Source organism: Streptomyces sp. NPDC003042 (genome assembly GCF_053591315.1).
This window is the reverse complement of record NZ_JBSFTP010000002.1, coordinates 9068-63360: the sequence shown is the minus strand read 5'-3', so window position 1 is coordinate 63360 and position 54293 is coordinate 9068. Positions and strand designations below refer to the sequence as shown.

Genomic DNA, 54293 nt, shown 5'->3' with positions numbered 1-54293 from the left:
GGTGACGATCAGCACGTCGAAGCCGAGGGCCTCGGCCTGCGTCGCCAGCGTCGCGATCACGTCGTCGGCCTCGAAGCCGTCGATCGCGAACCGCGGCACACGCATCGCGTCCAGCAGCTCGCCGATCAGCTCGACCTGCCCCTTGAACTCGTCGGGGGTCTTGGACCGGTTCGCCTTGTACTCGGGGAACTCCGTCGAGCGCCACGTCTTGCGCGACACGTCGAACGCCACGGCGAAATGCGTGGGCGCCTCGTCGCGCAGCGTGTTCGCCAGCATCGACGCGAAGCCGTAGATGGCATTGGTCGGCTGCCCCGTGGCGGTCGTGAAGTTCTCCGCGGGCAGCGCGAAGAACGCCCGGTACGCCAGGGAGTGCCCGTCCATGAGCATCAGGCGGGGGCGGTCCGCTGCGGTCGTCTGGTCGGTCTTCTTCGATGCTGTCTCTGCCACGCCTCCGATCCTAGGCGCCCGCACTGACAATTCCGGACGGGCCGTTCCTCCGTCGGCGATGCCCGCGGAGCGTGACAGGATCGGAGTCGTACGCGCAGACAGCTCGAAGGGGAGCGACATGGCCACCAAGCCGCCCGCAGGTGATCCCGTACAGGACGCGCCGCAGGTCGCGCCTCCCCAGCACGCGGCCGCCGGACTGCCCGCGATCGCGCACACCCTGAAGATCGCCCAGCAGCAGATGGGCCTGGCGCGCACGGCCCGCACCCTCCTCAAGGTCAACCAGAAGGACGGCTTCGACTGTCCGGGCTGCGCCTGGCCGGAGGGAGACAAGCGGCACACCGCGGAGTTCTGCGAGAACGGCGCCAAGGCCGTCGCCGAGGAGGCCACGCTGCGCCGGGTCACCCCGGCGTTCTTCGCCGAGCACCCCCTCGCCGACCTGGCCGCGCGCTCCGGATACTGGCTGGGCCAGCAGGGCCGGATCACGGAGCCGATGCTGCTGCCGGAGGGCGGCGACCGCTACGAGGCGATCAGCTGGGAGCGGGCGTTCGCGATCATCGCGGAAGAGCTGACCGCCCTGGGCTCCCCCGACGAGGCCCTCTTCTACACCTCGGGCCGCACCAGCAACGAGGCCGCGTTCCTCTTCCAGCTCTTCGCCCGCGAGTTCGGCACCAACAACCTGCCCGACTGCTCCAACATGTGCCACGAGTCCTCGGGCTCCGCGCTGAACGAGACCATCGGCATCGGCAAGGGCAGCGTCTCCCTCGAAGACCTCCACCAGGCCGACCTGATCATCGTCGCCGGGCAGAACCCGGGCACCAACCACCCCCGCATGCTCTCCGCCCTGGAACAGGCCAAGTCCGCCGGCGCGAAGATCATCTCGGTGAATCCGCTGCCCGAGGCCGGCATGGAGCGGTTCAAGAACCCCCAGAGCCCCCTCGGCATGCTCAAGGGCACCGCCCTCAACGACCTCTTCCTGCAGATCCGCATCGGCGGCGACCAGGCCCTCTTCCGCCTCCTCAACAAGCTCGTCATCGAGGCGGAGGCGGACGGCGCCACCGACGAGGCCTTCATCCGCGAACACACCCACGGATACGAGGACTTCGCGGCCGCCGCCAAGGAAACCGACTGGGACGAGACCCTCACCGCCACCGGCCTGACCCGGCCCGAGATCGAGCGCGCCCTGGCCATGATCCTGGCCTCGAAGCGCACCATCGTCTGCTGGGCGATGGGCCTCACCCAGCACAAGCACGCCGTCGCCACCATCCGCGAGGTCGTCAACCTCCTGCTGCTGCGCGGCAACATCGGCCGCCCCGGCGCCGGCGTCTGCCCCGTCCGCGGCCACTCCAACGTCCAGGGCGACCGCACCATGGGGATCTTCGAGCGGCCGGCGCCCGCCTTCCTCGACGCCCTCGACAAGGAATTCGGGATCACCGCGCCCCGCCACCACGGCCTCGACGTGGTCCGCTCCATCCAGGCCCTGCGCGACGGCAAGGCCAAGGTGCTCTTCGCCATGGGCGGCAACTTCGTCGGCGCCACCCCCGACACCGAGGTCACCGAGGCCGCGATCCGCCGCGCCTCCCTGACCGTGCACGTCTCCACCAAGCTCAACCGCTCCCACGCGGTCACCGGCCGGCGCGCCCTGATCCTGCCCACCCTCGGCCGCACCGACAAGGACGTCCAGGGCAGCGGCAAGCAGTTCGTGACCGTCGAGGACTCCATGGGCATGGTCCACGCCTCCCGCGGCAACCTCGCCCCCGCGAGCCCCCACCTGCTGTCCGAGCCGGCCATCGTGGCCCGGATGGCGCGCGCCGTCCTCGGGGAGGCCTCCGCCACCCCGTGGGAGGAGTTCGAGCAGGACTACGGGACGATCCGCGACCGGATCTCCCGCGTCGTCCCCGGCTTCGAGGACTTCAACGCCCGCGTGTCCCGCCCGGGCGGCTTCCAGCTCCCGCACGCCCCGCGCGACGAGCGCCGCTTCCCCACGAAGACCGGCAAGGCCAATTTCACCGCCGCGCCCGTGGAGTACCCCAGGGTCCCGGCGGGGCGGCTGCTCCTGCAGACCCTGCGCAGCCACGACCAGTACAACACCACGATCTACGGCCTCGACGACCGCTACCGCGGCATCACCGGCGGCCGCCGGATCGTCATGGTCAACCCCGTGGACGCGGCCGAGCTCGGGCTGGCCGACGGCTCGTACACGGACATCGTCGGCGAGTGGAAGGACGGCGTCGAACGGCGCGCCCCCGGCTTCCGCGTCGTGCACTACCCGACCGCGCGCGGCTGCGCGGCCGCCTACTACCCGGAGACCAATGTGCTGGTCCCGCTGGACGCCACCGCCGACACCAGCAACACCCCGGCGAGCAAGTCCGTCGTCGTGCGCTTCGAACCGGCCTGATAGAACGACCTCAGGACAAGCAGGTTAACGAACGTTGACGAACGGAGCCGGCCCATGGGCGAGCGCCACCCAGTGAAGTTCCCGCAGGAAGTCCTCGACGAGTACGCGGCCCTGGGCATAGACCTGCCCGCGCTGTTCTCGGCGGGCCACCTCGGCGAGCGCATGGACGTCCGCATCCTGGAGGCCTCGGCCGACCGGGTCGTGGGCACCATGCCCGTCGAGGGCAACACCCAGCCCTACGGACTGCTGCACGGCGGGGCCTCCGCCGTACTGGCCGAAACCCTCGGCTCGATCGGCGCGATGCTGCACGGCGGAATCAGCAAGATCGCCGTCGGCGTCGACCTGAACTGCACCCACCACAGGGGCGCCCGCTCCGGCCTGGTCACGGGCGTCGCCACCCCCGTCCACCGGGGCCGCTCCACCGCCACGTACGAGATCGTGATCACGGACGAGCAGGACCGCCGCGTCTGCACCGCCCGCCTGACCTGCCTGCTGCGCGACACCGACTCGTAACAACGGGGCCAGTACGGGCAGTTGTGCGCCCACCGGCGCCGGTCTAGCGTTCCCCCATGGGATCCGGACCGGCGCCGCGTCGCGCCACGGCCGCACACGCGATGACGGCGCTCCTGGCCACCACGCTCCTCGGCTGCGCCACGGGCCACCCCACCCCGGCCGACGCGACCGCCACCGCCCCCACCGCACGGCCCACCACCGACCGGGACCTGTGCGCCGCCCTGATCACCCACTGGGCCGGGGTCGTCCTCGACGCCGGCGAGGACCGCGACGCCGTCCGGCTCGACTACCAGGCCATGGGCCTGTCCGGCGGCCAGAACGACATCCTCCGCGCCGTCCTCGACGCGGCCCGGGCCGAACAGCGCGCCAGGGGCCGCGAGGCCGCGCGTGAGCTCGCCACCCGCCAGGCCGACCTGCGCTGCGCCGAGCGCTACCGCTCGGGCGCCCCGACCGGCGGTCCCTGGCAGTGAGCCGCCCCCGTTCTCGTTCACCGTGCGTGTGCGGACCCGGTCCGGCCCCGCCCGGCCGCCGCGGGCGTCGGCGGAGGTGATCCGGCCACCGCTTCGGGTCGCGGCGTCGGCGGGGGGAGTGCGGAACCTCGCGGTGCTGATTCAGGCGAAGGAATGCGTGCGCCTAACACGGAATTCTGGGTCCATTTTGGGGGTGACCCTCAGTAATGAAATCAAGAACGGAGAGCACGGTTACCTCCCTGCTGACCGATATGCCAGGGATCTTTCCGTCGCTTTGACCAGCGCTCATCCCGAAGATCGAGACACCGGCTCCACGGAGCCGTCATGACCAACAAGCCCCAGAGTCCTGGCCATGACAGTACTCAAACCGCTCTACGGTCCTCACGGATCTCAGCATGCGGACAAGACGAATCGGCCTGAATTCCCCCGTTCCACCCCCAGAGATCCGCTATGCAGTACGCCGTGGCATAACAAGAGAGTCACGCATTGGCCTGAGCCCTCCATATCCCCCGATGTCCCGCCTAGAGTCACCGCCAGTTACCGCGACCGCCGGATTCCACTCAGTTCGGTTCCCCGCGTTCGACTCGACGCGTCCCAGGGGGGACGCGGCGCCTGGAAAGGACTGATCGTGCGTCATCGTTCGCTCATCGCCGTGACGGCCGCCCTCGCCGCGGGCGCTCTCACTCTCACCGCCTGTGGCTCGCGCGACGACAAGGGCGGCGCCGCCTCCGACGGTGGCAACACCACGGTCGTCATCGGCGTCGACTCCCCGACCACCGGTGACCTGTCGGCCCTCGGCCTCGGCATCCGCAACTCCGTCGACCTCGCCGTGCGCCAGGCCAACGAGAAGAAGTACGTCAAGGGCGTCACCTTCAAGATCGAGGCCCTCGACGACCAGGCACAGGCCGCCTCCGGCCAGCAGAACGCCACCAAGCTCGTCGCGAACAAGGACGTCCTCGGCGTCGTCGGCCCGCTGAACTCCTCGGTCTCCGAGTCGATGCAGAAGGTCTTCGACGACGCCAAGCTCGTCCAGATCTCCCCCGCCAACACCAGCCCCTCCCTCTCGCAGGGTGCCAAGTGGGCGACCGGCGAGAAGGTCCGCACCTTCAAGAGCTACTTCCGCACCGCCACCACGGACGCCATCCAGGGCCCGTTCGCGGCGCAGTACCTCTTCAACAAGGCGGGCAAGAAGAAGGTCTTCATCATTGATGACAAGAAGACCTACGGCTCCGGCCTCGCCGGTACCTTCAAGGGCGAGTTCACCAAGCTCGGCGGCAGCGTCGTCGGCGAGGGCCACATCGACCCGGAGAGCAAGGACTTCTCCGCCGTCGTGACCCAGGTCAAGAGCTCCGGCGCCGAAGTCGTCTACTACGGCGGCGAATACCCGGCAGCCGGCCCGCTCAGCAAGCAGATCAAGGCCTCCGGCACCAACATCCCGCTCATCGGCGGCGACGGCATCTACGACAAGAAGTACGTCGAGCTCGCCGGTGAAGGCGCCGTCGGCGACTTCGCCACCTCGGTCGGCGCGCCCGTCGAGAGCCTGCCCTCCGCCAAGGAGTTCATCGCCAACTACGAGAAGGCCGGCTTCAAGGAGCCGTTCGCTGCCTACGGCGGCTACTCGTACGACTCCGCCTGGGCCGTCATCGAGGCCGTCAAGGCCGTCGTCGACGCCAACAACGGCAAGCTCCCCACCGACGCCCGCGCCAAGGTCCTCGACGCCGTCCAGAAGGTCTCCTTCGACGGCGTGACCGGCAAGGTCTCCTTCGACGAGTTCGGTGACGCCACCAACAAGCAGCTCACCGTCTACAAGGTCGAGGGTGGCGAGTGGAAGTCCGTCGAGTCCGGCACCCTCGTCGGCTGACCTTCACCAGCTAGCTCACAAGCAGCACCCCCACTTGCCGCGCGGGGCGCACACACAGCGCCCCGCGCGGTGTCACATCCGTCGAAAGACTCGGAGGACCTGCGGTGCACGAACTGCCGCAACAGCTGGTCAACGGCCTGCTACTGGGATCCATGTACGGGCTCGTCGCCATCGGCTACACGATGGTTTATGGCATTGTCCAGCTCATCAACTTCGCCCACGGCGAGATCTTCATGACCGGCGGCTTCGGAGCCCTCACGGTCTGGCTGATGCTCCCCACGGGCACGACCATGTGGGTCGCGCTGCCCCTGATGCTCATAGGCGCGGTCTTTGTGGCCACCACCATCGCAGTCGCCGCGGAACGCTTCGCCTACCGCCCACTGCGCAGCGCGCCGCGCCTCGCCCCCCTCATCACCGCCATCGGGCTCTCCATCGCCCTCCAGCAGGCGGTATGGGCCTGGTACCCGGACGCCAATAGCTCCCTCATCTTCCCCGAGATCGCCGGCGGACCCTTCCACCTCGGCAGCATCACCATCCAGACCGGTGACATCTTCCTGATGATCGCCGCCCCCGTCTCCATGGCCTTCCTCGGCTTCTTCGTCAAGAAGACGCGCACCGGCCGCGGCATGCAGGCCACCGCGCAGGACCCCGACACCGCCAAGCTCATGGGCATCAACACCGACCGCATCATCACCACCGCGTTCGCCCTCGGTGCCGTGTTCGCCGCCGTCGGAGCCGTCGCCTACGGCCTCAAGTACGGCGAAGTCAAGTTCCAGATGGGCTTCCTGCTCGGCCTCAAGGCCTTCACCGCAGCCGTGCTCGGCGGAATCGGCAACATCTACGGCGCCATGGTCGGCGGTCTCGTCCTCGGCCTCGCCGAGACCCTGACCACCGTCTACGTCGCCGAAATCCCGGGCTTCGAGCAGCTCGGCGGACAGTCCTGGGGCAACACCTGGGCGTTCGTACTTCTCATCCTCGTGCTCCTCTTCCGGCCACAGGGCCTGTTGGGCCAGCGCGTGGCGGACAGGGTGTGAGATCCATGACGACCAACACCGCGGACACCGCGAAGACCCCCGCACCGGGCAAGGGATTCATCCCCCTCCCCGAGAAGACGGCCCGCGCCCTCGCCACTGCCGGCGGCGCCCTCACCGTCCTCTCCGCCTTCCTCGCCTGGACCTGGACCCCTGCCTTCCCCGGCAACCTCACCGTCTACGGCTACCCCGGCGGCCTCCAGTGGCTCGCCCTCATCGGCGGCGCCCTCACCGCCGTCTTCGGCCTCGCCTCCTACGGCGTCAAGGGCCTGCGCTGGCTCACCCCCGCCGGAGCCGACGCCGCGATCAAGCTCTCCGCCCTCGCCGCGTTCGCCGTCACCTGGTACACCGTCATCGCCATCGTGGTGAAGCTCGGCGCACTCGTCGACCTCGAACCCGGCGCCGGTGTCGCCGCCCTGGTCAGCCTCCTCGCAGTCGTCGGCGCCCTGGCACTCCCCTTCGAACGCCCCGTACTCGAAGGGCCCGACCCCGACGACTCCGGGTGGGAGAAGTTCAAGCACGAAGCCGGCAACAAGTGGACGACCGTCAAGGCCGCCCTCGCCTCCGGCCCCGTCGCCCCGACCCGCGTCCTCCCCGCCTGGGCCGAGATCCTGCTGATCGCCGCCGTCCTCGGCCTCGCGCTCACCGTCTTCACCTACGGCATCACCACCCCGTACCAGGAACTGTTCGTCGGCTTCCTGATCATCACCAGCTTCGGTGCCGCGGCACTCAACAAGGCCGGTCTCATGGCCCGCCTCACCACGCTCACCGCCCGGCACCGCAACGTCGCCCTCGTTGGCGCCTTCGCCGCCGCGGCTCTCTTCCCGCTCACCCAGACCGACGACCAGTACGCGAACCTCGGGGTCAACATCCTGATCTTCGCCACCGTCGCCCTCGGCCTGAACATCGTGGTCGGCCTCACCGGCCTCCTCGACCTCGGCTACGTCGCCTTCCTCGGCGTCGGTGCCTACACCGCGGCCCTGGTCTCCGGCTCCCCGAGCTCACCGTTCGGCATGCACCTGCCCTTCTGGGCGGCGCTCCTCGTCGGCGCGGCGGCCTCCATGGTCTTCGGCGTCCTCATCGGCGCCCCGACCCTGCGCCTGCGCGGCGACTACCTCGCCATCGTGACGCTCGGCTTCGGAGAGATCTTCCGCATCTCGATGAACAACCTCGACGGCGTCTCCGGGCCCGACATCACCAACGGCCCCAACGGCATCGCCAACATCCCGAACATCAACCTGTTCGGATTCGACTTCGGCGCCTCACACACCATCGCCGGATTCACCATCGGCCGGTTCTCGAACTACTTCCTGCTGATGCTGCTGATCACCCTCATCGTGGTCCTCGTGTTCCGCCGCAGCGCGGAATCCCGCATCGGCCGCGCCTGGGTCGCCATCCGCGAGGACGAGACCGCCGCCGAAGCCATGGGCATCAACGGCTTCCGCGTCAAGCTCATCGCCTTCGCCCTCGGCGCCACCCTCGCCGGCCTCGCCGGCGCGGTCCAGGCACACGTCCAGTACACGGTCACCCCCGACCAGTACAAGTTCGCCGAGTCCGTACCGCCGAACTCCGCCTTCCTGCTCGCCGCAGTCGTCCTCGGCGGCATGGGCACCATCGCGGGACCCCTGATCGGCGGCTCGCTGCTCTTCCTGATCCCCAACAAGCTCCAGTTCCTGGGCGAGTACCAGCTCCTCGTCTTCGGCCTCGCCCTCATCATCCTCATGCGACTGCGCCCCGAAGGCCTCATCCCCAACCGGCGCAACCAGCTCGAACTCCACGAGCCGGTCCCAGCTCCCACAGTCCTCGGTAAGGCAGGGGTCTGACCCATGACGACCACCACCACCGACACCCCGGCCGCCACCACCGCCGAGACCGTCCTCGACGCACGCGGCGTCACGATGCGCTTCGGCGGCCTCACCGCCGTCAAGAACGTCGACCTCACCGTGCGCAGCGGCGAAATCGTCGGACTCATCGGCCCCAACGGCGCCGGCAAGACCACGTTCTTCAACTGCCTCACCGGCCTCTACATCCCCACCGAGGGCGAAGTCCGGTACAAGGGCACGGTCCTGCCGCCCAAGTCCTACAAGGTGACCGCAGCCGGCGTCGCCCGTACCTTCCAGAACATCCGTCTCTTCAACAACATGACGGTCCTGGAAAACGTCCTCGTCGGCCGCCACACCCGCACCAAGGAAGGCCTCTGGTCCGCCCTCCTGCGCCACCCCGGCTTCCACCGGGAAGAGAAGGCCAGCCGCGAGAGAGCCATGGAACTCCTGGAGTTCATCGGCCTCGACAACAAGGCCGAACACCTCGCCCGCAACCTCCCCTACGGCGAACAGCGCAAGCTCGAAATCGCCCGCGCACTCGCCAGCGACCCCGGCCTCATCCTCCTGGACGAGCCCACCGCCGGCATGAACCCCCAGGAAACCCGGACCACCGAAGAACTCATCTTCGCCATCCGGGACCAGGGCATCGCCGTCCTCGTCATCGAGCACGACATGCGCTTCATCTTCAACCTCTGCGACCGGGTCGCCTGCCTCGTCCAGGGCGAGAAGCTCATCGAAGGCACCGCCAGCGAGGTCCAGGGCGACGAACGCGTCATCGCCGCCTACCTCGGCGAACCCTTCGAAGGCGCCCCCGGCGCCGAAGAAGTCGCGGAGGTCGAGGCCGCCGAGGCGCACAGCACCACCAGCACGGACGGAGAAGCCAAGTGACCGCACTCCTCGAGGTCGAGGACCTCCGCGTCGCCTACGGCAAGATCGAAGCCGTCAAGGGCATCTCCTTCAGCGTCGACGCAGGCCAGATCGTCACCCTCATCGGAACGAACGGCGCCGGCAAGACCACGACGCTGCGCACCCTCTCCGGCCTGATCAAACCGCGCGGCGGCCAGATCAAGTTCGAGGGCAAGTCGCTGAAGAAGGTCCCCGCGCACGACATCGTCTCGCTCGGACTCGCCCACTCCCCCGAGGGGCGGCACATCTTCCCGCGCATGACGATCGAGGACAACCTCCTCCTCGGCGCCTTCCTCCGCAAGGACAAGGAAGGCATCCAGAAGGACGTCCAGCGCGCCTACGACCTCTTCCCGATCCTGGGAGAGCGCCGAAAGCAGGCGGCCGGCACCCTCTCTGGCGGCGAGCAGCAGATGCTCGCCATGGGCCGCGCGCTCATGTCGCAGCCCAAGCTGCTCATGCTGGACGAGCCGTCGATGGGCCTCTCGCCGATCATGATGCAGAAGATCATGGCGACGATCTCGGAGCTCAAGGCGGCCGGCACCACCATCCTGCTGGTCGAGCAGAACGCCCAGGCCGCGCTGTCCCTGGCCGACCAGGGTCACGTCATGGAGATCGGCAAGATCGTCCTGTCGGGCCCCGGCCGCGAACTCCTCGTCAACGAGGACGTCCGCAAGGCCTACCTCGGCGAGGACTGACCGTCCTTTCCACCACGTACGCGTGAGGCCCGTCTCCCCTCGGGGGGAGACGGGCCTCACGCGTTCTCTTCGGGGCTACGCCTGCGCGGCGTTCTTCTTCTCCTCGGCGTCCTCGATGACCGCCTCGGCGACCTGCTGCATGGACATGCGGCGGTCCATGGAGGTCTTCTGGATCCAGCGGAAGGCGGCCGGCTCGGTCAGCCCGTACTGGGTCTGCAGGATGCTCTTGGCCCGGTCGACGAGCTTACGGGTCTCCAGCCGGAGCGAGAGGTCCGCGACCTCCTTCTCCAGCGCCTTCAGCTCGGCGAAGCGGGAGACGGCCATCTCGATCGCCGGCACGACGTCGCTCTTGCTGAACGGCTTGACGAGGTACGCCATGGCCCCGGCGTCCCGCGCCCGCTCGACCAGGTCGCGCTGCGAGAACGCGGTGAGCATCAGGACCGGGGCGATGGACTCCTCCGCGATCTTCTCGGCGGCGGAGATCCCGTCCAGGACGGGCATCTTCACGTCGAGGATCACCAGGTCGGGACGGTGCTCGCGCGCCAGCTCGACGGCCGTCTGCCCGTCCCCGGCCTCGCCGACGACGGCGTACCCCTCTTCTTCGAGCATCTCTTTCAGGTCCAGGCGGATGAGCGCCTCGTCCTCGGCGATGACGACGCGGGTCGTCAGCGGCGGAACGTGCGACTGGTCGGCGTCGGGCGTGGGCGTCGACTCGTGCTCGGCGGTCACGGGGGCTCCTTGTTGCAAGGCGATTCAGCTCCCCCGAGCCTACCTAGCTCCTGTATGTTTGTGACACGGAGGGTCTTCGGTATCCTTCGTTTCGAAGGGGCCCCGGTAGCCCAGCGGTAGAGGCGATGGATTCAAAACCCATTCAGCGTCGGTTCGAATCCGACTCGGGGCACTTCTCCTTCAGTTCCAAGGTCGCCAAGCAAATTTTGCGATCTTCACTCGTCGCAGTGAACGAAACTTCGAATTGCGGCCAACTGGACGAATGACGACGAAGCTCCCGTGCATGGAGCACAATCCTTCGATACGCGAAGAAGCAGTCCTACTGCTACGCCGAGGCGTGACCAACCGGGTGGTGGCCGAGCACCTCGGCGTACCCCGTGGCACCGTCGGCTGGTGGCGGCACGAGGACCGAAAGCACCGCGGCGAGACTTACACGCAGCCGACCGACTGCCCGAAGTGCACGAGTAGGGAGTTCGATCAGCGTGCGTACGCCTACCTCCTGGGGCTTTACCTCGGCGACGGCCACATCATCTCGAAGTACAAGCAGCACCACCTGTCCATCTTCTGCGACGCGTCATGGCCTGGGCTCATCGACGCCGCCGAGGAAGCGATGCACCTCGTCATGCCCCAGCCCAAGGTGGGCCGCCGGCACAGGCAGGGGTGCGTGGAGGTCAAGTCGTACACACTCCACTGGCCGTGCCTGTTCCCGCAGCATGGCCCCGGCAAGAAGCACGACCGGCGCATCGTCCTCGAGGGCTGGCAACAGGAGATCGTCGACGCCCACCCCTGGGAGTTCATCCGGGGCCTCATCCACTCCGACGGGTGCCGGACCATCAACTGGACCACCCGGATCATCGGCGGCGAGCGGAAGCGCTACGAGTACCCCCGGTACTTCTTCACCAACAAGTCCGACGACATCCGCAAGCTCTGCACCGACACGCTCGCCAAGGTCGGGGTCCAGTGGACGATCCTGGCCCGGGGCAGCGATCCGTTCAACGTGTCCATCGCCCGCAAGGATTCCGTGGCCCTCATGGACGCCCACATCGGGCCGAAGTACTAGGGGAGGTCGCCGTCGCCGCCCAGGTTGGCGACCATGCGGCGCAGGACGTCGATGGTCGCCGCGTATGCGGCGGTGTCGATGCCCTGCCGCATCCGTTCGTGGACCTTCGCGTTGCGGTCGCGGGCGCGGAGGCGGCCCGCTTCGCCGTCCTCGGTCAGGGTCAGGGTGGCGTCGGTCTCGGTGAGCCAGCCGCGTGCCGCGAGGTCCTCGTAGACCGCCTCGAAGTCGGTGTCCTGATCGTCGAAGGGGGTCAGCTTCGTGGTCAGGGCGGCCCGCTTCCACTGGCCCGGCGCGCCGGCGACGTGGTTGAGGGTCCACCAGTGGGGTTGGGTGAGGCTTTCCTCGGCAAGTGCTGCGCGAAGGCCGCCGATGACGAGGTTCGCGGTCTCGCGGCTCCAGTAGCCGATGGGTTGGGCGGCGAGCTGGTCCTGGGGGTATTCCTTGATCGTCATGTCTGGAGCGTATGACCTCGAAGGTTGAGGTCAAGGTTTCGAATGAAGGGGACGCTGTGATGAGTGAGAAGGCCCGGAAGCTGTTCGATGCGCTGGATCTCAACGTGGATGGTGAGTTGACCCGCGCGGAGGTGATCAGTGCTCTCCGGTCGAAGGGTCCGGTGCTGGCGGCGCGGGGTGATCTGCCGTTCTGGGGGGTGGGTGACGTGAACGCCTCGTCGGCGCTCTTTGATGCCGCCGATCAGAACGGGGACTCGGTGCTGACCTTCGAGGAGTTCGCCGCCGTGGTCGACCGGCGTTTCGGCTGGTAGCGGGACCTTGCTCTCACCCTCGGTGCACGAGGCCGCGCAGGACGGTTTCGACGTGGGCGGGGGCGTCCGCCGGGTCGAGGGGGGCGTGGGTGATGAGGAGGCGGTACCAGAAGGGGCCGAAGATCAGGTCGGTGGCGTGGGTGAGGTCGGTGTCGGCGGGGATTTCTTCGCGGGTGATGGCGTGGGTGAGGAGGGTGGCGACGAGTTCGCGGCGGGTTCGGGCCCAGGCGCGGAAGGCTTCGGCGAAGGCGGGGTCGAGTTGGGCTTCGGCCATGAGGCCGGTGAGGGCTTTGGTGCGGGCGGGGTCGTTGCCGATGCGGTAGAGGTCGGTGACGAAGGCGGTGAGGTCGCCTTGGAGGGTGCCGGTGTCGGGTGTGGGGACGCGGGTGGCGGTTTCGTGGGTGTAGGCGTCCATGACGAGGGCGGGTTTTGATTTCCACCAGCGGTAGACGGTGCTTTTGGCGACGTGGGCTCGTTTGGCGACGCCTTCGATGGTGAGGGCGCCGTAGCCGTTTTCGATGAGGAGTGCGGTGGTGGCTTCGAGGACGGAGTGGTGGGCGTCTTCGTTGCGGAGGCGTCCGCCGGTGCGGGGTGCTGGGTTCTGGGGAGTGGTTGACACACCATCACGATAGCCCTACCGTTAATCGAAACGCTGCGTAGCGTTTCGATTAACGAGTGAAGTCTCAGGGGGAGAGTCATGAGCAGGATCGTGATCGCGCACGGGTACGGAATGAGCGGTGGGGAGCACTGGTACCCCTCGGTGGCGCGGGAGCTCGCGCAGGAGGGGCACGAGGTGCGGGTGCCGGACTTCCCGGAGCCGTTCGTGCCGGAGGCCGGGGCGTGGCTGAAGGAGCTGACGGCGCAGACGGAGGGCGCGCCTGCGGGTGGGACGGTTCTGGTGGGCCACAGTCTGGGCGGGGTGAATGTGCTGCGTCTGTTGCAGCAGCACGACACGGAGGCCGAGGGGGCGTTCGCCGGGGTGGTGTTCGTGGCGTCGATGGCGGGCGAGGTGGGGTATGACGCGTTGGCGTCGTTCTTCTCTCCGGAGTTCGACTGGGCGCGTATCCGGGCGGCGGCGCGGGGGTTTCGGGTGCTGCACGCGGCTGATGATCCGGTGACCGGGGAGCGGACGTCGGAGCATGTCATGCGGTTGGTGACGAGGCTTGGGGCGACGGCGACGGTGACCGCGTCGGGCGGGCATTTCCCCAGTACGGGTGAGAGCCGGTTGGAGTTGCCCGACGCGGTGCGGTTGATACGTGAGGTGCTGCTGCAGGCCCGGGGTTAGCGGACGGCGTCGCCGATGTGGTGGATGCGGACGAGGTTGGTCGATCCGCTGACGCCGGGGGGTGAGCCGGCGGTGATGACGACGACGTCGCCGGGGAAGCAGCGTCCGATCCGCAGGAGTTCTTCTTCGACCTGGGCGACCATCGCGTCGGTGGAGTCGACGTGGGGGCCGAGGAAGGTTTCGACGCCCCAGGTGAGGTTGAGTTGGGAGCGGGTGGCGGGGTCGGGGGTGAAGGCGAGGAGGGGGATGGGTGAGCGGTAGCGGGAGAGCCGGCGGACAGTGTCTCCGCTCTGGGTGAAGGCGACGAGGAATTTGGCGCCGAGGAAGTCGCCCATTTCGGCGGCGGCGCGGGCGACGGCGCCTCCTTGGGTGCGGGGCTTGTTCCGGTCCGTGAGGGGTGGGAGGCCCTTGGCGAGGATGTCTTCTTCGGCGGCTTCGACGATGCGGGCCATGGTGCGGACGGTTTCGACGGGGTATTTGCCGACGCTGGTTTCGCCGGAGAGCATGACGGCGTCGGTTCCGTCGATGACGGCGTTGGCGACGTCGGAGGCTTCGGCGCGGGTGGGCCGGGAGTTTTCGATCATCGAGTCGAGCATCTGCGTGGCGACGATGACGGGCTTGGCGTTGCGCTTGGCGAGTTTGACGGCGCGCTTTTGGACGATCGGGACGTGTTCCAGGGGCATTTCGACGCCGAGGTCGCCGCGGGCGACCATGATGCCGTCGAAGGCGGCGACGATGTCGTCGATGTTCTCGACTGCCTGGGGCTTTTCGATCTTCGCGATGACGGGGAGGCGGCGGCCTTCCTCGTTCATGATGCGGTGGACGTCTTGGATGTCGCGGCCGCTGCGTACGAAGGAGAGGGCGATGACGTCGGCGCCGGTGCGCAGGGCCCAGCGGAGGTCTTCGATGTCCTTGTCGGAGAGGGCGGGGACGGAGACGGCGACGCCGGGGAGGTTGAGTCCCTTGTGGTCGGAGACCATGCCGCCTTCGACGACGAGGGTGTGGACGCGGGGGCCGTCGATGCCGATGACTTGGAGGGTGACGCGGCCGTCGTCGACGAGGATGCGTTCGCCGGTGGTGACGTCGGCGGCGAGGCCCTTGTAGGTCGTGCCGCAGGTGTGGCGGTCGCCTTCGTGGTCTTCGACGGTGATGGTGAATTCGTCACCGCGTTCAAGGAGTACGGGTCCTTCGCGGAAGCGGCCGAGGCGGATCTTCGGGCCTTGAAGGTCGGCGAGGACTCCGACGCTGTGGCCGGTCTCGTCGGAGGCCTTGCGTACGCGCTGGTAGCGCTCCTCGTGTTCGGCGTAGGTGCCGTGGCTGAGGTTGAAGCGGGCGATGTCCATTCCGGCTTCGACCAGGGCTTTGATCTGGTCGTATGAGTCGGTTGCGGGGCCCAGGGTACATACGATTTTCGCTCGGCGCATGAGACGAGCGTATGCCCCTACCAGGCAGTAGGAAATTGGTTCCGGGTGTCCACTCAACAACCTTTGAGTAAAAGCTTGTTGACAAATGTTGAATGTGCGTGGGGGTGCTCTGATGAGCACCCCCGGGGCACCGTTCGTGCGGTTTCGGGGTGGGGTTTGGGGTGAGGGTTCAGAGCTGGGGAGGGGTCATGGTGAAGCGGGCGTTGACCTGGGCGAAGACGGTCTGGCGCTGGGGTTCCAGATCGAGGGGCGGGGCGCCGGCGTCTTCGGCGGCGCCGTAGGCCATGGAGCGCATCGCGCCGGCGGGGGCGGCCATGGAGAGGGGGGCGGCGTTCTCGGCGCCGAGGTCGGCGAGTTCGACGAGGGCGGCGAGGTTGGCGCCGAGGGCCTGGGCGTATTCGCGGGCGCGCTGGACGGCTTCGAGTACGGCTTGGCGGCGGGCTTCGCCGTGGGCGGGTGAGGTGGGGCGCAGGGCCCACCAAGGGCCGTCGAGTTGGGTGAGTTCGAGGTCGGCGAGGCGGGTGGTGAGTTCGCCGAGGGCGGTGAAGTCGTTGAGTTCGGCGGTGATGTAGACGCGGCCGTGGTAGGCGCGGACGCGTTCGCCGCGGCCGTGGCGGGTGAGTTCGGGGGTGATGGAGAAGGCGCCGGTTTCGAGTTTTTCGACGGGTTCGCCGTAGCTCTTGATCAGGTCGAGGACGGCGCTGTTGCGGCGGGTGAGGTCTTCGAGTGCGGTGCGCCGGTCGGTACCGCGGGCGCTGACGGTGATGCCGATGCGGGCGATTTCGGGGTCGACTTCGAGCCGGGCTTCGCCGCGGACCGCGACGCGGGGTACTTCGGGGGTTCCGTAGGGCTGGTGCGAGGCGTCCTGAGTCATGGTTTCACTCTCGCACTGTCGCCCGTACGGGTGTGGTCATCGGATCGAAACCTGGTGGGGGTGTTGCGGCTTGTGGGTGGTGGGCCAGAATCTACGCGCGTTGTTCACGCCTCAAAAGGGAGATGGCATGGCGTTTGACCGCAGGACGTTTCTGGGGACCTCGGCTGCGACGGGTGCGGCTGTGGCTTTGGCGGGTGCCACGAGCACTCCGGCTGCCGCGGCCCCGAGGCCGCGGACGTACTCGTTCACGGTGATGGGCACGACCGATCTGCACGGGAATGTCTTCAACTGGGACTATTTCACTGACAAGGAGTTCGACGACAAGGCGCACAACGACGTCGGTCTGGCGAAGATCTCGACGCTGGTGGATCAGGTGCGGGCGCAGAAGGGGCGGCGCAACACGCTGCTGATCGACGCCGGTGACACGATCCAGGGCACGCAGCTTTCGTACTACTACGCGAAGGTGGATCCGATCACCGCGCGCCGGGGTCCGGTGCATCCGATGGCGCAGGCGATGAACGCGATCGGGTACGACGCGGCGGCGCTCGGGAACCACGAGTTCAATTACGGGATACCGGTCCTGCGCAAGTTCGAGGAGCAGTGTGATTTCCCGCTGCTGGGGGCGAATGCCCTGGATGCGAAGACGCTGCGGCCGGCGTTCGCGCCGTACAGCATGCACCGGCTGCGGACGCCGCACGGGCGGGATGTGAGGGTGGCGGTGCTGGGGCTGACGAATCCGGGGATCGCGATCTGGGACAAGGCGAATGTCCAGGGGCAGATGACGTTCCCGGGGCTGGAGGAGCAGGCGGCGAAGTACGTGCCGCGGCTGCGTTCGATGGGCGCGGATGTGGTGATCGTGTCGGCGCATTCCGGGTCGAGCGGTACGTCGAGTTACGGCGATCAGCTGCCGTACATCGAGAACGCGGCCGCTCTGGTGGCGGAGCAGGTGGAGGGGATCGACGCGATCCTGGTGGGGCACGCGCACACGGAGATCCCGGAGTACCGGGTGAAGAACAAGGCGAGCGGCAAGGACGTGGTGCTGTCGGAGCCGCTCAAGTGGGGGCAGCGGCTGACGTTGTTCGACTTCGATCTGACGTGGGAGCGGGGTCGCTGGTCGGTGTCGAAGGTCGCCGCGCGGGTGTTGAACTCCAACACCGTGGAGGAGGACCCGAAGATCGCCGGCCTGCTGTCGGACGAGCACCGCAAGGTCGTGGCGTACGTCAATCAGGTGATCGGGACCTCGACGCAGGCGATGTCCTCGGCCGAAGGGCCGCTGAAGGACGTGCCGATCATCGACCTGATCAACCATGTGCAGGCGGAGACGGTGCGGGGCGCGCTGGCGGGCTCCGAGTGGGCCGCGCTGCCGGTGCTGTCGCAGGCGTCCTGCTTCTCCCGGACGGCGGCGATACCGGCCGGGCAGGTGACCATCAGGGACGCGGCGGGGCTGTACCCCTTCGAGAACACTCTGGAGGCGCGGCTGTTGACCGGTGGGCAGCTGAAGGACTACCTGGAGTACTCGGCGAGGTATTTCGTCCGGACGGATTCGGGTGCTGTGGTGGATCCGGCGAAGCTGACGAACTCGGAGGGCATACCGGACTACAACTATGACGCGGTGTACGGGCTGACGTACGACATCGACATCGCGCAGCCGGTGGGGTCGAGGATCACGGGGCTGTCCTTCCAGGGGAAGGCGGTGGATCCGGCGGCGCGGTTCGTGTTGGCGGTGAACAACTACCGGGCCTCGGGTGGCGGGAACTTCCCGCATGTTCCGCAGGCCAGGCAGTTGTGGGCGAACTCGGATGAAATACGTAACACGATCGTCCAGTGGGTGAAGGCGAAGGGGACGGTGGATCCGGCCCAGTTCGCGTCGGTGGACTGGCGGCTGACCCGGGGTGGCGTGCCGGTCTTCTAGGTCCGGTCTTCCGGGGTCCGGGGGTCCGTGGCGTGCCTCAGGGGTGTTCGACCAGCGGGAGCAGTTCGCCTGCCGGGTGGGGGCGGGCGTGTTCCCGCTGTTCGAGGCCGAAGGTGGTGAAGGCGGTGCGCTGCGGCTGGGGGTAGGGCTCTTTGTCCGTGAGGGTGTTCAGGATGGCGGCGCTGCGCCAGGCGGCGAGGCCGAGGTCGGGGGCTCCGACGCCGTGGGTGTGGCGTTCGCCGTTCTGGACGAAGACGCTGCCGGTGACGTTGGGGTCGAGGATCATGCGGTAGCGGTCGTCGATGCGGGGGCGGCCGGAGGAGTCTTTTCGCATGTAGGGGTCGAGGCCTGCGAGGAGGCTGGTGAGGGGGCGTTCGCGGTAGCCGGTGGCGAGGATGACGGCGTCGGTGGTGAGCCGGGAGCGGGTGCCTTGTTGTGTGTGTTCGAGGTGGAGCTCGACCTTGGTGGTGGCGACGCGGCCTGCGGTGCGGACGGTGACTCCGGGGGTGAGGACGGCGTCGGGCCAGCCGCCGTGGAGGGTGCGCCGGTAGAGCTCGTCGTGGATGGCGGCGATGGTGGCGGCGTCGATGCCCTTGTGGAGTTGCCACTGGCTGGGGAGGAGCCGGTCGCGGACCGGTTCGGGGAGGGAGTGGAAGTAGCGGGTGTAGTCGGGGGTGAAGTGTTCGAGGCCGAGCTTCGAGTACTCCATGGGGGCGAAGGAGGGGGTGCGGGCGAGCCAGGTGAGGCGTTCGCGGCCGGCGGGGCGGGCGCGGAGCAGGTCGAGGAAGACTTCGGCTCCTGACTGGCCTGAGCCGATGACGGTGACGTGTTCGGCGCCGAGGACGCGTCGGCGGTTGTCGAGGTATTCGGCGGAGTGGATGACGGGGACGGTGGGGGCTTCGGCGAGGGGGCGCAGGGGTTCGGGGATGTAGGGGGCGGTGCCGAGGCCGAGGGCGAGGTTGCGGGTGTAGGTGCGGCCGAGGGCTTCGGCTTCTCCGTCGCGGTCGAGCTGGGTGTAGTCGACTTCGAAGAGGTCGCGTTCGGGGTTCCAGCGGACGGCGTCGACCTGGTGGCCGAAGTGGAGGCCGGGGAGGCGGTCGGCGACCCAGCGGCAGTAGGCGTCGTATTCGGCGCGTTGGATGTGGAACTGCTCGGCGAAGTAGAAGGGGAAGAGCCGTTCCTTGTGCTTGAGGTAGTTGAGGAAGCTCCAGGGGCTGGTGGGGTCGGCGAGGGTGACGAGGTCGGCGAGGAAGGGGACTTGGAGGGTGGCTCCGTCGATGAGGAGTCCGGGGTGCCAGCGGAAGTCTCTGCGTTGGTCGTAGAAGGCGGTGGCGAGTGGGCCTGTGCCTTGTCGTGGGAGGCCTTCGGCTAGGGCGGCGAGGGAGAGGTTGAAGGGGCCGATCCCGATTCCGACGAGATCGTGGGGTGCGTCGAGCTGGGCGGTCATCGGTGGGTTCTGCCTTCCAGGAGGGTGACGAGGGTGTCCAGGTCCCCCGCCGTGGTGTGGGGGTTGAGCAGGGTGGCTTTGAGCCAGAGCCGGCCGTCGGCGGTGGCGCGGCCGAGTACGGCGGTGCCGTCGAGGAGGAGGGTGCGGCGCAGGGCGGCGAGGTGGTCGTCGTCGGCGTGGGTGGGCCGGAAGAGGACCGTGGTGATGGTGGGGTGTGCGTGGAGTTCGAAGCGGGGGTGTGCGTCGAGGAGTTCGGCGAGCCGGTGGGCTGCGGCGCAGGTGTGGTCGATGAGCTGGGCGAGGCCGTCGCGGCCGAGTGAGCGCAGGGTGGCGGCGATCTTGAAGGCGTCGGCGCGGCGGGTGGTGCGCAGGGAGCGGCCGAGGAGGTCGGGCAGGCCGGCTTCGGTGTCGTCGGTGGCGTTGAGGTAGTCGGCCTGGTGGGCGAGGGGGGTCAGGAGGGCGGTGTCGGGGACGGCGAGGAGTCCGGCGGCGACGGGCTGCCAGCCGAGTTTGTGCAGGTCGAGGGTGAGGGAGCGGGCGCGGGACAGACCGGTGACCTGGGGGCCGTGGCGGGGGCTGAGGGCGAGGAGGCCGCCGTACGCGGCGTCGATGTGGAGTTCGGCGCCGTGGCGGTCGCAGAGGTCGGCGATCGGGCCGAGGGGGTCGATGAGTCCGGCGTCGGTGGTGCCCGCGGTGGCGGTGACGAGTACGGGTCCTGTCGTGCGGGTGAGGGCGGCTTCGAGGACGGCGGGGTCGAGGGTGCCGGAGGGGGTGGGGAGGGCGAGGGCGGGGGGCAGGCCGAGGAGCCAGGCGGCGCGGGGGATGGAGTGGTGGGCGTTGGTTCCGTGCAGGACGGTCAGGTGGGGGCCGTGGCGTTCGCGGGCGAGGAGGAGGGCCAGTTGGTTGGCTTCGGTGCCGCCGGTGGTGAGGACGGCGTCGGCGTGCGGGGTGGCGTAGAACTCGGCGGCGAGGGTGCGGGTGATCAGGGCCTCGATGGCGGAGGCGGCGGGTGCCTGGTCCCAGGAGTCGAGGGAGGGGTTGAGGGCGCTGGCGGCGAGGTCGGCGGCGGTCGCGACGGCGAGCGGGGGGCAGTGCAGGTGGGCGGCGCACAGGGGGTGGGCGGGGTCGGCCGCGCCGGCGGCCAGGGTGTGCACGAGGGTCCGCAGGGCTTCGTGGTCGCCGGTTCCGTGGGCGGGCAGTACGTCGCCCAGTGCGGCTTGGACGCGGGCCGTGACGGTGTCGGGGCCGCCGGCCGGGAGGGGTCCGCCGCGTGCGTCGGCGCCGGTGCGCAGTGCGGTGAGGACGGTGTCGAGGAGGGGCCGCAGCGCGTCGGCGCCGCCGCGTCCGCCGGCGAGCGGGGGAAGCGGGGGCGGGGTGCGGGGCGGGGCGGTCATCCGGAGTCCTTCGCGAGGCCTGGGCGGGGACGGCCTGGTCCCCGCCCAGCACAACGATCAGACCCGAATGGGGTAACCGCCGGGGTTTGTCCGGTGTCCCGGCCTCGGCGGGGCGTTCGGCCGGGGTGGGCGGGCCCGGCGGCCCGGCGGGGAGGTCAGCGGGTGGTGCGGATGCGCAGGGCGCGGGCGAGGTCGTCGAGCTGGTCGACGAGCTTGCGGCGCAGCAGGGGGATGAGTGCGGGGTCTTCGAGGCAGGCGCGGCCGGCTCGGAGGTTGACCTCGTCGACGGCGTGGGCGGGGAACGCCCAGCGGCCGGCGGCTTCGCCGATGGCGGGTCCGCGGCGGGCTCCGAGGGCGGTGGCGTCGGGGTAGTAGCGGGGTACGTAGTCCTGTACGAGTTCGCTCTGTTCGGGCTGCCAGAAGCCTTGGGCGGTGGCGGTGAACAGGTAGTTGGACAGGGTGTCGTCGTGGAAGAGCCGGTCCCAGGCGGCGGCTTTGGCCGCGGCGGTGGGCAGGGCGGCGCGGCAGCGGGCGGCGCCTTCGCGGCCGGTGGCGCTGGGGTCGGCGGCGAGGGCCTTGTCGATGTCGGCTTCGCCGATGGCGCCGAGGACGGCGAGCCTGGCGAGGATGCGCCAGCGCAGTTCGGGGTCGAGTTCGGGGCCGCCGGTGACGGTGCCGTCGGCGAGCCAGCCGGCGATGGTGTCGGGCTGGGTGGCGCTGTCGATGAGGACGCGTACGGCGGCCAGCCGCAGGCCGGGTTCGGAGCCGTCCTCGGTGCGCCGCATGAGGGTGCGGGTGAGGGAGGTGAGGAGGGTGAGGGCGGCGCCGCGCTCGTGGGGGGCGACGTAGCGGTCGGCGATGTGGGTGCGGGCGAAGGCGAGGACGCCTTGCACGATGGCGAGGTCGGTTTCGTCGGGCAGGTGGGTGTCGGCGGTGGCCAGGTAGGCGCCGGGTTCGAGTTCTCCGTCGCGGACCATGTCCCGCAGGGTGTTCCAGACGACGGCGCGGGTGAGCGGGTCGGGGAGGCCGGAGAGGCCGCGCAGGGCGTTTTCGAGGGAGAGTTCGTCGAGGCGGATCTTGGCGTAGCCGAAGTCGCCGTCGTTGAGGACGAGCAGGGCGGGGCGTGGGCCGCTGACGGAGACGATTTCGTCGCTGGGGACGTCGAGGGCGAAGCGTTCGCCGGGTTCGAGGCGGCCGTCGGGGGCGAGGTCGTAGGTGCCGGCTTCGATGCGGTGGGGGCGGCTGCCCTGGCGGTCGACGGTGAGGGTCCAGCCGGGGGTGGCGCCGTCAGCGCCGTCGGTGGCCCCCTCGATCCGCGGGGTGAGGGTGTCGATGCCGGTTGTGCGCAGCCAGACGGCGGCCCAGGCGTGGACGTCGCGGTCGGTGTGGGCGGCGAGGGAGTCCACGAAGTCGGCGAGAGTGGCGTTGGCGAACTTGTGGCGGGCGAAGTGGGTGTTGATGCCGGCGAGGAAGTCCTTTTCGCCGAGCCAGGTGACGAGCTGGCGCAGGGCGGAGGCGCCCTTGGCGTAGGAGATGCCGTCGAAGTTGAGGAGGGCGGAGGCGGTGTCGGGGACGTCGGCGGGGTCGGGGGCGACGGGGTGGGTGGAGGGGCGCTGGTCGGCGTCGTAGCCCCAGGCTTTGCGGGTGACGCCGAATTCGGTCCAGGTGCCGGTGAAGCGGGTGGCTTCGGTGAGGGTCTGGTAGCCCATGTATTCGGCGAAGGATTCGTTGAGCCAGATGTCGTCGAACCAGGCGAGGGTGACGAGGTCGCCGAACCACATGTGGGCCATCTCGTGGGCGATGACCATGGCGCGGGTCTGGCGTTCGGTGTCGGTGACGGCGGAGCGGTAGACGAACTCGTCGCGGAAGGTGACCAGGCCGGGGTTTTCCATGGCGCCGGCGTTGAACTCGGGTACGAAGGCCTGGTCGTAGGAGTCGAAGGGGTAGGGCTCGGTGAATTTCTGCTGGTAGCGGTCGAAGCAGTCCTTGGTGATGGACAGGATCTCGTCGGCGTCGGTGTCGAGGTGGGGGGCCAGGGAGCGGCGGCAGTGGATGCCGAAGGGCAGTCCGGCGTGTTCGGTGGTGACGCTGTGCCAGGGGCCGGCGGCGACGGCGGCGAGGTAGGTGGAGATGACGGGCGTCGGGGCGGAGTTCCAGATGCCGGCCGCGTCGCCGTCGCGGTCGCCGGTGCGGGTGGTGATGCCGTTGGCGAGGACGGTCCAGTGGGCGGGGGCGGTGACGGTGAACTCGAAGACGGCCTTCAGGTCGGGCTGGTCGAAGGCCGCGAAGACGCGTTGGACGTCGTCCATGAACATCTGGGAGTAGACGTACGTCTCTCCGTCGGCGGGGTCGGTGAAGCGGTGCAGGCCCTCACCGGTGCGGGAGTAGCGCATGCGGGCGGCGACGCGCAGCTCGTGGGGGCCTTCGGTGAGGCCGGTGAGCGGGAGGCGGTTGTCGGTGAGGATGGCCGGATCGAGGGGGGCGCCGTCGAGCGTGGCGGAGCGCAGTTCGTCCGGCTTGAGTTCCACGAAGGTGTCTGCGGCGGTGCGGGCGCTGAACCGGATGACGGTGGTGGAGTCGAAGGTCTCGTCGCCGACGGTGAGGTCGAGGGTGACGGCGTAGTGGTGGACGTCGAGGAGCTGAGCTCGGAGCTGCGCTTCGTTGCGCGTCAGTGCGGGCATGGGCCCATGCTGCCTGACGCCGGCGCCGGGCCCGGGTGTCGCGGGGAGTGGTGCGGGTCACCGGCCTGGTGGGCCCGGCGGGGAGGCCGGTTGCGGGCCCGTGGGCGGCGTCGGCACGGCCGCGCCCGCCGGCACCGCCGTGCCGGCAGGGCCGCGGGCACGGAAAGGGGGCCCGGACGGGATCTCTACTCCGTGCGCGCGGCGATCGTCTCGTGGTGGCGGATGACCTCGGCGACGATGAAGTTCAGGAGCTTCTCGGCGAAGGCCGGGTCGAGCTTGGCGCTCTCGGCGAGCTGGCGCAGGCGGGCGATCTGGTTGGCCTCGCGGCCGGGGTCGGCCGGAGGCAGGTGGTGCTTGGCCTTGAGGACGCCGACCTGCTGGGTGCATTTGAAGCGCTCGGCGAGCATGTGGACCACGGCCGCGTCGATGTTGTCGATGCTGTCGCGCAGGCGGGACAGTTCGGCGGTGACGTTCTCGTCGATCTCATCGGTGTCGTCGATGTCGCTGTTGTTCATGGTCACCGAGAATACGGGGCGCGCCGGTGTGTTTCCTCAGTCGGCCGGTCTGTGAGACGGGCGCCGGGCCCCTGACCGGCGTGGTACGGGGGCCGGGCCCCTGACCGGGGTGGTACGGGGGCCGGGCTCGGCGCAGCCGGATTCGGCCCAGCCAGTGGTCCTGGGGCCCCGCTCCGGAGGCCGCGCCTCGATCCGGCGGGCGGACGGGCGGCAGGGTGATGCCGGGGTGGTGGCCAGGCCGCTCTCCCAGGCCCGGGTGGCGATCTCGACCCGGTTGCGGGCGTCGAGCTCGGCCCGGACGTTGGCCGGGTGCGTCTTTACCGTGGACAGCGGGACGAACAGCGCGCCCGCGTTCTCGGGCGTTGGTGAGCCCGCGCGCGGGGCGGCGTACGACGTCCCGTTCGCGTCGGGTGAGGGGCTCGGCCGGGCGTCGGGCGGCCTGGGCGGCCGTTGCGCGGGGCCGTTTCACGGAGCAGCCGCACGGTGACGGCGAGTGGGACGAGCGAGCCGCCGACGGCCGCCGCCCGGACCGCTTCAACCGGCATGGCCGCTCTCGCGTCTTTCAGGAGGAAGCCGGACGCGCCGCCGTGGAGTGCCGCGTGGACGTACTCGTCGAGGTCGAAGGTGGTGACGATGACGATGCGCGGCTTGTCCTGGCCGGAGTGCCGGCGGGTGACGGGGAGGATCTCGGGCTGGTGCTCGGCGACGTCGGCGAGTGCTGTCTCGCCCTCGGCGACGGCGGCGAGGACTTCGATGTCCGGCCGGCTTTCGAGGATCGTCCGGAACCCGGTGCTGACCGTCTGCCGGTCGTCCGCGATGACCACTGTGGTCGCCATGCGCTGCCTGACCCGTTCTCGCCCGCTGCCGCCGATGGACCGATCCCGTCGGACCTGCGCGCGCGTCGGCCCGCACCCGCACGGGGCGTCGGCCGTTCGGGGCGTGTCGCCCCGTTCTTCCGGCCGGTTCGGGCCCGGCCGGAAGCACGAGTACGACGAGAACGACGAGTACGACGAGACCGACTACGGGCTCACGTACGCGCTACATGCCGGCGGCCGCGCTCTTGATCGCTGCCGCGAAGGTGGAGACCTCGGTGTAGACGCCCGGGTAGTCGGGCCGGGCACAGCCCTGGCCCCAGCTGGTGATGCCGACCTGGATCCAGGCGTTGGTGTCGTCCCGGCGGAACATGGGGCCGCCGGAGTCGCCCTGGCAGGTGTCGACTCCGCCCTGGTCGAAGCCGGCGCAGATCTCCTCGCTCGGGACGAGGGAGCTGCCGTACGAGGCCTGGCAGCTGGCGTCGGAGACGAAGGGGACGGTGGCCTTCATCAGGTAGCGCTGCTGGCTGCCGCCTTCGCGGGTGGCGCCCCAGCCGGCGACGGTGAAGGTGCCGTTGTCGTAGGCCTTGGTCTCGGCGATCTTGAGGGTGGGCAGGTTGATGGGCTGGGCGAGCTTGATGAGGGCCCAGTCCTTGCCGGTGCCGTTGTAGCCGGGGGCCTGGAGGACCTTGGTGGACTTGACCTTGATGGCGCTGGAGCTCCTGAGGTCGACGACCCCGGCGGTGGCGGTGATGGTGGTGTTGTTGCCGGAGCCGCTGACGCAGTGGGCGGCGGTGAGGACGATCTGCTGGGTGTAGAGGGCTCCGCCGCAGCCCATGGAGAGGCGGACCATGAAGGGGAACTCGCCCTGCGCGGCGCGGGTTCCGCCGACGACGGGGGCCGGGGACGCGCCCGCGTTGGCGGGCTGGAGGCTGACGGCGGCGAGGGCGACCGCGCCGACGGCGAGGGTGCGCTTGAGGAAGCGGGCAAGGTTGGCCACTGTCGACACACTGCCTTTCGTGGGGGGTTGGGCCGTGCGCGTCATCGGGAAATGACGGGTCCATGACACATCGAACGTAAGGCGGACATCAAGAACGCGTTTTCGGACAACTTCCGGCCCTGGGGGCGGCATGACGCAGAACAGCAGGCACAGCAGCCCGGTCGAGCACGGATTTCCGCACCTGGAGACCGTCCGCACCTCGATCGCCGCGCTGTACCGACGCCTCTCCCCCGACGGGATCCGCGCCTACGACACGGCCTTCGCCCCTGCCGACGCGGCCTTCGACGCCGATGAGGACCTGCACCTTGGCGCCCACCGGGTGGCCTCCGCGATGGTGCGCGCGCTGCGGCTGCCCGACGCCCGCGTACTGGTCGCCTTCCGGCCGATGCGCGACGCGGCCTCCGTCGAACTGGCCGCCGGCCCCGAGTACTTCGTGGAGGTCAGCGACCGGTTTCGGGCACACCGCCGCGATCTGGCCGCCGCCCTGGCACACGAGGTCACCCACGTCCTGCTGCACCGCCTGGATCTGAGCCTGCCCACCACCGCCGAGAACGAGATCCTCACCGACACCGCCGCCGCCTACCTCGGGGCCGGCTGGCTGCTCCTCGACGCCTTCCGCGAGGACGAGCTGACGCACCAGAAGCTCGGCTACCTCACCCCGGAGGAGTTCGGCTACGTCCTCGCCAAGCGCGGCCGCCTCTTCGGGGAGGACCTCAGCCCCTGGTTCACCAGCCCCCAGGCTTACGAGGCCTACGTGCGCGGCCGCGCGCTGGCGGACCGGGACTGGCGCCGGGCCCCCCTGGCGGCCGCGGGCCGGCCGGAGCGGCTGCGCTACGCCCGGACACGGGCCCGGGCCCGGCGCGAGCGGACCGCTCCGGCGCGCGGGGCGGCGTACCGCTTCGAGCCCCACGACGACGGGCTGCGCGTGAGCTTCCCGTGCCCCGTCTGTGAGCAGCGGCTGCGGGTGCCGGTGCGGGGGCGGCTGCGCGCGCGGTGCGGGGTGTGCCGCACGGTGCTGGAGTGCGACACGTAGCAGCACCGAGCGGCAGTGGCGATTCACCGGACGGCCATGAAAAGTTTCTTACCGGCCAGTAGACATGGGGTCGGAGCTCCTCGACTCTAGGCGTGTACACGCCAATCAATGACCGAGGGAGCGCCCCCCCATGCGCAGCACCCGCCGCACCCGTACGACCCGAACCGCCGCCGCCGGCCTGGCCGTCGCCGCCGCCGCCATGACCCTGCTGCCGGCGACCGCCACCGCCGCCCAGGCGGCACCGGCCGCCACCGCGCCGGCCACCGTCACCGCCACCGCCTCCGCGCCCGGCGGCAACGCGGCGATCCTCGGCATCGACTACGCCACCTGGCAGCGCGACGTCGCCGCCGTCATCGACGCGGCCCGCCCCGCCATCGAGCAGCGGATCGCGGCCTCCCCGGCCGGCGAGAAGCCGGCGCTCGTCCTCGACATCGACAACTCGTCGCTGGAGACGGACTTCCACTGGTTCTGGACCTTCCCGACCCCCGCGATCGCCAAGGTCCGCGAGCTGACCCGGTACGCGAACGACCGCGGGGTCGCGATCTTCTTCGTCACCGCCCGGCCCGGGATCATCCACTCCCTCACCGAGCACAACCTCAAGGCGGTCGGCTACCCCGTCTCGGGCCTCTACGTCCGGGACCTGCCCGACCTGTTCCACGAGGTCAGCACCTACAAGACCGCCAAGCGCGCCGAGATCGAGGCACGCGGCTACACGATCATCGCGAACATCGGCAACAAGCAGAGCGACCTCGTCGGCGGTCACGCCGAGCGCACCGTGAAGCTCCCGGACTACGACGGCAAGCTGTCCTGACCGCCCACCGGAGCGCGGTCGGCGGTCAACGCGGACAACATGGTGGGCCGGCCGCGGTTCAGCCGGTGGACGGAGCGGGTACAGATACCCCATCGCACGCGTGCCGGGCCCGACCCCTCGCCAGGGGGCCGGGCCCGTCGCCGTCGGGGCGGTCAGCGGTCAGCGGTCAGCGGTCAGCGGTCAGCGCGAGCCGTACACCGGGTGGGGGGTCTGCGCCGCGGCCAGCAGCTTGAGGGCGGCCTCCCCCGCCTCCGACGGGGTCCAGCGTGCGCCGCGGTCCGCCGTGGGGCCGGGGCGCCAGCCCTCCATCACCGTGATGCGGCCGCCCTCCGTCTCGAAGACCCGGCCCGTGACTCCGGCCGACGCGTCGGAGCCGAGCCACACCACCAGCGGGGACACGTTCTCCGGAGCCATGGCGTCGAACGCCCCGTCGGCCGGGGCCGCCATCGTCCGCGCGAAGGTCCGTTCCGTCATACGGGTCCGGGCGGCCGGGGCGATCGCGTTGACCTGGACCCCGTACCGGCCCATCTCGGCCGCCGCCACCAGGGTCATGCCGAGGATGCCCGCCTTGGCCGCGCTGTAGTTGCCCTGGCCGACCGAGCCCAGCAGCCCCGCTCCCGAAGAGGTGTTGACCACCCGGGCCGCCACCGGCCGGCCGGCCTTGGCCTCGGCCCGCCACCACCCGGCCGCCGACCGCAGCGGCAGGAAGTGGCCCTTGAGGTGGACCCGCACGACGGCGTCCCAGTCGTCCTCGTCGAGGTTCACGAGCATCCGGTCGCGCAGGAAGCCGGCGTTGTTGACGAGGGTGTCCAGCCGGCCGAAGGCGGAGAGCGCGCACTCCACCAGGGAGGCCGCGCCCTCGCCCGTCGCGATGTCCCCGCCGTGCGCCACCGCCTCGCCGCCCCGTTCCCGGATCTCCGCGACCACCCGGGCGGCCGGGCTGTCCGGCCCCGGCAGCCCTTCGGGACCCACTCCCAGGTCGTTGACGACGACCCGCGCCCCCTCCGCCGCGAAGGCCAGCGCGTGCGCCCGGCCCAGCCCGCGCCCGGCGCCGGTCACGACCACCACACGTCCGTCGCTCATGCCCATCTCAGTTCTCCTTGTTCGCAGTCGCCACGTCCAGGAACGCCGGGCGCTCCCCGCCCCCGTGCACCAGCAGGCTCGCCCCGCTCACGTAGGCCGCCCGGTCCGAGGCGAGGAACACCGCCGCCTCCCCCACGTCCGAGGGCTCGGCGAGCCGGCCCAGGGGGACGGTCGCCGAGACCGCCGCGACGCCCGCCTCGTCCCCGTAGTGCAGGTGCGACAGCTCGGTCCGCACCATGCCGAGGACCAGCGAGTTGACCCGTACCTCGGGCGCCCATTCGACGGCCATCGACCGGGCCAGGTTCTCCAGTCCCGCCTTCGCCGCCCCGTAGGCCGCCGTGCCGGGCGAGGGCCGGGTGCCGCTGACGCTGCCGATCATCACGACCGAGCCGCGCGTGCGGCGCAGCCACGGGTACGCGGCCAGCGAGGCCGTCATCGGGGCGAGCAGGTTCAGTTCCAGGACGCGGGCGTGGCGCTCGGCCTCGCCTTCGCCCAGCAGCCGGTACGGGGTTCCGCCCGCGTTGTTGACCAGGCAGTCGAGGCGCCCGTACCGCTGCGCGAGCGCCTCGAAAAAGTCCTGGACGGCGGCGGGTTCGCGCAGGTCGACGGCGGTGAAGGCCGCGCTGCGTCCGCCCGCCGCCACCGGTTGCGCGGGCGGACGGCGGGCGCAGACGACGACCCGCGCGCCTGCCGCGAGGAACGCGCGCGCGATTCCGGCGCCGACGCCACGGGTTCCGCCGGTGACGACGACAAGCCTCCCCTTGTGTTCCATCGGCTGCTACCTTCCTCGCCTAACAAATGTTTGGTGGAAAGGTAGCTGATCCGCTCATGGGTGTCTCCACCTCCCGCCCCGCCAAGGGCGTCGCGCTGCTCACCGTCGACTTCCCGCCCGTCAACGCGCTCCCGGTGCGGGGCTGGTACGACCTCGCCGACGCCCTGCGCGCGGCCGGCCGCGATCCCGGGGTCCGGTGCGTCGTACTGGCCGCCGAGGGCCGCGGGTTCAACGCCGGGGTCGACATCAAGGAGATGCAGCGCGACACGGGGCACGCCTCCCTCATCGGCGCCAACCGCGGCTGCTACGAGGCCTTCGCCGCCGTGTACGAGTGCGAGGTCCCGGTGGTCGCGGCGGTGCAAGGGTTCTGCCTGGGCGGCGGCATCGGCCTGGTCGGCAACGCCGACGCGATCGTCGCCTCCGACGACGCCACCTTCGGCCTGCCCGAGCTGGACCGCGGCGCCCTCGGCGCCGCCACCCACCTGGCCCGCCTCGTCCCGCAGCACCTGATGCGCACCCTCTACTACACCTCGCGCACCGCGACCGCCGCCGAACTGCACGCGCACGGCTCGGTCTGGAAGGTGGTTCCCCGCGAGGAACTGCGGGCCGCCGCCCTGGAGCTGGCGGCCGAGATCGCGGAGAAGGACGGCCACCTGCTCCGGCTGGCCAAGGCCGCCATCAACGGCATCGACCCGGTCGACGTGCGCCGCAGCTACCGCTTCGAGCAGGGCTTCACCTTCGAGGCGAACCTCAGCGGGGTCGCCGACCGGGTGCGCGACACCTTCGGGAAGGAGGACGGCGCATGAGCGACAAGACCATGACCCCGGAAGAGGTGGTCGGTCGGCTGCGCAGCGGGATGACGCTGGGCATCGGCGGCTGGGGTTCGCGGCGCAAGCCGATGGCGCTGGTGAGAGCACTGCTCCGATCCGAGATCACCGATCTGACCGTGGTCTCCTACGGCGGCCCCGATGTCGGCCTGCTGGCCGCCGCGGGCCGCGTCCGCACGCTCGTGGCCCCCTTCGCCACCCTCGACTCCATCCCCCTCGAACCGCATTTCCGGGCCGCCCGCGAGCGTGGCGCCTTCACCCTCACCGAGCTCGACGAGGCCATGTTCATGTGGGGCCTGCACGCCGCCGCCAACCGCCTGCCCTTCCTCCCCGTCCGGGCCGGCCTCGGCTCCGACGTCATGCGCGTCAACCCGCAACTGCGCACCGTCACCTCCCCCTACGCCGACGGCGAGGAGTTCGTCGCCGTCCCCGCCCTGCGCATGGACGCCGCCCTGGTCCACCTCAACCGCGCCGACCGCCTCGGCAACGCCCAGTACCTCGGCCCCGACCCGTACTTCGACGACCTCTTCTGCGAGGCCGCCGACACCGCGTACGTCTCCTGCGAGCAGCTCGTCGAGACCGCCGAACTCTCCAAGGCGGGCCCCCCGCAGTCCCTCCTGGTCAGCCGCCACTCGGTCACCGGGGTCGTGGAGACCCCCAACGGCGCGCACTTCACCTCCTGCGTGCCCGACTACGACCGGGACGAGGCCTTCCAGAAGCTCTACGCGTCCACCCCCTGGCCCGAGTTCGCCGAGCGCTTCCTCTCCGGGGCGAACGAGCACGACTACCAGTCCGCCGTCCGGACCTGGCACGAGGAGCAGAGTTGAGCACGACAGCCCCGAACACGACAGCCCCGAGCACCGCGACCATCACCCGTTCGGAATACTGCGTCGTCGCCTGCGCCGAGGCGTGGCGCGACAACGGCGAGATCCTCGCCAGCCCCATGGGCCTGATCCCCTCCTTCGGCGCCCGGCTCGCGAAGCGGACCTTCTCCCCCGACCTGCTGCTCACCGACGGCGAGGCGATGCTCGTCGGCCTCGACGGCACGCCCGAGGGCTGGCTCCCGTACCGCAGGCACCTCACGATGGTCACCGGCGGCAGGCGGCACGTGATGATGGGCGCCAGTCAGATCGACCGGTACGGCAACCAGAACATCTCCTGCGTCGGCGACTGGGAGCGGCCGGCCCGCCAGCTCCTCGGGGTGCGCGGCGCGCCCGTCAACACCCTCAACAATCCAGTGAGTTACTGGATCCCGAAGCACTCCACCCGGGTGTTCGTCGAGCGCGTCGACATGGTCAGTGGGGTCGGCTACGACCGGGCCGAGGCGGCCGGGGTGACCCGCTTCCACCACCTGCCCCGCGTCGTCAGCGACCTGGGCGTCTTCGACTTCACCGGCCCCGGCCACAGCATGCGCCTGGCCTCCCTCCACCCGGGCGTCACCGTCGAGCGGGTCCTGGCGGCCACGGGCTTCGAGCCGGCCGTCGCCGACGAGGTCCCGTACACGCGCGAGCCGACCCCCGAGGAGCTGCGGCTGATCCGCGAGGTGATCGACCCCGAGGGGCTGCGCGACCGGGAAGTGCGGGGCTGACGCGATGGAGTCCGACGCGATGGAGACGGCGTTCACGAAGCTGGTCGGCGTCCGGTACCCGATCGTGCAGACGGGCATGGGCTGGGTGGCCGGCCCGCGCCTGGTGTCGGCCACGGCCGATGCCGGGGCACTGGGCATCCTGGCCTCGGCGACGATGACCGTGGACGAGCTGCGCGTGGCGGTCCGGGAGGTGAAGTCCCGTACGGACGCGCCGTTCGGGGTCAATCTGCGGGCGGACGCCGGGGACGCTGCCGAGCGCGTACGGCTGATCATCGACGAGGGCGTACGGGTGGCCTCCTTCGCCCTGGCTCCGTCCAGGGAGCTGATCGCCCGGCTGCGGGACGCGGGGGTCGTCGTGATCCCCTCGGTCGGGGCGCGGCGGCATGCCGAGAAGGTCGCCGCCTGGGGTGCGGACGCGGTGATCGTGCAGGGAGGCGAGGGCGGCGGGCACACCGGGGAGGTGGCCACGACCGTGCTGCTGCCGCAGGTGGTCGACGCGGTGGACATCCCGGTCGTCGCGGCGGGCGGCTTCAGCGACGGCCGCGGTCTGGTCGCGGCGCTGGCCTACGGGGCGGCGGGCATCGCCATGGGCACCCGGTTCCTGCTGACCTGCGACTCCACCGTCCCGGATACCGTCAAGGCCGAGTACCTCAAGGCCACGGTCAAGGACGTCACCGTCACCACGGCCGTCGACGGGCTGCCGCACCGGATGCTGCGCACCGAGCTGGTCGACGCCCTGGAGCGGGCGGGCCGCGCCCGCGCGCTGGCCCGCGCGGTGCGCCACGCGGCGGGTTTCCGGAAACTGTCGGGCCTGTCCTGGCCGCGGATGGTGCGCGACGGCCTGGCGATGAAGCACGGCAAGGACCTGTCCTGGAGCCAGGTCCTGCTCGCCGCGAACACCCCCATGCTCCTCAAGGCGTCCATGGTCGAGGGCCGTACGGACCTCGGAGTCATGGCATCAGGCCAGGTCGCGGGGGTGATCGACGATCTGCCGTCCTGTGCGGAGCTCGTCGGCCGCGTCATGGCCGAGGCACACACCGTGCTGGACCGGCTGCGCGAGACACACGGTCCGCACGCGCTCGGCACCCTGCCACCACCAGGGTGATCCCCCTTCTCCGTCACAGGAGTTGCCCCTATGAGCCGTAGCCGTGCCCGAATCCGCCTGGTGACCGCGGCGGCCGCCGCCGCACTCGCCATCGCAACCCTGCCCGCCTCCGCGTACGCGCAGGCGGCTCCCGGCGCCGGGGTCAGTGCCCGGCACCACCACCATCAACAGCAGCAGCAGGCCGACCAGATTCGTCAGATCCCCCTCCAGGGCGCCGTCAACGTCCGTGACATCGGCGGCTACCGCACGTACACCGGCGGCCAGGTCCGCCACGGGCTGGTCTACCGCTCCGACGCACTGAGCAAGCTGACCGCGGCGGACATCGGTACCGTCTCCGGTCTGGGCCTCACGAAGGTCGTCGACTTCCGCATCCCGATGGAGCTCCAGTACGACGGCCCCGACAAGCTCCCGGCGGGCCTCACCCCCACCTCCCGCCCGATCAGCGACCTCGGCCTCTACGGAACCCTCGTCGCCGCGATCTCCAGCGGCGACCCCGTCAAACAGGAGCAGATGCTCGGCGGCGGCCGCGCGGAGGCGTACATGCGCGACATCTACCGCACCTTCGTGACCAGCCCCGAGAACCGGGCGCAGATCGCGGCGACCCTGCGGGAGATCGCGGACGGCCGGCAGGGCCCGCTCCTGTACCACTGCACGTCCGGCAAGGACCGCACGGGCTGGACGACGTACGTCCTGCTGCGCGCCCTGGCTGTTCCCGAGGACGCCGCCGAGGGCGACTACCTGGCCTCGAACACCTTCCGGGGTGCCTACGACGCCAAGCTGCGCGCGGCCCTCAAGGCCTCGGGCCGGATGCAGAACCCCGACCTGCTGATCCCGCTCCAGGAGGTCCGCCAGGACTACCTGGACGCCTCGACCGCACAGATGGAGGCCGACTACGGCAGCTTCTACGGCTACCTCACCAAGGGCCTCGGCCTGGACGTGTGGACCCTGTCGAGGCTCCAGGACAAGATGGTCCGGTGACAGCACGACGCCGGGCAGCGCGTGATGCGCTGCCCGGCGTCGTGGTCCGTCGTCCTACGTGCTGCGTGCTACGTGCTACGTCCTGCGTACTACGGGTCAGACCGCCCGGCGGCGGCCCTGGCCGGCGGAGCCGACCCGGCTGCGCGCGGAAGCGGCGGCCGCGCCACCGGAGGCTCCGGTGCTGCCACCGCGACGGCCGCGCTCGGCGGAGCCGGTGGCTCCGCCGCCGCCCTGGCCGCCACCCTGGCCGCGACGGGCCTGGCCGCTGCCGGACGGGGAAGCCTGCCCGGACGCGGCACCGCCGGAGCGGCGGCCACGTCCGCCGGCCGCCGGAGCGGCGCCGCCCGTGGGTGCACCCGTACGCGGACCGCCGCCCGACCGGCGGCGCGCGCCGGAGGCCGAGCCGTTGCCCGAGGCACCGCGCGGGCGCGGCGGGGTCGCCTGCGGCACCTCCATGACCACGGGGATGCCCGAGGGCTCCTTGGCGCCGGTCAGCCGGGCCAGCTCCTCGTCGGAGGACTTGATCTGCGCGGTGCGCGGGGAGATCCCGGCGTCCGACATCAGCCGGATCATCTCCCGCTTCTGGTCGGGCAGCACCAGGGTGACCACGCTGCCGGACTCACCCGCGCGGGCGGTACGGCCGCCGCGGTGCAGGTAGTCCTTGTGGTCGCTGGGCGGGTCCACGTTGACGACCAGGTCGAGGTCGTCGATGTGGATGCCGCGCGCGGCCACGTTGGTGGCGACCAGTGCGGTGACCTCGCCCGTCTTGAACCAGTCGAGGGTCCGGTTGCGCTGGGGCTGGGAGCGCCCGCCGTGCAGGCCGGAGGCGCGTACACCGTCCGCCAGGAGCTTCTTGACCATGCGGTCGACGCCTCGCTTGGTGTCCACGAACATGATCACCCGGCCGTCGCGAGCGGCTATACGCGTCGCCACGGCCTTCTTGTCGGTCTCGTCCATGACGTACAGGACGTGGTGCTCCATCGTGGTGACCGCACCGGCCGACGGGTCGACCGAGTGGCCGACCGGGTCGGTGAGGAACATCTTGACGAGCTTGTCGATGTTCTTGTCCAGCGTCGCGGAGAACAGCATCCGCTGGCCGCCGGGCTCGACCTGCTTGAGCAGCGCCGTGACCTGCGGCATGAAGCCCATGTCGGTCATCTGGTCGGCCTCGTCGAGCACCGTGATCGAGACCTGCGAGAGGTCCGCGTCACCGCGGTCGATGAGGTCCTTCAGACGGCCGGGGGTGGCGACGAGGACCTCGGAGCCGCGGCGCAGGGCGCCGGACTGCCGGTTGATCGACATGCCGCCGACGACGGTGGCGATGCGCAGGTTGACGGCCGTGGCGTACGGGGCCAGGGCGTCGGTCACCTGCTGCGCGAGTTCGCGGGTCGGTACGAGGACCAGCGCGAGCGGCGCCTTCGGCTGCGCGCGGCGGCCGGCGGTGCGGGCGAGCAGCGCCAGGCCGAAGGCCAGCGTCTTGCCGGAACCGGTACGGCCGCGGCCGAGCAGGTCACGGCCGACGAGGGAGTTCGGCAGCGTGGCGGCCTGGATCGGGAAAGGCTGGGTCACACCCTGGGCGGCGAGGGTCTTCAGCAGCGCCTCGGGCATGTCCATGTCCTCGAACGCCTCCACCGGCGGCAGTGCCGGGGCGATCGGTTCGGGCATGGTGAACTCTTGGGGCCGGGCAACGGGGGCGGACTTCTGCCGTCCCGCGCCAGCCTTCGGACGTCCCTGAGCCGCACCTCGACCCCGGGTGGGGCGGCGGCTGGGTCGTGCGGAGCTGGAGCTGGTCATGCGGAAATGCCCTCCTGAAACCGGCAGGTACAACAAGGTCGAAACAGCAGACAAGCCGGGGTCCGCACCTCACGGTGCGGACCCCGGCGAGCTGAAATAATTAGTTGGCGGGGAGGATGTTCTCCGCCTGGGGGCCCTTCTGGCCCTGGGTCACGTCGAAGGACACGCGCTGGCCCTCCTGGAGCTCACGGAAGCCCTGGGTGGCGATGTTCGAGTAGTGGGCGAAGACGTCCGGGCCGCCACCGTCCTGCTCGATGAAGCCGAAGCCCTTTTCGGAGTTGAACCACTTCACGGTGCCAAGCGCCATTTTAAATCTCCTAGATAGGCGGCAAAGGGCCCCATCCGGAGATTCCGGCAAAACAATAAAAGCGCCTGTCGGAGCATTCCCGTCAGGCGCACATAAAGTTCATGGGTACCACAACTGCAACGGCTCCAAAGCTAGCACACGTCCGCCGGGTAGCGCTGCTGTCTGCGGATCTACTTCGTCTGGCGTACACCCGGCGCCCGTTCGATCACGAAGCGTGGCTGTGCCGCCGGGGGACAGGTGGCCCGGCGCGGGCCCTACAGCCGCTCGATGATCGTCACGTTCGCCTGGCCGCCGCCCTCGCACATCGCCCCCTCCTTCACGGCCCCCTCGCACCGCTCGGCCCCCGAGGGGCCTCGCGGGCTTCGGCGGCCTGCGCCGTCCTCCGGCCGACGGGGCGGTGCCTACAGCCGCTCGATGATCGTCACGTTCGCCTGGCCGCCGCCCTCGCACATCGTCTGGAGGCCGTAGCGGCCGCCCGTGCGTTCCAGCTCGTGGAGCAGGGTCGTCATCAGCTTGACGCCGGTGGCCCCCAGCGGGTGCCCCAGGGCGATGGCCCCGCCGTTGACGTTGACCCGGGACGGATCCGCGCCCGTCTCCTTGAGCCAGGCCAGGACCACCGGGGCGAAGGCCTCGTTGATCTCGACGAGGTCGATGGCGTCGAGGGTCAGGCCCGTCTTCTTCAGGGCGTACGCCGTCGCCGGGATCGGCGCCGACAGCATCCGGATGGGGTCCTCGCCCCGGACCGACAGGTGGTGGACGCGGGCCCTCGGCGTCAGGCCGTGTTCCGCCACCGCCCGCTCGGAGGCGATGAGCATCGCGGCCGCGCCGTCCGAGACCTGGGAGGAGACGGCCGCCGTGATGGTGCCGCCTTCGACCACCGGCTTCAGGCCGGCCATCTTCTCCAGCGTCGTGTCCCGCCGCGGGCCCTCGTCGACCGTCACGTCCCCGTACGCCACCGTCTCGCGCGCGAAACGGCCCTCGTCGATCGCGCGGATCGCCCTCTGGTGGCTGGACAGGGCGAACCGCTCCATGTCCTGCCGCGAGATGCCCCACTTCTCCGCGATCAGCTGCGCGCCGTGGAACTGGTTGACCGGCGCGTCGCCGTACCGCGCCCGCCAGCCCGCCGAGCCCGCGTACGGGCCCTCCGTGAGGCCCAGCGGCTCCGCGGCCTGCCGTGAGGCGAAGGCGATCGGGATCATCGACATGTTCTGGGTCCCGCCCGCGACCACCAGGTCCTGGGTGCCGGACATGACGCCCTGCGCCGCGAAGTGGACCGCCTGCTGGGAGGAGCCGCACTGGCGGTCGATGGTGACCCCCGGCACCTCCTCCGGGAGACCCGCCGCCAGCCACGCCGTCCGCGCGATGTCGCCCGCCTGCGGCCCGACCGTGTCGAGGCAGCCGAACACCACGTCCTCCACGGCGGCCGGGTCCACCCCGGACCGCTCGACCAGCGCCTTCAGGACGTGTGCGCCGAGATCGGCCGGGTGGACGGCCGACAGGCCGCCTCCCCGCCGCCCCACGGGCGTGCGTACCGCGTCGACGATGTAGGCCTCGGGCATCGGGACTCCTCCGCGCTGCTGGGTTACGTACGTACGGCGATCCCGTCCAGCACCATCGACAGGTACTGGCGGGCGATCTCCTCGGGGCTGTGCTGTCCGCCCGGCCGGTACCAGGACGCGGCGACCCACACCGTGTCGCGCACGAAGCGGTAGGTGAGGCGGATGTCGAGGTCGGGCCGGAAGACGCGCGCGGCGACGCCCCGCTCCAGCGTTCCCAGCCAGGCCTTCTCGAATTTCTGCTGCGAGTCCGAGAGGTAGTGGAAGCGGGGCTGCGCGGAGAGCGTGCGCGATTCCTTCTGGTAGATGGCGACGGCGGCGCGGTGCCGGTCGATCTCGCGGAACGATTCGGTGACGAGTGCCTCGATGGTCTCCCGGGGGCCGAGACCGGCGGCGAGGACGGCGTCGTACCCCTCCCACAGCTCGTTCAGGAAGGCGCTGAGGATCTCGTCGAGCATCGATTCCTTGGAATCGAAGTGGTAGTAGAGGCTACCGGCGAGCATCCCGGCGGCGTCGGCGATCTTGCGGACGGTGGTGGCGTTGTAGCCCTGCGCGGCGAAGACCTCGGCGGCGGTGTCGAGGAGTTCACGGCGGCGCTCAGGCGACGCGGTCACCTGCGGCTTCTTCTGGTTCGTTGGCTTGTTCGTCGGCACACGCCCATTCTCGGCCTACGCGTGCTGGCTGCTGACCGACACCGTCTCGCCGGTCATGTACGACGAGTAGCCGCTGGCCAGGAAGACGATGACGTTGGCGATCTCCCACGGTTCGGCGTACCGGCCGAAGGCCTCGCGGGCGGTGAGTTCGGTGAGCAGTTCCTCGCTGGTGACCTTCACCAGGTGCGGGTGCATGGCCAGGCTGGGGGCGACCGCGTTGATCCGTACGCCGAACTCGGCGGCCTCCAGCGCCGCGCAGCGGGTCAGCGCCATCACGCCGGCTTTGGCGGCGGCGTAGTGGGCCTGGCCGCTCTGGGCGCGCCAGCCGATGACGGAGGCGTTGTTGACGATCACCCCGCCCCGGCCGGACGTCTTCAGGGAGCGCATCGCGGCGCGGGTGCAGCGGAAGGTGCCGTTCAGGGTGACGTCCAGGACGCGGGACCACGCCTCGTCGCTCATGTCGACGAGGGCGGCGGTGCCGCCGAGGCCGGCGTTGTTGACGACGACGTCGAGGCCGCCGTGGGTCTGTTCGGCGCGCGCGAAGAGGGCCTGGACCTGGTCCTCGTCGGTGACGTCGCAGGGCTGGGCGGTGACGCGGTCGGCTCCGAACTCGGTGGCGAGCGCGTCCTCGGTCTCCTTCAGGCGGCGGGCGTGTGCGTCGCTGATGAGGATGCGGGCGCCCTCCTCCAGGAAGCGGCGGGCGGTCGCGCCGCCGATCCCGGCCCCGGCCGCGGCGGTGATGACGGCGGTGCGGTCCTTCAGCAGGGCGTGAGCGGGGATGTACCGGGGCGCGTTCACGGGGCGGACTCCTCGACGCTGCTCATGGCCGTACGGTAACCTACCAAACACTTGTTAGGGAAGCCGTACGGATGGAGGCACACCCCTGATGGATCTCGCCCACGCGGCAGACGTGGAGACCTTCCGGGCCGAGGCCCGCTCCTGGCTCCGCGCGCACGTCCCGGCCACTCCCCTGCCCTCCCTGGAGACGCGGGAGGGCTTCGCCGCCCACCGGGAGTGGGAAGCGCTGCTGCACGCGGGCCGCTGGTCGGTGGTGTCCTGGCCCGAGCGGTACGGGGGCCGGGCAGCCGACATCGAGCGGTGGCTCGTCTTCGAGGAGGAGTACTGGGCGGCGGGCGCGCCCGGCCGGGTCTCGCAGAACGGCATCAGCCTGCTGGCCCCCACCCTCTTCGACCACGCGACGCACGAGCAGCGGGCGCGGGTGCTGCCCTCGATGGCGAGCGGTGAGGTGATCTGGGCGCAGGCCTGGTCGGAGCCGGAGGCCGGATCCGACCTGGCCTCCCTGACCTCACGGGCGGAGCGGACCGACGGCGGCTGGCTGCTGTCCGGCCAGAAGACCTGGTCCTCGCGGGCCGCCTTCGCGGACCGGGCGTTCGGCGTCTTCCGTACGGACCCGTCGGCCGCGAAGCCGCACCAGGGGCTGACGTATCTGATGTTCGGCCTGCGCGAGCCGGGGGTGACGGTGCGGCCCATCGGCCGCCTGGACGGCAAGCCGGCCTTCGCGGAGATCTTCCTGGACCGGGTCTTCGTCCCGGACGAGGACGTGATCGGGGAGCCGGGGCAGGGCTGGCGGATCGCGATGTCGACCACCGGCAACGAGCGGGGGCTGACACTGCGCTCCCCCGGACGGTTCCTGGCGGCGGCGGACCGGCTGGTCGCGCTGTGGCGGGCGGCGGGCGATCCGGCGGACACCGCGCTGCGCGACCGGGTGGCGGACGCTGTGGTCGGGGCGCGCGCGTACGAGCTCTTCACCTGGGCCAACGCCTCCCGCTTCGCGGCGGGCGGGACCATCGGCGCCGAGTCCAGTCTGAACAAGGTGTTCTGGTCGGAGTACGACATCGCCCTGCACGAAACGGCGCTGGACCTGCTCGGGCCGGACGCCGAGCTGGCCGACGGCGAGTGGGCCGAGCCCTGGGTCTTCTCCCTCGCGGGCCCGATCTACGCGGGAACCAACGAGATCCAGCGCGACATCATCGCCGAGCGGCTGCTCGGCCTCCCGAAGGGCCGCCGCTGATGCGCTTCCTGCCGACCGACGAGCAGTCGGACTTCGCCCGTACGGTGCGCTCCCTGCTGGGCTCGGCGGACGTCGCGGCGGCGGTACGGGCGTGGGCGGACGGCGCGCACGAGCCCGGCCGGGCGCTCTGGTCGAGGCTGGCGGGCACGGGCCTGTTCGCACTGGCCGCGCCGGAGGCGTACGACGGCGTGGGGCTCCTGCCGCTGGAGCTGTCCCTCGGCTTCGTGGAGCTGGGCCGGGCCGGGGTGCCGGGGCCGGTGGTGGAGACGGCGGCCGCGTCGGTGCTCTTCTCCGAACTGGGGGACGAGGGGCTGGCGAAACGCTTCCTCCCGGGCCTGGTCGCGGGTGAGGCCTCGGCCACGCTGACCCTGCCGGGCGGGAGTCCGTACGCCCTGGACGCGGACGCGGCGACGTACTGCTTCACGGTGTCGGCGGCGGGCGAACTCCGCCTGGCCGGGGGCGCGGGCGGACTCCTGGCCTCGACGGACCCCGCACGGCGCCTGTCCCGGCCCCCGGCCGGGGGCGAGGTGCTGGCGGCGGGTCCCCCGGTGGTGGCGGCCGCGGAGGTCGCCGCGCGGTGGGCGCGACTGCTGACGGCGGCGCAGTGCCTGGGGCTCGGCGATGCCCTGCTGGCGCGGACGGTGGAGTACGCGAAGCGGCGCACCCAGTTCGGGACGCCGATCGGCGGCTTCCAGGCGGTCAAGCACCGGCTGGCGGACACCCTTCTGGGGCTGGAGTTCGCCCGGCCGCTGGTGTGGGCGGCGGCGCTGTCGTCGGCCCCGGGTGACGTGGCGGCGGCGAAGCTCACCGCGGGGGAGGCGGCGTACGCGGCGGCGATGACCGCCCTCCAGCTGCACGGCGCGGTCGGCTACACGGAGGAACTGGACCTGTCCCTGTGGCTGCGCAAGGCCCGGCCGCTGCGCGACGCGTGGGGTACGCCCTCGGCCTGCCGGGCGGCGGTCCTTCAGGCGCGAGAGCGGTAGTACGTGACGAGAGCGGTGTTCAAGAACACGATCCCGGCGAACCAGGCGGCGGCCGACCCGTGGCCCAGCCCGGCCAGGGCCAGGGCGGCCGCCCCGAACACGACGGCCTTGACGGCGAGTACGGCGGGCAGCGGGACGTCGTAGCGGGACTTGGGCGCGGCGAACGCGCCCCAGAGCAGGGCGGCGGCGGCCGCCACCACCGTCCCGAGCAGCACTCCCCCGACCAGTCCGCCGCCCTGCCGGTAGCCCCACACCGCCAGGGCGAACAGGGCGGCGACCTCCAGGAGGAAGGCGAGGGCGTCGTTGAGGAGGGCGAAGGCCCGGTGCGGTGCTGTCACGCGCTCAACATCACGCAGTCGGGGCGGGGTGTCCAGAGCCCGGTCACATGCGGGCGACGCTGAGGCTCACGACGTAGTGCTCCTCCACCACGCCGTCCGGGAAGAGCGGGGTCAGCCGTTCCCGCTCGGCGTCCATGAACTCCCGGGTGCCGCCCTCTCCGAGGAGGAGGAAGGCGGAGTGGCTGGCGTGGTTGGCGAGGTGCGCCTCCAGCGGGATCCGCCAGGACCAGCGGACCCGCCGGCCGGTGACGTCGAGCCCTTCCAGGGATTCCCGCGCGGGGAGCCCGATCGCCCCCAGGGAGTTCCGGATCCGGGCGTCCTGCTCGGCGATCCAGGGAACGGCGGTGTCCGGGTCGTTCCACCACAGCGCGAGCGCGCCCCCGGGGCGCAGCACCCGGCGAGCCTCGGGGACGGCGCGGGCGGGGTCGGTCCAGTGCCAGGCCTGGGCGTAGGTGAGGAGGTCGAACGCGCCGCTCGCCAGCGGCAGCCGGTCCCCGTCCCCGCGCACGAGCGGGATCCCGGGGTGCGCCCGCCGGAACTCGGCGGCCATCCCGTCCCCGGGCTCCACGGCCAGGACCTCGGCCCCGCGGGCGTGCAGCAGCGCGGTGGCGATCCCGGTCCCCGCCCCTACGTCGGCCACCCGCGCCCCGCCGAGCGCCCGCCCGGCGAGTGCCTCGACGGCGTCGAACAACGCCGGCGGGTACCCGGGCCGGTGGGCCCCGTACAGCGCGGCGGCGGCATCGAAGGACCGGGCACGTGTCGTCATGCGGTCATCCTCTTCGATCGCTCCCCCTGCGGCAGGGCTCAGCGGAACTCGCGCACGACCTCGATGCGGCCGACGATGTGCGCGTTGAACTCGTCCAGTTCCTCCGCCGGCACCCACAGCTCCAGGATCGTCTCGCCACCCGCCTGCTGGACCGGGTAGCGGGCCAGGAAGGCCGAGTCGACCTCGAAGCGGGTCACGAAGCCGACGCCGGAGTGCTTGACGTTCCAGTCGCGGGCGATGCGGATCGCGTAGTCCTCGTTCAGGACCGGGTAGAAGATCGGCTGCTCCGGCAGCCGGGGCGGCCAGGCGCGCCAGTCGAGGGCGCGGACCAGGTCGAGCTCGACGGGGCCCGTCGGGCGCCAGAGCGTGGTGGTGGACATACGGGCGACCCTAAGGGCTGTCCCGTAATCCCCGGCGGGCGCACGACGACAGCTACGGCACCTCGCCGCGTTGTCGGAACGCCCGAATACGCCCAGTATGAGGACGTCCCTCCGCCTTGCGATGCACCGCATCTGACGCCGTGCGCTGATCCACCGGGGATTACGGGACAGCCCTTAGGCGGGCGGCCAAGCCGTTGGCCAGCGGTTTCAGTTCCGGGGGCGGCGCAGCGAGAGCCACCCCAGGGTGGCGGTCTGGAGCAGGAGCAGTGCGCCCGTACCGGCCGCCTGCCAGACGGGTTCGGCCGGGCGCCCGCCCAACGACCACGCCGGGCCGTCCGGGTCCAACGTCACCTTCAGCCGCGCGCCGACCGCGAGGTCCATCGCCACCGGACCGGACAGATCGCGGCCCGCCACCGTGCGCAGCCGCAGCGACGGGGAGTGGCTCGAGCCGTCCTCCACCATCGTCCGCTCCACGACCATCGCCGGTTCCTCCCGGCCACGGTCGTGGAGGGTGTGCCGGTCCCAGGTGATACCGCCGGCCACCGCGATCCCCACCGCGACGAGCGCGACGGCGGTACGGGCCACGAACTCCGCGCCGGTTCCGTGCGGTACGGCCGCGCCGACGACGAAGACGGCCAACAGGACCGGGATCCAGGCTCCCTCAGGGCCTCGGAGCAAAAGGATCGCGCCGAACTCTACTGCCAGGAGAAGGCAGTTGCGCAGGATCGCCCCCGGCAGCCTCCGGACCACTTCAGACATGGACACATCATGCCCGGAAAGCCGGTCGCGCGGCAGCCGAGGCTGCGCCTCTAGATCCGGCCCGTGGCCGCCAGCCAGGCCCCCGCGCCCGCTCGGGCCGCCGCCCCGGCCGGCAGCGGCAGGCCCAGGAAGCCGTGGAAGACCCCCGGGTAGAGCCGGATCTCACAGTCCACGCCCGCCTCCCCCAGCCGGCGTCCGTACGCCAGCCCCTCGTCCCGCAGCACGTCGCAGTCCGCGAGGACGATCAGCGTGCGCGGGAGGCCGGAGAGGTCGGGCGCACGCAGCGGCGAGACGTGCGGGTGGTCGGGGTCGCCGCCGTACTGGTCCCAGTACCAGGCCATGTGCGCCGCGGTGTGGAAGTAGCCGCGGCCGTAGGCGGCGACCGACGCGGAGGCCATCGAGGCGTCCAGCGGCGGGTAGCAGAGCAGTTGTCCCGCGACCAGCTCCGGGGCCCGCAGTGCGGTCACGGCCGCCAGGTTGGCCCCGCTGGAGTCGCCGGCCACCACGACCCGCCCCGTATCGCAGCCCAGGGCGCGCGCCTCGGCCCGGGCCCACAGCAGGACGCTCAGCGCGTCGTCGGACGCCGCCGGCCAGGGGTGTTCGGGCGCCTGCCGGTAGTCGGCCGAGACCACGACCGCGCCCGAGGAGGCGGCCAGCGCACGGCACAGCGCGTCGTGCGTGTCCAGCCCGCACATCACCCAGCCGCCCCCGTGGAAGTACACGGCGAGCGGGCGGTCCACGGCTCCCGGCGCGGGGTCGTAGATCCGGACCGGGACGCCCGAGGCGACGGCGTCGCGCACGGAGGCCACCTCCGGCCCCGGCGGACCCGGCACGGCCGCCGCCCGCAGGGCCGCCACGTCCCCGGGGCCGGGGAAACGGGCCGTCATCGCGTCGCACAGCCTCCGCGCCGCCGGGGAGAGGGAGAGGGGATCGCTCATCGGGCCGTCATCCCCCCGTCCACCGTGAACTCCGTTCCCGTCATGTACGAGGACGCGTCCGAGCACAGGAACAGCACCAGCTCCGCGACCTCCTCCGGCCGCCCCATCCGCCCCAGCGGTACGTGCGACCAGTCCCGGCCGGCGACCGCCTCGGCCACCATCGGGGTGTCGACGGCGCCCGGGTGGACCGAGTTGACCCGGATCCGGTCCTCGGCCAGGTCCAGCGCGGCGGAGCGGGTCAGGCCGCGCAGGGCGAACTTGGTGGATCCGTAGGCGGCGTGGCCCGGTATGCCGACCAGCCCGGCCGTCGAGGAGATGTTGACGATCGACCCTCCTCCGCCGGCGCGCAGCACCGGGGCCACCGCCTGGATGCCGAGGAACGGCCCGAGCAGGTTGACCCGTAGCAGCGTCTCGAACTCCTGCGCGCTCTGCCGCTCGACGTGCGCCGTGCGCCACAGGGCCGCGTTGTTGACCAGCGCCGAGACCGTGCCGAAGGCCGTCACCGCCGCCTCGACCACCGCGGCCCAGCTCGCCGCGTCGGCCACGTCGTGCCGTACGTAGAGCCCGCGTGCGCCGAGTTCCGCGGCGACCGCCCGGCCCTCGTCCTCCCGGATGTCGGTGACGACGACCCTCGCTCCCGCCTCCGCGCACAGCCGGGCCTCGGCGGCGCCCTGGCCGCGTGCGGCGCCGGTGACGACGACGACCTTCCCCTCCAGCGAGACCATGGCTCAGGCCTCCGGTTCCAGGGCGCGGAAGTGCGGGATGACCTTCTCGCCCCACTGGCGGACGGTCTCCATGCAGGCCTCCTGCGGCACCGTGCCCATCTGGATCAGGCACATCACCTCGTCCACGCCGATCCGGCGCAGCTGCTCCACGTACGCGATGGCCGTCTCGGCGCTGCCGTACGCGTGATCGGCGTGGTAGGGGCCGGTGTCGACCGGGCGGGCCGGGATGTTCGCCTCGTGCAGTCGGGCGACGAGTTCCTCACGGCGCCGGGCGAGGGCTCCCACGTGGTCCTCGGCGGTCTCCTCCTCGGCGTATCCCGTCGGCGCGGGGGCGTTTGCGTACCAGTGCGCGATGGATTCGGCGAAGAAGCGCTGGCCCCGGGTGCCGAGCCGCAGCGCCCGCTCGGCGTCGTCGAGGACGAGGGTGGGGCAGAGGGCGGAGAAGTGGTCGTTGACCTCGCTGGAGACGAACCGCTGCCCGTCGCGCGCGGCGATGGCCTCGTCGTAGACCTTGCGCATGGCGCGTACGTCATCGGCCCCGGCGAAGCCCATCACCAGGGCTCCGATGCCCAGCTCGGCGGCGAGCTCGACGGTGGCGTGCCGGGAGCAGGCCAGGAAGAGGGGCGGGTGCGGGTCCTGCACCGGGCGGGGCAGGATCGTGCCGGGGCCGATGTCGATGGAGCCGTGCCACTCGAACCGCTCCTCCTTCCAGGCGGAGGCGAAGACCCGCAGCGCTTCCTCCGTCTGCGGGGAGGTGTCCTCGGGCTTCACCCCGTACATGGCCATCTCCTGGCGGGTCGCCCCGCGACCGGCGCCGATGTCGACGCGGCCGCCGGAAAGGACGTCGAGCATGGCGGCGCGCTCGGCGACCCGTACCGGGTGCTGGTAGCCGAAGGGCATGGTGACCACGCCGTGGCCGATGCGGATCCTGCGCGTCCGGGCGGCGACCCAGGTCAGGAAGATCTCGCTGGCGCTCATGTGCGCGTACTGGGTCAGGGAGTGGTGCTCGACGGCCCAGATCCGGTCGAAGCCCATGTCCTCGGCGAGGACGGCCTGTTCGACGCAGTCGTGGATGACCTGCCGTTCGCGTGCGGGGGTGGGGTCGACGAGCTGCGCCTCGAAGATCATCGAGAACTTCACGGTGAGGTCCCTCCGTCCGGCCGTCCACTATTTCGAATAGGCATACTTCTAGCAGTCATACCCAGCAGGCGGAAGGGCGGCGGCGGGACCGGTCGTAGACTGCGCGGCGTGGCAGACGAGACGAACAGGCGCACGCTCCCCGCGACCAGCTGGGCGGTGCTCGGACTGCTCTCCTTCGGCGAGGAGCTCTCCGGCTACGACCTGAAGAAGTGGTCGGACCGGTCCCTGCGCTTCTTCTACTGGAGCCCGTCCTTCAGCCAGATCTACGGCGAACTCAAGCGCCTGGAGAAGGCCGGCTACACCTCCTCACGGCTGGTCGCCCAGGACACCGGCACCCGCGACAAGCGGGTGTACCGGATCACCGACGAGGGCATGGCCGCCGTACGGGAATGGGCGCGCGAGGCCCCGGTCGACCCGCCGGTCCTCAAGCACGGTCCGATGCTGCGGCTGTGGCTGGGGCACCTGCTGGAGCCGGAGCAGATGCGCGAAGTCCTGGTGCGGCACCAGGACTTCGCGGACCAGATGCGCCGCCACGCGGTGGCCGACGCGGCGGCCGCGAAGGACGAGCCGGCATGGGCGTACCCCACGCTCACCCTCAAGTGGGCCGAGCGGTACTACGCCTCGCAGCGCGACCTCGCGGCGGCCATGCTCGACGACATCGAGGCGCTCGCGGCGGAGCGCGGCGAGCGCCCGTAGACGCGCCGCGCGGTCGGTTTCGGCGCAGCGGGCCGACGTACGCTCAGCGGCATGACGGGAAGCGCGATCGACCTCCGCACGATCGAGGAAGCCGCACCGGCGCTCGTGAACCTGTACAAGAGCGCCGGTGTCTCGCTGCGCGAGCACGGCCTGGAGGGCGGGCGGGCCTGCGTCTACCTGGTCCTCGACTACTCCGGCTCGATGCGGCCGTACTACGAGGACGGAAGCGTGCAGGCCCTCGCGGACCGGGTGCTCGGTCTGTCGGCGCACCTGGACGACGACGGCGTCGTACCGGTGGTCTTCTTCTCCACCGAGGTCGACGCGGTGGAGGAGATCACCCTCGCCGGTCACGAGGGGCGGGTCACCGAGATCGCCTCCGGCCTCGGCCACATGGGCAGAACGGCCTACGACGCGGCGATGGAAGCAGTCGTCGACCACTACCTGGACTCGGGGTCGGCGGACCCGGCCCTCGTCGTCTTCCAGACGGACGGCGGGCCGGTCAGCAAGCTCGCGGCGGAGAAGTACCTCTGCAAGGCGGCCCGGCTGCCGCTGTTCTGGCAGTTCGTCGGCTTCGGCAACACGCGCAGCACACAGTTCGACTTCCTGCGACGGCTGGACGAGCTGCCCGTCCCGGCCAAGCGCGTGGTGGACAACGCGGGCTACTTCCACGCCGGGCAGGATCCGCGCACCGTCCCCGACGCGGTGCTGTACGACCGCCTCGTCGGGGAGTTCCCCTCCTGGCTGGCGGCGGCGCGGGAGGCGGGCATCGTGCGCGCCCGAGCGGTTTCATAGACAGATGACGATCACCAACTGGGCAGCGTTCGAGAAGGCCGAACCGGAGTTCGCTGCGGCCGTCCAGGCCCGTTTCGCGCAGTACCCGCACCACGTCCTCGCCACGCTCCGCAAGGACGGCTCCCCCCGGGTGGCCGGGCTCAACGTCGGGATCCGCGGCGGTGAGCTGTGGCTCGGCATGATGCCGGGCTCGATGAAGGCCAAGGACCTCCAGCGCGACCCCCGCTTCGCCCTGCACACCAACCCGGGCGCGGACGAGACGATGCCGGACGGGGACGTACGGATCTCCGGGCGGGCGGTGGAACTCCTCGACCCGCCCGAGCTCCACCGGTACGCGGAGGAGACGGACACCCCGCACCCCTTCCACCTCTTCCACGCCGATCTGACCGAGGTGGTCCGCGTCGGCGTGGAGGGCGACGACCTGGTGATCCGCTCCTGGACCCCGGCCCACGGCCTGCGCACCCTGCGCCGCGGCAACGACGACGAGCCGCCGCGCGAGGAACCGCGCGAGGAACGCGGCAAGGAGCCGGGCAAGGAACCTGGCGAGGAGCCGCCGGCTAGCTGAGCGGGAAGAGCCCGGCGCGCCCCGCCCCGCCGAGGGCGGTCGGGTCGAGGTCCAGCCAGTTGCGGTCGATGTTGACCGTGATGCCGCCGTACGTGGCGTTGTGGTCGCCGCGGAACTGGTGGGCGCGGCGCGGGCCCGCCCATTGGGCCGTGCCCTTGGGCAGGCCCATGTCGGCGTTGGAGACGGTGGCGGAGCCGTTCCAGCGGGCGACCCACAGCACGTCGGGCATCGCTCCGGGGGCCTGGTGGTGGTGGGCGCTCAGCGCCTTGGCCCCGGAACCGGCCGAGACGTAGGCGCCGGAGCGGTAGCCCAGCTCGTGCAGCCGCACCGTCCAGGCGGTGAGGTAGGCGACGACCGGGGCGTCCCAGGTGGCCCGGTCGGTGTAGTGCTCCAGGTCGTTGTAGAGCAGTGTGCCCTTCGCCAGGCCGAGCGAGCGCGCCGCGTCGACGGCGCCCTCGGCGGCGGCCCGGCCCTGCCCGTTCGCCCGGGACGGGTCGGTGGACAGGCCGGTGCCGGCACTGCGCCAGGGCTGCGGGCCCACCCAGAGCGGCATCAGGTGCCAGCCCGCCTCGGCCTGCCGGCGGACCCAGGCGGCGGTGAGCCGCGGCTGGGCGCAGGCGCGGGCACGGCCGCCGATGTAGATGCCGACCGCGCCGAAGGGCGATTCGGCCCGCCAGGCGTCCATGGTGCGCTGGGCCGGGGCGGTACAGGCGTCGAAGCCCTGGCCGGTGAAGGGCTCCTGGGCGCTACGGCCCCCCGTGGGCGCGGCCAGAGCGGGCACGGCGACCGGGGCCGCCACGCCGCCGGGGGGCCGGGCGGCCAGGGTGCGGGCCCGCGCCAGGACCCCTCGTACGCCATCGGGCGCGGCCCCGTAGGAGACGGTCGCCATGATCCCGGAGCGGCGCAGGGCGTAGCGCAGCTCGTTGCTGTCGGACGGGTCCGGGCTCTCGGGCAGCGTGCTCGCGGAGTCCGCCGCGAGGGTGGGGATGTCGGCGCGCGGCGGTGCGCCGTCGAGGGGTTCGAGGTGCAGGGTGTCGGCGCGGCGGGCGACGGCCCGGCCTGTGCACCGGGCCTGGGTGCCGGCGTGGCCGAGGTAGAGGGTGGGCACGTCGAGGCGCAGGCAGGCGCCGGGATCGCGGTCGAGGTCGACGACGCGCCAGTCGGCGGGAAGGGTGAGGCGCAGCCCGCCGTAGTCGACGGTCCGCGCGTCGTCGGCCGCGGGGGAGAGGGGAATCAGCAGGGCGGCGCCGAGGAGTCCGCTCAGCAGCGTTCGAATGGGAGCCATGATCACGATAGGTACCAGACGGCGGGACCCCTCAACTCCGCTGAGAAGTCCCGCAGATGGTCCGTACGGCCTAGGCCGGGTCCGGCTGTTCCCGGAAGGCGGGCAGTGCGAAGATCCGTTCCTTTCCCTCCTCCTCCATGAGTTCGACGAGCGGCAGCACCAGCTCCCACAGGTCCTGCTTGCCGACCTCCCGCGCCAGCGCGTCCAGTTCCACGTCCCCCAGCCCGGCGGCGGCGTCCGCCACCACCTTGCGCGCGTCCTGCGGCAGCACGCCGACCAGCGGCAGGAACTCCCCCCACAGCCCGGTCGCCACGACGGCCCCGACCACCCCGGCCAGGACCCGCGGATCCCGCAGGGACTCCAGCCGGGCCACGGCGAGTCGGTCCTGCGCGCCGAGCAGGGCGACGAGCGGCAGCAGCGCCTCCCACAGCCCCTCGGCGTGCGTCACTCGCACGAGTGAGGCCAGTGCCTGCGCGTCCAAGCGCGCGGTGATCTCGGCGATCCGCGTCCGCTGCTCGCCGCCGACCATCGCGGCGACGGCGAGGGCCTCTTCCCAGAGCCCGTCGTCCGCGGCCGCGCGTACGACGGCCTGGAGGCGGTCGTCGCCCATGAGCTCCAGGATCCGCGGGAGCCGTTCGGGCAGGTCGACGTAGAACCCGGCGCGCAGCACGTCCGTGTCGCCGACCTGCTCCAGGATCCGCCCGAGGACCTGGTCCCGCAGGTGCCCGACGAACCGGCCCATGGTCAGGTGGTCCCGGCGCTCGGCCAGCGCGACGGCGATCCGTACGACCAGCCCTTCGTCGAGCCGGTCCACGATCGCGGCGATCTTGCGCGGGTCGAGATGGGCACACGCCTCGGCGGTGAAGGCCACCGGCAGCTTGGCGATGATGTCGGCGGCCCGTCCGGCCTCCAGCCGCCCGGCGACGGCGGCCGCGAGCCGGGGTCCGAGCGCCTTCTGGGAGATGGCGGCCGCGACCCCGGCGGGCACCAGCTTGGTGGCGGCCGCGATCCGGTCGAGCATCTCGGGCGCCCCGTCGAAGAGTGCGGCGCTCACCTGCTCGCGGAACCTCCGCACGTCCTCGCTCGGCAGCCCGCGCAGGAAGCCCAGGGTCCGCGGCTCCTCCCCCAGCAGCCGGGCGGTCTTCTCGACCTCGGCCCGGCCGCTCGTCACGGCGCTCACCGGAACAGCACCTTGCGTACGGCTCCGCGCGCGAGGGCGGGCACCAGCGTGAGGGCCTCCTCGGCGGCCTCGTTCAGCCCGCCGGCCTGCCGCGCCCGCTCCGCCTTCACCGCCTCGACGAGCCCGGCCAGCTCCTCGGGCGCCAGCCCACCGAACGACCCGGGCGGTGCGACGCCGCCCAACTCCCCGCTCAACCGGCCCAGTTCTTCCGCACTCACGGCGAGACCTCCCACAGAGACGACGGCTCGCCCCGAGGGTGCTGCCGAATTGACTAATAGTCAATACTGCTCGGTAGCATCACCTCGGCCAGTACGCCGACGTAGCGGCTCGTGCACCAGCGCCTCGACCGCGCCCGCGCGGTCCTGGAGACCAGCACCCTGCCCTCAGGCGGCCGCCCAGAGCGGCCTCGGCACGGCGGACTCCCTCCGCACCCAGCCCCCAGGGCCTACCGGGCCGCGGCCCGCGCCATGAAGACGTCGACCTCGTCCTGAGCCTCGACCACGAACCCGTACCGCTCGTACAGGCCCTGCGCGGCGCTCCCCCGCAGCACGTTCAGCCGTACGACGACCCCCGCCGCGTCGGCCCGCTCGACCACGCCCCTCAGCACCCAGGACCCGATGCCCCGCCCCTGGTGCTCGGCGGTCAGATAGAAGTGCTCCAGCAGCCACCCGCCCCGGTTGGGCCGCACGGTGAAGCACCCCACCACCTCACCGCCGCGCACCAGGACGGACGAGTGCTCCACGGAGAACGAATCCCGCAGCCGCTGCCGCACCCCGTGCTCGTCGTACCGCCCGAGCCGCTCCAGATCCGCCCGCATGACGGCGGCCCGCAACTCGGCGACCACCTCGACGTCCCCGCCCCGCGGAGCCCTGACCTCGACATCCATGCCTGGCAGTATCCCCAACTCCTCCGCCCGGGGACGTGGCGGGACGGGCGCTGCCGCGCCGCTCACTCAGCCCACCCGTGTGCCAGTTTGAAGCCGGCCCGGGCCGACTTGCCCACACCTTCGTCACGGACCTCGAACTCGTCCGCGATCGCCGTCACCAACCACAGGCCACGACCCGCCGGGGCTTCGGGGTCGGGCTGCTGCAAGACCGGACACCCCGGGCCACTGTCGCGCACCTCGATCCACAGAAGCCCACCCTCCCGCACGAGCCGCACAGAGAACTCGCGCCCCAGCGGGACACCGTGCAGAACGGCATTGGCGGCGAGTTCCGAGACGCACAGCCGCATGTCGTCCCGCCCATCCGACACACCCCACTCGGCGAGCGTGTCACCTACGAACTGACGGGCCGCGCGCACCGAGGCACGAGCCCGAGGAAAACGCTGCTGTCGGGACAGAGACATAGCACCCCACCGCCTTAACGCTGAGCTTCCAAGGCCATACAGAACGTATCGCTATTCGCGAAAAGCAGCAAGGCTGGAGAGGGTAGGCCTGACCGACGTCGTCGCTTAACGTGGGGGACGGCAGGGCGAATCGAATGCACAGGAGGCGTTGTGAGCGGCAACGGGTGGTCGAGTACATCGATGCCGTACCTGACTCCACGCGCCACCGGGGACACGGACGCGTGGACCGAAGAGGCCACGGCGGCGGGCCGACGGGGCGGACAGCGCGTCGTGTGCGCCGGGGAGTGTGCCGCGCCCTCCGAGATCGTCCGAATGCTCGGCCTGACAGGTGAAGAGACCGTCGTGGTCCGTCGCCGAATCATCGAACTGGACGGTGAGCCGACCGAGTTGACCGACACCTACTATCCCGCCGCCATCGCGTCGGGCACCGCGCTCGCCGGAACGGCGAAGATCCGCGGTGGCGCCGTGACGCTGCTGGCTGCCCTCGGGCACGTCGGCGTGCGCGTCACCGAGAACGTGACAGCGCGTATGCCCAGCGCCGAAGAGCTCGACCAACTGCACCTTGGGTCGGGTGAACCAGTCCTCCAGCTCGCCCGCACCATCTACGACTCGGCGGACCGCCCGATCCAGGCGGACGTGATGGTCATGCCCGCCGGACGCCAGCAGCTGCGGTACGAAATCAGGCTGGGATGACCATGCCCAACTTCCCGACCGGAAGAATCGATCCACGGCCGCTCCACGCTCGCATCGCCGCCGACCTGCGCGACGAGATCATGAGCGGCGACCTCGCACCTGGAGCGAAGCTGCTCTCGACGACGCAGCTGAAGGCCCGGTTCGACGCCTCCAACGCCACGATCCAGAAGGCCGTTCAGCTCCTGAAGGACGAGGGCCTGGCGGTCGGCCGGGCGGGCGCGGCCGTGACCGTTCGGGTCAACCGGCAGCGCACGGTCCGCCCGGCCGGCTCCCTCGCACCGGCAGCGGACGGGGCGGCGTACCCCTGGCTCGCCGTGGCCGGGGAACGGAGTTCGACGGCACGCAGCCATCTGCTGGTGGTGGACGAGGTGGCCGTCACCGGAGATGTCGCCGCCGCACTCGGCCGCTCGGAAGGCAGCCCAGCGGTGCGCCGCCGTCAGCTCATCAGCGTCGACGACGAGCCCGCCGAGCTCGTGACCTCGTACTATCCGCCGGAGATCGCACGCGGCACCGCCCTCGCGGAGCCGCACCGCATCCGGGGCGGCACCCCGACCCTGCTGGCTGAACTCGGCTTCCCACCCCGCCGCAGCGTGGACCGGATCTCCGCCCGAGTCGCGACGCAGGGGCAGTACACCGCCCTACGGCTGCCGGGCGACCTGCCGGTGCTGCGGACCCTCCGCACGGTGTACGGCGAGGCCGAGCGCCCCATCGAGGTCACCGTCATGGTGAAGGCCGGGCACCTGTACGAGCTCCAGTACGAGTTCACCGCCGACTGACCCCGGCCCCCGCACGCCACAGCGCCCGCCATCCCTGGTCGGGGACTATGGCGGGCGCTGTGTCGGATTTCCGCACACCGTTGTACGGACCGTATGAGGGGTCCTCCCCGAGGGAGGGGTACCGCGGTGGCCAGGCCACGCACCGACGGTCGGAGGCCGGCGCAGCCGGGTCGAAGCCCGGGAGGCCGCCTGCGGCCGAGCGGTGCGAGCCCGGCGTCAAGAAGGAGCCTTGGCGGGCGCTGTGTCGGAATTCCGTACACCGTTGTACGGACCGTATGAGGGGTCCTCCCCGAGGGAGGGGTACCGCGGTGGCCAGGCCACGCACCGACGGTCGGAGGCCGGCGCAGCCGGGTC

Annotated in this window: 56 protein-coding genes, 1 tRNA gene and 1 pseudogene (1 of these 58 cut by a window edge); 27 read left to right on the top strand and 31 right to left on the bottom strand. The window is 71.1% G+C overall.

Going from position 1 to position 54293, the window contains the following annotated elements; all coding sequences use genetic code 11:
• Positions 1 to 447 carry the beginning of a DNA polymerase I gene (polA, locus tag ACWDYJ_RS01615; protein WP_451563420.1) on the bottom strand. Its footprint begins 2274 nt before the window's first position, so 447 of the gene's 2721 nt are visible here — the first part of the coding sequence; its start codon is at positions 445 to 447; its stop codon lies off the left edge, out of view.
• A 118-nt stretch (positions 448 to 565) separates the two neighbouring features.
• Here polA and ACWDYJ_RS01610 point away from each other — a divergent pair, with 118 nt between their 5' ends.
• The 8 genes from ACWDYJ_RS01610 (at position 566) to ACWDYJ_RS01575 (ending at position 10141) form a co-directional block, all read left to right on the top strand.
• Positions 566 to 2842: an FdhF/YdeP family oxidoreductase gene (locus tag ACWDYJ_RS01610; protein WP_451563419.1), complete on the top strand. Its 2277-nt coding sequence runs from the start codon at positions 566 to 568 to the stop codon at positions 2840 to 2842.
• 54 nt (positions 2843 to 2896) lie between these two features.
• Positions 2897 to 3355 carry a PaaI family thioesterase gene (locus ACWDYJ_RS01605; RefSeq protein ID WP_451563418.1) on the top strand — a complete coding sequence of 153 codons (459 nt, stop codon included), beginning with the start codon at positions 2897 to 2899 and terminating at the stop codon, positions 3353 to 3355.
• Between the two features lie 56 nt (positions 3356 to 3411).
• Positions 3412 to 3825 (top strand): hypothetical protein, encoded by a 414-nt coding sequence (locus ACWDYJ_RS01600; RefSeq protein ID WP_451563417.1) that lies wholly within the window; start codon positions 3412 to 3414, stop codon positions 3823 to 3825.
• A 628-nt stretch (positions 3826 to 4453) separates the two neighbouring features.
• Positions 4454 to 5686 (top strand): branched-chain amino acid ABC transporter substrate-binding protein, encoded by a 1233-nt coding sequence (locus ACWDYJ_RS01595; RefSeq protein WP_451563416.1) that lies wholly within the window; start codon positions 4454 to 4456, stop codon positions 5684 to 5686.
• A gap of 104 nt (positions 5687 to 5790) precedes the next feature.
• A complete protein-coding gene (locus tag ACWDYJ_RS01590; RefSeq protein WP_451563415.1) occupies positions 5791 to 6720 on the top strand; it encodes a branched-chain amino acid ABC transporter permease in 930 nt (309 codons plus the stop codon).
• Positions 6721 to 6725: 5 nt separating this feature from the next.
• The gene (locus ACWDYJ_RS01585) at positions 6726 to 8540 is read left to right on the top strand and encodes a branched-chain amino acid ABC transporter permease (RefSeq protein ID WP_451563414.1); all 1815 of its coding nucleotides are present in this window, start codon (positions 6726 to 6728) and stop codon (positions 8538 to 8540) included.
• A 3-nt stretch (positions 8541 to 8543) separates the two neighbouring features.
• The gene (locus tag ACWDYJ_RS01580; RefSeq protein ID WP_451563413.1) at positions 8544 to 9428 is read left to right on the top strand and encodes an ABC transporter ATP-binding protein; all 885 of its coding nucleotides are present in this window, start codon (positions 8544 to 8546) and stop codon (positions 9426 to 9428) included.
• The gene (locus tag ACWDYJ_RS01575; RefSeq protein ID WP_451563412.1) at positions 9425 to 10141 is read left to right on the top strand and encodes an ABC transporter ATP-binding protein; all 717 of its coding nucleotides are present in this window, start codon (positions 9425 to 9427) and stop codon (positions 10139 to 10141) included. The genes ACWDYJ_RS01580 and ACWDYJ_RS01575 overlap by 4 nt, the downstream gene beginning before the upstream one ends.
• Before the next feature lie 75 nt (positions 10142 to 10216).
• Here the strand turns inward: ACWDYJ_RS01575 and ACWDYJ_RS01570 are convergent, their stop codons facing one another.
• On the bottom strand, positions 10217 to 10870 hold the full coding sequence (locus tag ACWDYJ_RS01570) for an ANTAR domain-containing response regulator (protein WP_451563411.1): 654 nt from the start codon (positions 10868 to 10870) through the stop codon (positions 10217 to 10219).
• A gap of 99 nt (positions 10871 to 10969) precedes the next feature.
• Here ACWDYJ_RS01570 and ACWDYJ_RS01565 point away from each other — a divergent pair.
• Positions 10970 to 11042 (top strand) — tRNA-Leu (locus ACWDYJ_RS01565).
• Positions 11043 to 11153: 111 nt separating this feature from the next.
• Positions 11154 to 11930, top strand: coding sequence for a helix-turn-helix domain-containing protein (locus ACWDYJ_RS01560; RefSeq protein ID WP_451563410.1), 777 nt, complete (start codon positions 11154 to 11156; stop codon positions 11928 to 11930).
• Here ACWDYJ_RS01560 and ACWDYJ_RS01555 read toward each other — a convergent pair.
• Positions 11927 to 12382 (bottom strand): MarR family transcriptional regulator, encoded by a 456-nt coding sequence (locus ACWDYJ_RS01555; RefSeq protein ID WP_451563409.1) that lies wholly within the window; start codon positions 12380 to 12382, stop codon positions 11927 to 11929. The genes ACWDYJ_RS01560 and ACWDYJ_RS01555 overlap by 4 nt on opposite strands.
• Before the next feature lie 59 nt (positions 12383 to 12441).
• Between ACWDYJ_RS01555 and ACWDYJ_RS01550 the strand changes: the two genes are divergently transcribed.
• Positions 12442 to 12693 carry an EF-hand domain-containing protein gene (locus ACWDYJ_RS01550; protein ID WP_451563408.1) on the top strand — a complete coding sequence of 84 codons (252 nt, stop codon included), beginning with the start codon at positions 12442 to 12444 and terminating at the stop codon, positions 12691 to 12693.
• 13 nt (positions 12694 to 12706) lie between these two features.
• Here the strand turns inward: ACWDYJ_RS01550 and ACWDYJ_RS01545 are convergent, their stop codons facing one another.
• Positions 12707 to 13312, bottom strand: coding sequence for a TetR/AcrR family transcriptional regulator (locus ACWDYJ_RS01545; protein ID WP_451563407.1), 606 nt, complete (start codon positions 13310 to 13312; stop codon positions 12707 to 12709).
• A 78-nt stretch (positions 13313 to 13390) separates the two neighbouring features.
• Between ACWDYJ_RS01545 and ACWDYJ_RS01540 the strand changes: the two genes are divergently transcribed.
• Positions 13391 to 13978: an RBBP9/YdeN family alpha/beta hydrolase gene (locus tag ACWDYJ_RS01540; RefSeq protein ID WP_451563406.1), complete on the top strand. Its 588-nt coding sequence runs from the start codon at positions 13391 to 13393 to the stop codon at positions 13976 to 13978.
• Here ACWDYJ_RS01540 and pyk read toward each other — a convergent pair.
• Positions 13975 to 15402, bottom strand: coding sequence for a pyruvate kinase (gene pyk / locus ACWDYJ_RS01535; protein ID WP_451563405.1), 1428 nt, complete (start codon positions 15400 to 15402; stop codon positions 13975 to 13977). The two genes, ACWDYJ_RS01540 and pyk, sit on opposite strands and share 4 nt — an antisense overlap.
• A gap of 169 nt (positions 15403 to 15571) precedes the next feature.
• The gene (locus ACWDYJ_RS01530; RefSeq protein WP_451563404.1) at positions 15572 to 16276 is read right to left on the bottom strand and encodes an SIMPL domain-containing protein; all 705 of its coding nucleotides are present in this window, start codon (positions 16274 to 16276) and stop codon (positions 15572 to 15574) included.
• Positions 16277 to 16403: 127 nt separating this feature from the next.
• Between ACWDYJ_RS01530 and ACWDYJ_RS01525 the strand changes: the two genes are divergently transcribed.
• On the top strand, positions 16404 to 18188 hold the full coding sequence (locus ACWDYJ_RS01525; RefSeq protein ID WP_451563574.1) for a bifunctional metallophosphatase/5'-nucleotidase: 1785 nt from the start codon (positions 16404 to 16406) through the stop codon (positions 18186 to 18188).
• Between the two features lie 37 nt (positions 18189 to 18225).
• Here the strand turns inward: ACWDYJ_RS01525 and ACWDYJ_RS01520 are convergent, their stop codons facing one another.
• The 6 genes and pseudogenes from ACWDYJ_RS01520 to ACWDYJ_RS01495 all read right to left on the bottom strand — a co-directional run bounded on the left by ACWDYJ_RS01520 (position 18226) and on the right by ACWDYJ_RS01495 (position 26082).
• Complete coding sequence (locus ACWDYJ_RS01520; RefSeq protein ID WP_451563403.1) at positions 18226 to 19635, bottom strand: lysine N(6)-hydroxylase/L-ornithine N(5)-oxygenase family protein; 1410 nt, start codon at positions 19633 to 19635, stop codon at positions 18226 to 18228.
• Positions 19632 to 21029 carry a pyridoxal phosphate-dependent decarboxylase family protein gene (locus ACWDYJ_RS01515; protein ID WP_451563402.1) on the bottom strand — a complete coding sequence of 466 codons (1398 nt, stop codon included), beginning with the start codon at positions 21027 to 21029 and terminating at the stop codon, positions 19632 to 19634. The genes ACWDYJ_RS01520 and ACWDYJ_RS01515 overlap by 4 nt, the downstream gene beginning before the upstream one ends.
• Before the next feature lie 155 nt (positions 21030 to 21184).
• Entirely contained in the window at positions 21185 to 23710 is a 2526-nt protein-coding gene (gene pepN, locus ACWDYJ_RS01510) for an aminopeptidase N (protein WP_451563401.1), read from the bottom strand.
• Positions 23711 to 23895: 185 nt separating this feature from the next.
• Positions 23896 to 24225 carry a chorismate mutase gene (locus ACWDYJ_RS01505; protein ID WP_451563400.1) on the bottom strand — a complete coding sequence of 110 codons (330 nt, stop codon included), beginning with the start codon at positions 24223 to 24225 and terminating at the stop codon, positions 23896 to 23898.
• Between the two features lie 228 nt (positions 24226 to 24453).
• Positions 24454 to 25061 (bottom strand): annotated as a pseudogene (locus tag ACWDYJ_RS01500) (response regulator transcription factor); the annotation flags it as partial.
• A gap of 202 nt (positions 25062 to 25263) precedes the next feature.
• Complete coding sequence (locus ACWDYJ_RS01495; RefSeq protein WP_451563399.1) at positions 25264 to 26082, bottom strand: serine protease; 819 nt, start codon at positions 26080 to 26082, stop codon at positions 25264 to 25266.
• Between the two features lie 85 nt (positions 26083 to 26167).
• Here ACWDYJ_RS01495 and ACWDYJ_RS01490 point away from each other — a divergent pair, with 85 nt between their 5' ends.
• Positions 26168 to 27070, top strand: a complete 903-nt coding sequence (locus tag ACWDYJ_RS01490) for a hypothetical protein (protein ID WP_451563398.1) — start codon at positions 26168 to 26170, stop codon at positions 27068 to 27070.
• Between the two features lie 130 nt (positions 27071 to 27200).
• A complete protein-coding gene (locus ACWDYJ_RS01485) occupies positions 27201 to 27881 on the top strand; it encodes an HAD family acid phosphatase (RefSeq protein WP_451563397.1) in 681 nt (226 codons plus the stop codon).
• A gap of 180 nt (positions 27882 to 28061) precedes the next feature.
• Here the strand turns inward: ACWDYJ_RS01485 and ACWDYJ_RS01480 are convergent, their stop codons facing one another.
• Together ACWDYJ_RS01480 and ACWDYJ_RS01475 are read right to left on the bottom strand one after the other, a co-directional pair.
• Positions 28062 to 28970, bottom strand: coding sequence for an SDR family oxidoreductase (locus ACWDYJ_RS01480; RefSeq protein ID WP_451563396.1), 909 nt, complete (start codon positions 28968 to 28970; stop codon positions 28062 to 28064).
• Between the two features lies 1 nt (position 28971).
• Positions 28972 to 29736 carry an SDR family oxidoreductase gene (locus ACWDYJ_RS01475; RefSeq protein ID WP_451563395.1) on the bottom strand — a complete coding sequence of 255 codons (765 nt, stop codon included), beginning with the start codon at positions 29734 to 29736 and terminating at the stop codon, positions 28972 to 28974.
• Positions 29737 to 29792: 56 nt separating this feature from the next.
• Between ACWDYJ_RS01475 and ACWDYJ_RS01470 the strand changes: the two genes are divergently transcribed.
• From ACWDYJ_RS01470 to ACWDYJ_RS01450, 5 genes are read left to right on the top strand one after another with little or no spacing between them, the layout of a single operon-like run.
• Positions 29793 to 30542: an enoyl-CoA hydratase family protein gene (locus ACWDYJ_RS01470; RefSeq protein WP_451563394.1), complete on the top strand. Its 750-nt coding sequence runs from the start codon at positions 29793 to 29795 to the stop codon at positions 30540 to 30542.
• Positions 30539 to 31390 (top strand): CoA transferase subunit A, encoded by an 852-nt coding sequence (locus tag ACWDYJ_RS01465; protein ID WP_451563393.1) that lies wholly within the window; start codon positions 30539 to 30541, stop codon positions 31388 to 31390. The genes ACWDYJ_RS01470 and ACWDYJ_RS01465 overlap by 4 nt, the downstream gene beginning before the upstream one ends.
• Positions 31387 to 32151, top strand: coding sequence for a CoA-transferase subunit beta (locus ACWDYJ_RS01460; protein ID WP_451563392.1), 765 nt, complete (start codon positions 31387 to 31389; stop codon positions 32149 to 32151). Before ACWDYJ_RS01465 ends, ACWDYJ_RS01460 begins: the two co-directional genes overlap by 4 nt.
• Before the next feature lie 19 nt (positions 32152 to 32170).
• Complete coding sequence (locus ACWDYJ_RS01455) at positions 32171 to 33256, top strand: NAD(P)H-dependent flavin oxidoreductase (RefSeq protein ID WP_451563391.1); 1086 nt, start codon at positions 32171 to 32173, stop codon at positions 33254 to 33256.
• Between the two features lie 30 nt (positions 33257 to 33286).
• The gene (locus tag ACWDYJ_RS01450) at positions 33287 to 34234 is read left to right on the top strand and encodes a tyrosine-protein phosphatase (RefSeq protein WP_451563390.1); all 948 of its coding nucleotides are present in this window, start codon (positions 33287 to 33289) and stop codon (positions 34232 to 34234) included.
• A 96-nt stretch (positions 34235 to 34330) separates the two neighbouring features.
• Here the strand turns inward: ACWDYJ_RS01450 and ACWDYJ_RS01445 are convergent, their stop codons facing one another.
• From ACWDYJ_RS01445 to ACWDYJ_RS01425, 5 genes are all read right to left on the bottom strand, one after another.
• Positions 34331 to 36028 (bottom strand): DEAD/DEAH box helicase, encoded by a 1698-nt coding sequence (locus ACWDYJ_RS01445; protein WP_451563389.1) that lies wholly within the window; start codon positions 36026 to 36028, stop codon positions 34331 to 34333.
• Positions 36029 to 36128: 100 nt separating this feature from the next.
• Positions 36129 to 36335, bottom strand: a complete 207-nt coding sequence (locus tag ACWDYJ_RS01440) for a cold-shock protein (protein ID WP_030707191.1) — start codon at positions 36333 to 36335, stop codon at positions 36129 to 36131.
• A 401-nt stretch (positions 36336 to 36736) separates the two neighbouring features.
• The gene (locus ACWDYJ_RS01435; RefSeq protein WP_451563388.1) at positions 36737 to 37894 is read right to left on the bottom strand and encodes an acetyl-CoA C-acetyltransferase; all 1158 of its coding nucleotides are present in this window, start codon (positions 37892 to 37894) and stop codon (positions 36737 to 36739) included.
• Positions 37895 to 37917: 23 nt separating this feature from the next.
• Entirely contained in the window at positions 37918 to 38544 is a 627-nt protein-coding gene (locus ACWDYJ_RS01430) for a TetR/AcrR family transcriptional regulator (protein ID WP_451563387.1), read from the bottom strand.
• 15 nt (positions 38545 to 38559) lie between these two features.
• Entirely contained in the window at positions 38560 to 39342 is a 783-nt protein-coding gene (locus tag ACWDYJ_RS01425) for an SDR family oxidoreductase (RefSeq protein ID WP_451563386.1), read from the bottom strand.
• An 88-nt stretch (positions 39343 to 39430) separates the two neighbouring features.
• Here ACWDYJ_RS01425 and ACWDYJ_RS01420 point away from each other — a divergent pair, with 88 nt between their 5' ends.
• Both ACWDYJ_RS01420 and ACWDYJ_RS01415 read left to right on the top strand, forming a co-directional pair.
• Positions 39431 to 40576, top strand: a complete 1146-nt coding sequence (locus ACWDYJ_RS01420; protein ID WP_451563385.1) for an acyl-CoA dehydrogenase family protein — start codon at positions 39431 to 39433, stop codon at positions 40574 to 40576.
• Complete coding sequence (locus tag ACWDYJ_RS01415; protein ID WP_451563384.1) at positions 40576 to 41559, top strand: acyl-CoA dehydrogenase family protein; 984 nt, start codon at positions 40576 to 40578, stop codon at positions 41557 to 41559. The genes ACWDYJ_RS01420 and ACWDYJ_RS01415 overlap by 1 nt, the downstream gene beginning before the upstream one ends.
• Here the strand turns inward: ACWDYJ_RS01415 and ACWDYJ_RS01410 are convergent.
• The 7 genes from ACWDYJ_RS01410 to ACWDYJ_RS01380 form a co-directional block, all read right to left on the bottom strand.
• Positions 41541 to 41897 carry a YrdB family protein gene (locus ACWDYJ_RS01410; protein WP_451563383.1) on the bottom strand — a complete coding sequence of 119 codons (357 nt, stop codon included), beginning with the start codon at positions 41895 to 41897 and terminating at the stop codon, positions 41541 to 41543. The genes ACWDYJ_RS01415 and ACWDYJ_RS01410 overlap by 19 nt on opposite strands.
• A 43-nt stretch (positions 41898 to 41940) precedes the next feature.
• Entirely contained in the window at positions 41941 to 42663 is a 723-nt protein-coding gene (locus ACWDYJ_RS01405; RefSeq protein ID WP_451563382.1) for a class I SAM-dependent methyltransferase, read from the bottom strand.
• Between the two features lie 38 nt (positions 42664 to 42701).
• A complete protein-coding gene (locus ACWDYJ_RS01400; protein ID WP_451563381.1) occupies positions 42702 to 43043 on the bottom strand; it encodes a hypothetical protein in 342 nt (113 codons plus the stop codon).
• Between the two features lie 207 nt (positions 43044 to 43250).
• Positions 43251 to 43802, bottom strand: a complete 552-nt coding sequence (locus tag ACWDYJ_RS01395) for a hypothetical protein (protein ID WP_451563380.1) — start codon at positions 43800 to 43802, stop codon at positions 43251 to 43253.
• A 50-nt stretch (positions 43803 to 43852) separates the two neighbouring features.
• Positions 43853 to 44740, bottom strand: a complete 888-nt coding sequence (locus tag ACWDYJ_RS01390; RefSeq protein ID WP_451563379.1) for an alpha/beta hydrolase — start codon at positions 44738 to 44740, stop codon at positions 43853 to 43855.
• Positions 44737 to 45465: an SDR family NAD(P)-dependent oxidoreductase gene (locus ACWDYJ_RS01385; RefSeq protein ID WP_451563378.1), complete on the bottom strand. Its 729-nt coding sequence runs from the start codon at positions 45463 to 45465 to the stop codon at positions 44737 to 44739. The genes ACWDYJ_RS01390 and ACWDYJ_RS01385 overlap by 4 nt, the downstream gene beginning before the upstream one ends.
• 3 nt (positions 45466 to 45468) lie before the next feature.
• The gene (locus ACWDYJ_RS01380) at positions 45469 to 46605 is read right to left on the bottom strand and encodes an LLM class flavin-dependent oxidoreductase (protein WP_451563377.1); all 1137 of its coding nucleotides are present in this window, start codon (positions 46603 to 46605) and stop codon (positions 45469 to 45471) included.
• A gap of 108 nt (positions 46606 to 46713) precedes the next feature.
• On the opposite strand from ACWDYJ_RS01380, the gene ACWDYJ_RS01375 reads away from it, so the two are divergent.
• The 3 genes from ACWDYJ_RS01375 to ACWDYJ_RS01365 are packed head-to-tail and all read left to right on the top strand — an operon-like array spanning position 46714 to position 48658.
• A complete protein-coding gene (locus tag ACWDYJ_RS01375) occupies positions 46714 to 47301 on the top strand; it encodes a PadR family transcriptional regulator (protein WP_451563376.1) in 588 nt (195 codons plus the stop codon).
• Between the two features lie 51 nt (positions 47302 to 47352).
• Positions 47353 to 48093, top strand: a complete 741-nt coding sequence (locus tag ACWDYJ_RS01370) for a vWA domain-containing protein (protein WP_451563375.1) — start codon at positions 47353 to 47355, stop codon at positions 48091 to 48093.
• A gap of 4 nt (positions 48094 to 48097) precedes the next feature.
• Positions 48098 to 48658 carry a pyridoxamine 5'-phosphate oxidase family protein gene (locus ACWDYJ_RS01365; RefSeq protein ID WP_451563374.1) on the top strand — a complete coding sequence of 187 codons (561 nt, stop codon included), beginning with the start codon at positions 48098 to 48100 and terminating at the stop codon, positions 48656 to 48658.
• Here the strand turns inward: ACWDYJ_RS01365 and ACWDYJ_RS01360 are convergent.
• The 5 genes from ACWDYJ_RS01360 to ACWDYJ_RS01340 form a co-directional block, all read right to left on the bottom strand.
• Positions 48651 to 49943 (bottom strand): DUF1906 domain-containing protein, encoded by a 1293-nt coding sequence (locus ACWDYJ_RS01360; protein ID WP_451563373.1) that lies wholly within the window; start codon positions 49941 to 49943, stop codon positions 48651 to 48653. The two genes, ACWDYJ_RS01365 and ACWDYJ_RS01360, sit on opposite strands and share 8 nt — an antisense overlap.
• Before the next feature lie 70 nt (positions 49944 to 50013).
• The gene (locus ACWDYJ_RS01355; RefSeq protein WP_451563372.1) at positions 50014 to 51123 is read right to left on the bottom strand and encodes a hypothetical protein; all 1110 of its coding nucleotides are present in this window, start codon (positions 51121 to 51123) and stop codon (positions 50014 to 50016) included.
• Positions 51120 to 51341: a hypothetical protein gene (locus ACWDYJ_RS01350; RefSeq protein WP_451563371.1), complete on the bottom strand. Its 222-nt coding sequence runs from the start codon at positions 51339 to 51341 to the stop codon at positions 51120 to 51122. The genes ACWDYJ_RS01355 and ACWDYJ_RS01350 overlap by 4 nt, the downstream gene beginning before the upstream one ends.
• Positions 51342 to 51568: 227 nt before the next feature.
• The gene (locus tag ACWDYJ_RS01345; RefSeq protein WP_451563370.1) at positions 51569 to 52009 is read right to left on the bottom strand and encodes an N-acetyltransferase family protein; all 441 of its coding nucleotides are present in this window, start codon (positions 52007 to 52009) and stop codon (positions 51569 to 51571) included.
• 62 nt (positions 52010 to 52071) lie between these two features.
• Positions 52072 to 52470 (bottom strand): ATP-binding protein, encoded by a 399-nt coding sequence (locus ACWDYJ_RS01340; protein ID WP_451563369.1) that lies wholly within the window; start codon positions 52468 to 52470, stop codon positions 52072 to 52074.
• 150 nt (positions 52471 to 52620) lie between these two features.
• On the opposite strand from ACWDYJ_RS01340, the gene ACWDYJ_RS01335 reads away from it, so the two are divergent.
• Together ACWDYJ_RS01335 and ACWDYJ_RS01330 are read left to right on the top strand one after the other, a co-directional pair.
• Positions 52621 to 53163, top strand: a complete 543-nt coding sequence (locus ACWDYJ_RS01335; RefSeq protein WP_451563368.1) for a GntR family transcriptional regulator — start codon at positions 52621 to 52623, stop codon at positions 53161 to 53163.
• A complete protein-coding gene (locus ACWDYJ_RS01330; protein ID WP_451563367.1) occupies positions 53160 to 53939 on the top strand; it encodes a GntR family transcriptional regulator in 780 nt (259 codons plus the stop codon). Before ACWDYJ_RS01335 ends, ACWDYJ_RS01330 begins: the two co-directional genes overlap by 4 nt.
• Positions 53940 to 54293 lie beyond the last annotated feature (354 nt).

Excerpts from the sequence above, each read along its gene's own strand:
- ACWDYJ_RS01365 (WP_451563374.1), top strand. The coding sequence starts at position 48,098 with ATGACGATCACCAACTGGGCAGCGTTCGAGAAGGCCGAACCGGAGTTC.
- ACWDYJ_RS01600 (WP_451563417.1), top strand. The coding sequence starts at position 3,412 with ATGGGATCCGGACCGGCGCCGCGTCGCGCCACGGCCGCACACGCGATG.
- ACWDYJ_RS01330 (WP_451563367.1), top strand. The coding sequence starts at position 53,160 with ATGACCATGCCCAACTTCCCGACCGGAAGAATCGATCCACGGCCGCTC.
- ACWDYJ_RS01465 (WP_451563393.1), top strand. The coding sequence starts at position 30,539 with ATGAGCGACAAGACCATGACCCCGGAAGAGGTGGTCGGTCGGCTGCGC.
- ACWDYJ_RS01605 (WP_451563418.1), top strand. The coding sequence starts at position 2,897 with ATGGGCGAGCGCCACCCAGTGAAGTTCCCGCAGGAAGTCCTCGACGAG.
- ACWDYJ_RS01515 (WP_451563402.1), bottom strand. The coding sequence starts at position 21,029 with ATGACCGCCCCGCCCCGCACCCCGCCCCCGCTTCCCCCGCTCGCCGGC.
- ACWDYJ_RS01490 (WP_451563398.1), top strand. The coding sequence starts at position 26,168 with ATGACGCAGAACAGCAGGCACAGCAGCCCGGTCGAGCACGGATTTCCG.
- ACWDYJ_RS01440 (WP_030707191.1), bottom strand. The coding sequence starts at position 36,335 with ATGGCGCTTGGCACCGTGAAGTGGTTCAACTCCGAAAAGGGCTTCGGC.
- ACWDYJ_RS01385 (WP_451563378.1), bottom strand. The coding sequence starts at position 45,465 with ATGGTCTCGCTGGAGGGGAAGGTCGTCGTCGTCACCGGCGCCGCACGC.
- ACWDYJ_RS01470 (WP_451563394.1), top strand. The coding sequence starts at position 29,793 with ATGGGTGTCTCCACCTCCCGCCCCGCCAAGGGCGTCGCGCTGCTCACC.
- ACWDYJ_RS01580 (WP_451563413.1), top strand. The coding sequence starts at position 8,544 with ATGACGACCACCACCACCGACACCCCGGCCGCCACCACCGCCGAGACC.
- ACWDYJ_RS01585 (WP_451563414.1), top strand. The coding sequence starts at position 6,726 with ATGACGACCAACACCGCGGACACCGCGAAGACCCCCGCACCGGGCAAG.
- ACWDYJ_RS01495 (WP_451563399.1), bottom strand. The coding sequence starts at position 26,082 with ATGACGCGCACGGCCCAACCCCCCACGAAAGGCAGTGTGTCGACAGTG.
- ACWDYJ_RS01360 (WP_451563373.1), bottom strand. The coding sequence starts at position 49,943 with ATGGCTCCCATTCGAACGCTGCTGAGCGGACTCCTCGGCGCCGCCCTG.
- ACWDYJ_RS01345 (WP_451563370.1), bottom strand. The coding sequence starts at position 52,009 with ATGGATGTCGAGGTCAGGGCTCCGCGGGGCGGGGACGTCGAGGTGGTC.
- ACWDYJ_RS01420 (WP_451563385.1), top strand. The coding sequence starts at position 39,431 with ATGGATCTCGCCCACGCGGCAGACGTGGAGACCTTCCGGGCCGAGGCC.
- ACWDYJ_RS01405 (WP_451563382.1), bottom strand. The coding sequence starts at position 42,663 with ATGACGACACGTGCCCGGTCCTTCGATGCCGCCGCCGCGCTGTACGGG.
- pyk (WP_451563405.1), bottom strand. The coding sequence starts at position 15,402 with ATGCGCCGAGCGAAAATCGTATGTACCCTGGGCCCCGCAACCGACTCA.
- ACWDYJ_RS01520 (WP_451563403.1), bottom strand. The coding sequence starts at position 19,635 with ATGACCGCCCAGCTCGACGCACCCCACGATCTCGTCGGAATCGGGATC.
- ACWDYJ_RS01340 (WP_451563369.1), bottom strand. The coding sequence starts at position 52,470 with ATGTCTCTGTCCCGACAGCAGCGTTTTCCTCGGGCTCGTGCCTCGGTG.
- ACWDYJ_RS01550 (WP_451563408.1), top strand. The coding sequence starts at position 12,442 with ATGAGTGAGAAGGCCCGGAAGCTGTTCGATGCGCTGGATCTCAACGTG.
- pepN (WP_451563401.1), bottom strand. The coding sequence starts at position 23,710 with ATGCCCGCACTGACGCGCAACGAAGCGCAGCTCCGAGCTCAGCTCCTC.
- ACWDYJ_RS01610 (WP_451563419.1), top strand. The coding sequence starts at position 566 with ATGGCCACCAAGCCGCCCGCAGGTGATCCCGTACAGGACGCGCCGCAG.
- ACWDYJ_RS01445 (WP_451563389.1), bottom strand. The coding sequence starts at position 36,028 with ATGACCAGCTCCAGCTCCGCACGACCCAGCCGCCGCCCCACCCGGGGT.
- ACWDYJ_RS01525 (WP_451563574.1), top strand. The coding sequence starts at position 16,404 with ATGGCGTTTGACCGCAGGACGTTTCTGGGGACCTCGGCTGCGACGGGT.
- ACWDYJ_RS01485 (WP_451563397.1), top strand. The coding sequence starts at position 27,201 with ATGCGCAGCACCCGCCGCACCCGTACGACCCGAACCGCCGCCGCCGGC.
- ACWDYJ_RS01530 (WP_451563404.1), bottom strand. The coding sequence starts at position 16,276 with ATGACTCAGGACGCCTCGCACCAGCCCTACGGAACCCCCGAAGTACCC.
- ACWDYJ_RS01390 (WP_451563379.1), bottom strand. The coding sequence starts at position 44,740 with ATGAGCGATCCCCTCTCCCTCTCCCCGGCGGCGCGGAGGCTGTGCGAC.
- ACWDYJ_RS01400 (WP_451563381.1), bottom strand. The coding sequence starts at position 43,043 with ATGTCCACCACCACGCTCTGGCGCCCGACGGGCCCCGTCGAGCTCGAC.
- ACWDYJ_RS01475 (WP_451563395.1), bottom strand. The coding sequence starts at position 29,736 with ATGGAACACAAGGGGAGGCTTGTCGTCGTCACCGGCGGAACCCGTGGC.
- ACWDYJ_RS01415 (WP_451563384.1), top strand. The coding sequence starts at position 40,576 with ATGCGCTTCCTGCCGACCGACGAGCAGTCGGACTTCGCCCGTACGGTG.
- ACWDYJ_RS01555 (WP_451563409.1), bottom strand. The coding sequence starts at position 12,382 with ATGACGATCAAGGAATACCCCCAGGACCAGCTCGCCGCCCAACCCATC.
- ACWDYJ_RS01560 (WP_451563410.1), top strand. The coding sequence starts at position 11,154 with ATGGAGCACAATCCTTCGATACGCGAAGAAGCAGTCCTACTGCTACGC.
- ACWDYJ_RS01540 (WP_451563406.1), top strand. The coding sequence starts at position 13,391 with ATGAGCAGGATCGTGATCGCGCACGGGTACGGAATGAGCGGTGGGGAG.
- ACWDYJ_RS01455 (WP_451563391.1), top strand. The coding sequence starts at position 32,171 with ATGGAGACGGCGTTCACGAAGCTGGTCGGCGTCCGGTACCCGATCGTG.
- ACWDYJ_RS01435 (WP_451563388.1), bottom strand. The coding sequence starts at position 37,894 with ATGCCCGAGGCCTACATCGTCGACGCGGTACGCACGCCCGTGGGGCGG.
- ACWDYJ_RS01505 (WP_451563400.1), bottom strand. The coding sequence starts at position 24,225 with ATGAACAACAGCGACATCGACGACACCGATGAGATCGACGAGAACGTC.
- ACWDYJ_RS01450 (WP_451563390.1), top strand. The coding sequence starts at position 33,287 with ATGAGCCGTAGCCGTGCCCGAATCCGCCTGGTGACCGCGGCGGCCGCC.
- ACWDYJ_RS01395 (WP_451563380.1), bottom strand. The coding sequence starts at position 43,802 with ATGTCTGAAGTGGTCCGGAGGCTGCCGGGGGCGATCCTGCGCAACTGC.
- ACWDYJ_RS01480 (WP_451563396.1), bottom strand. The coding sequence starts at position 28,970 with ATGGGCATGAGCGACGGACGTGTGGTGGTCGTGACCGGCGCCGGGCGC.
- ACWDYJ_RS01370 (WP_451563375.1), top strand. The coding sequence starts at position 47,353 with ATGACGGGAAGCGCGATCGACCTCCGCACGATCGAGGAAGCCGCACCG.